Raw genomic sequence first — 57,671 nt, 5'->3', positions numbered from 1 at the left:
TTTATTACCATAATATTTTTCAATTTTTTCTACACTTAATATATTTCGCATTAATACTTCTCCTTTTTCATTATAAAAATTCTTTAACTCCCCTTCATTTTATATAATTTCATTAATAGTATCGGTGGAATTACATTTCATTAACATTACATTTTTGTTATATTGAGTGATACCTCTCTACATGTAAGTTATCAGAAATCGCGATGGTATAAGTAAGAATTATTCGATGCCTTACCAAGGAGGCAGATAAATGTAGGGCTATCGATTCTGGTGCAAAAACGATAAAACTTATGTAATTTGCGGAAATAAACAAAGTGGTTACAGCGTAACAACAGCTCTATTTAAAAGACATGAATTCATAGTCATTTCGGCAGTTTTCTGATTTAGATTGGATACAGTACAATGGTAAACGACACCTAATATATCAAAGACTGTCTTTTTGTATAGCTTCATATAGGGGGAGCACCAAACATCCATCAACTCAAGGTATAATTTTATATAAAATGGCAAACTTGTAATCTTATGGTCGTGGCATCGAGATCTCCAAGATTGGAGAAGTCCAACAGCTAGCAAGATTTCGAGGCATATAACAAAAGGTGTTAAACCTGGAAATATCATTCTACTTCATGATTGGAATGGTAGCGAATTTTCCCAGACATCTCAAACAATTGAAGCATCAGAAAGCATCATGAAGTATTTAAACAACAATGGATATACATGTGTCACAGTATCTGAAATGCTCTATCGTTCTCAAAAAAGAATTCCTCCTTTTTTGATCCTTGTTATCAGTAAATTTGGATTTATTTCCTACGTGTTTAAAACTTTACAGTACTGGGGACAAAATATTAAAGAAATTCAATTTAAAAAATAGTGGTACATTAGATATTAAAGATATCATGATGAAAATAGACTATACTGTAAACGATTTAAAATAAAATAACACTACAGAAGATTATGGTAAACATATTAAAGTACAATTTCTTTTGGATTGGGATTCTGCGAAAAGCCCTGTATACGAGACAAATCTTGCAGAACTAAAATCACAAAGCCCACAGATTGCCTCCAAAAAAGTATTTCATTCTAAGTGGACTGAAACAGGGGGATTAAAACCTGGGAAAATGGATTGGTTTTGGATAAAGTTTGTATTTGAAGACAACGGCACAGATCAGAACGTGTTCCAAGGGGATAGTATTGCGCTAAACATGGAGTTCTAAGCCAATCAAACAGATGGACAAGAAAGATAAATTTAATAGCATATTACTGGTAAAAAGTAAAACTGAGCTTATACCTTTTAAGTATTTAAAATGAAAAACAAAAAGGACTTGTGGGAATCCCTACAAGTTCTTTTTCAGATAATGTATAAAAGATGAGTCAACATAGATTTATCTTAGTATATTTTTTAACATATTGAAGATACAGACTCAATCATATATAGTGATTGAGCCTGCACCTTCAATTTTTTGTTTCTCTTTTTTATGAATATATTTTTGTACATATGCGTTTTATATAGTAATTTCTAATGATAAGGAAGTAAATAAATTGAATACAAAAAAAACTTACTAATACAACAATTGAGCTTTGAATAACGGACATTTCCCTACTTATGGTTTGTCCTAATTGCTGCAAAGTTAGAAATGCAAAACTGCTGTGAATCATAGCTACTACAATGGGTAAGAAAAATAATATCATCATTTGTGTTGTTATAATTTTCTTTAACTCTTTTTGACTTAAACCTAATTTTGAAATCATTTGATACTGCTCTTGATCACGTTTTAAATCAGTAAATAGACGGAAATATAAAAAACTTATTGCAAATGCAAAGAATACAACTCCCACCAATATACTTGTAATAGAAAGTAATCCATTTTGTTGTTTTAGTTCAAGCCATTTCAAACTCAAAGATGAAAAAGTATAAGAATCGCCTAATTTCGTACCAACTGATTTCATAAGATTTTTTGAGACTGCAGTTGTTTCAGGCCAATTTTTTATAATAAAACCGTATATAGTGTAATTTTGCAAGATACCAACATCTACAGTTTTAATATTTAGGACTTCATTGTAAACAGCATCAGAGATAATAACAGTTTTAGCAAGCATCTCTTTTAACTCTGGGACAGTTAATGTTTTTTGAACAGTAACTGGTACTTCTAGTTCACCATGTCTTAACACAAAAGGTTTTAGGTCCTCTACACTTTTGTGTTTTTTCATTGGTAGTATAACGATACTTTCATTTTCATTTGTTAATTTTTCTATTTCATATCCTAGTGTTTTAGCATATTCATTATACGTAGAAAGATTAATTAATCTAATGTCATTCTGTGTTATTTTAAATTTTGCTGTTGCAAGTTTATAAGAAAATCCAGATTCTTTTAATTGTTTTTTTATCTCTTCAATATGAGATTTTTCTAGTGGATTTCCCCAATCTGATCTATAGGTAAATGCAAATGGGGTCTCATTTTTTGCTAATTCAGGATTTCCGATAGCTGTACAAGCTCCAATTGCTGTAAAAGATACCGCAGATATAATTGTAACCATAAAGAACGTTCTCGCATTATCTTTCATTCGGAATGCTAATTCTGAAATAACAAGGAGGTTGGTTCTTTTAAAGAATGTAGTTTCTCTATTTTTTAAATTGCATATCACATATATACAAAATTGATGAAAGAAAATATAAGTTCCAAATATAATAAGCGTGACCCCTAATCCAACGATCAGTAATACTTCATTCCCACTCATATAATTAATTGCGATTGCATCGATACTGTGGTGGACAGAAGTGTAGCCTGCTCCAATTAAGATTATAGCCAACAAAGATAGCCAAGCAGACGCTTCAGGTTCAGGTTTTGGCTTTTCTTCTGATTTTATGAGTTCTACAAGCTCATTCATTTTCAGCATTTTTGATGTAAATAAAGAAATAAGTAGAAATAAGATAAAAAAGGACAGAGCTGTTACTCCAATAGCCTTTAATGGAAAATAAAATGGTAACCTATGCTCTACTGCCAATAAAGACCCACTAACTAGTAAAAATAATTTAGAAAAAATCATTCCAAGTCCAATACCCACTAGTATAGAAGGGATTCCAATCAACATGTTTTCGAAAAAAATTAATCGATGAAACTGTTTATGAGACATTCCATGTAACATTAATAATCCAAACTCTTTTGTTCTATTTTTTAAAAATGCGCTAGCAGAATAGAAAATAAATAAGAAAGAGAAAACAAAAATTAAGGAATACGATAGTTGAAATCCTATTTTCCCAAATGTGCTCATTATAGTACTTACATGAGTCAGTTCACCTTTTAGATTTGGATGAAAGAAAAGTAGACCATAAGTAAAGAAAATCATTACCGCAAATATGCTACTAAAAAAATACCCAAGATATATTCGTTTATTCCGTATAACATTATTCAATGCTAGCTGTCGAAAAGTCATTTTTATTCCCTCCTAACATAGAAAGACTGTCCATAATATTTTTATAAAGTAATGGACAATTTTCATTGTGGTAAATTTCATTATATAACTGTCCATCATTGTTTCCTTTTTTTCTATATTTAATTGTGTTCATATCTCCATTACATCTTGAGAGAGTTTAGTATCCAAATTCCCTGTTAGCTCATCGGTAAGAATTAATTTAGGAGAATGAATGGGTGCACAGACAATCGCTGTTCGCTGTGCTTGTCCTCCTGATATTTCATATCCTCGTTTATTTATTCTTTTCACATTCAGGTCATCTAATACGAGCGGAAGAACCATCTTCCCTTTTACTGTTAATGTATGCATGAGATTGGCTTATAAATGCAGTTTCGTCTATTATGGGTACACCCTAATCATCCATCTATTAGCTACTGAAAACACTTTGTTCCAACTGTATGATAATCAGTTGAAAAGTGGTAAAGAAATCCGTAATCACAAGTACGTTTAGAAAAGAATGAATGAATTATATTCAAAATTACATATATCTCGGCCGTACCCGTGTCTGCGAAATAATGCTAAATTATTGGTAGAAAGTTAATACGGATTTTTACTATTAATATACTCCCTGATGTTGGCAAATCAATAGTAGAAATCATATTCAATAACGTTGTTCTTCCACTACAAGAAAGGTCCATAATCCCAACAAATTCTCTTCTATGATTGTTAAATTTACATTTAAAAGTGCTATATGCGAAGCTTTACCTGTATATTCTTTACTAAGATCTTTTACTTTTACTATATTTATAGGATAAATCCCCCCAAATTTACAAACTAAAAATGAGAGTTGATAGATGATGTCCCCTTCTCTTTAAATCGTTTCCGTACCCTTGCATGCACTATACAAACAAAGGCGAAGTCTTCCAAAACAGACTCCGCCTTTCCCATGTATCATGGGTTACAACCAGTACTAGTAGCTTCATAATATTTCCTCAACCTATTTCCTTGCGGAAATAGGTTGAGACCAAATATCTTCTTCATTATCATTTACATGTACCTCAAAGACATATATAGGTTGAGAGAAACCTTTTGTATCAGTGTAGTAATCTATATTATATTTTGTAATTAATAATGTATCACCTGCATTGAAAGATCCTATAGGTTCAAATTCTCCTTGTTTCAGTTTTTGAAATGCTTCCTTTGGAGAAAGAATTTCAACATCTCGAACAGGTGATTTTTTAGTAACGGAATCTTTGTAAACAGGTTTTTTTTCCCCTTCTTCTTTTAACTCTATTGATGTTTTTATCGTAACGTGAGACATATCTATTTTTGTATTGGGATCAATAGGCATATTTCCAAATTCCTTCATATGGTACGAAATAATTATTCCAAATGCAATGAGAATTACTGTAATGGGAAGGAATAGATATTTCATCATCTGTGCATGCGTTTCTTTTTTCTTCAATAATATAAGAACTATGTTTAACACAGAATACCCTAGCATCATTCCTAAAATATTATGAAGTAAATCAACAAGTTCCATACTTCCACGTTGCATTGTAAATTCAAGTATTTCAATTAATAAACTTGCTATAATTGAGATCATTAACATCCATTTTGTTTTTTGAAAAACCTTACTAAATAAAGGGAATAAAATTCCTAAAGGAAAAAGCATACCTATATTCACAATGATATGGAAAAAGGAAGTAAATGAAAATGTATTCCATGCTTTTTTATAAACACTAAGTACATCAAAATCAATGGTTCTTGCATAAGCTATATCATCTGAACGACCAAATGAAGTAGCTGATAATGCAAGAGAATAATATCCTATTATTAATATCAATAATATAATTTGTTGTACGGTAAACTTTTTTTCACCTTTACATACCTTTTTGTATACTACAAAATAGCTAAAAATAAGTATGAGAAGGAATAAAAATGTGAGTTGTATCGTAGGAATTGCAAAACTAACGAATAGTTCGGAAATAATGTTCATTTTACACCTCTGTGTTTTTTATTTTTTTCCGACCGAAGACTCTTTCCCCAAAAATGTGAGGGTGTGCAACACTAATTTTAGGTTGAAGATGAATGTCGGTTGGCCTAAGTCAATCTGTTCGCCACTATATACTGGTACAAATCATTCTTCAACGTTCTATGGCTCCACGCTTGTCAAAGTTGTGACAAGCAAGCTAAAGTAGAAATTGGGGTAAATCAACGTACAAAATACTTATGTTCTCACCGCAGGGACTATAGATAGAGCCTGCTAAGATAACTGGTGGATACATCAGTGTTCTCAGGAATCGCCTATTTCCAACAGTCCATTAGGTTCCGTGTTGGGTAGTTTAAATAATATTCTAGATAAAAATAACGAAGTATCGTTACCTCTAGTAATTATTAATCCAGAATTATACCGTATCCATGTGGTTCTCTCTAATTGATGTATACTTAACGGAATCATCTTTTCTAAAGGTGATAACTTCATCAAATTTTTCAATTGAATTTTAATGCAGTACTGCTCCTGCGACAAAACCTTAATGGAAAGACATAAAAATCAACTAGATTCGCAACACATTTTTTCATGAGTGTTTCTGTTATTCATTATAGTAGTAAGATTTTTTTCTCATATTGAATTTCCTTTCATTTTACTTACACGCTTGTAATGTTTCTGAAAATATAGTCTATAAGATTATAGCAGTGGTTCTTTTTTGGGGAGATAGCAAAGAGGGAATTTTCATTTGCACTTTACTATACCGAACTAGATTTCGTTATAGTTTTTATTAGTAATTCATTGTATCTTCATTACCAGACACGTATAAAAATCAATATTATGAAAGTAAACTACTGGATAAAAGTTTCCTTTCATTTTTGGAAACACTTAAAACTAAATTAGCAATAAATTTCTCAATATAGATATAGATGTTATATATGGTTTTTATATCGAAAATTAACAAAAAATATAATACTATAAAAAATAAGCTGGTTTCTGTCACTTGTTTTTCCCTTACGCTAAAGATAAGATCCTATTGCCGGATCTTATCTTTTTAATTTTTAATTTTTAATTTTTGATACAAAATAGAATCCTTATTATAAGGGGCAGCACCACATCGCTATCAAGCTAAAATTATATAAATTTAATTTTAGGCGAGATTGTTTCATTAAAAAAACATTTACAACTAAATTTTTAATAAATTTCTCAATATAGATATGAATATTACACATGATTTTTCTGTTAAAAATTAACAAGAGGTATTGTAATAAAAATATGATGTTTATCCTTTAGTTTACTCCTTGGCCAAAGATAAGTGTATGCTCGCCGATCCTATCTTTTTGTATTTTTTATGTAAAAAAAGAATCCTTATCATAAGGAAATCCGTCAACAAAACGCGATTTTCGTATATTATTAAGACCTAAATTAATAGATGCTTAAAATTAAAAGGCCTACACATATTATATAATACTAATATGTGTAGGCCAGCATTGTTTTGTTTATGTTATCTTTATAGTAACTTGTCCCTCTTGATTTTTTTCTTGATCCCATTCCCTTTATTTTTTCTTCCTTCTTTAAAGAACAAAGGGAATATTCTACGAATGGATTTCTGCATAGAAAGATTATAAACTTCATTGATATTCAACCAAACAGCTTTTCCTTCTGGCGAATTTTTTAGTAAATCCCCCTTAAAGTCTTTTGTAAAATAGTTAAATATCATATCTTGGTCTTTGACGATTGAATTAACATATTCATAAAGTCCTTTATAAACAGGATTGCTAACTTCAAGACCAGTTTCTTCTTTAACTTCTCTAATGGCACTATCAACAATACTTTCCGGAAATTCTAAAACTCATTACTAAAAACAAAGTATCGTACGGAACATTAAACACCGTTTATGGGTTATAGTACTACTCCATTTATTATTTCCAAATCCATTTAGAATGTTTAATAAATGGGGCAGATTATGGTGATATTCCGTATAAATAATACCATTACATTAATGTTCTCTCGGAAGTACAATTCCTTTATACAATTGAACTGTAATCAAGTAATAAATCGAGTAAATTACTACAAAAATAACAAGTGGTAACCAAATACGAAAGTACGGATCAGCCAAAAGAACGCTGAACATGTTCATACCAACTAATATGTGAGTAATCCCCACAATTGCTGGGAATAAGAATATGAAGAATAACTCTTTATAGATTGATTTTGTTAATAATTCTCGGCGAACACCAATTTTACGAAGCATTTGATAACGTGCTACATCTTTTGATGCTCCCGACAGAACTTTAAACATTAAGCAACTTGCCATCATTGCTAAAAATGCAACTCCAACGAAAAAGCCCATAAACATTAGTCCGCTGGAAAAATCATGACTCATAATATATTTTTGATACTTACTATCCAATTCTTCCACTTTCACATTTTTATATTTTGCTATCTGTAATTCATCAAGTTTTTTCCATTCTTTTATGTATGATCCAAAATCATCTGTTTTCCCTATAAACACAGTACTTTCTTTACCCTTCAACCCATCGTATATGTTTTGTTCTACAATTTTGATTTCATAATGAGGATACATATAATTTGGCTGGATCGTTCTGAAAGCCTGAATCCATTGTTTTGTGTCGATTTCTCCTTTAACCCATTTTATTGAAAATGCACCAATTGGTATTTCCTCTGAAACTTTCTCTATTTTCATACCTTGCAAGAAAGGGCGATTTTTTTCTACATCTTCTTTAAGATAATAAACATACCTATCATCAACTTTGTAATGGTATTCAAATTTTTCTTGAAATAAGATACCACCCAAAATTGTCTTTTCTTCCACAGTTGGATTATGAATGACTGAATCGTAAATTCGCATTTGATCTGTCATGTTTATAATGTTGTTTTTAAATGCCATACCACAAGCAATTCCACCAGCACCAAGAGCCACTAAAATTGCTACTGTTGCAAGCACATTTGTTAGACTATTAATGCGGAAATTTAATTGTGCAAAAGTAAAAGCATTGAGGCCTTTTTCACTACGTTTTTTATTACTCTTTAGCTTGTTAATCATAACTGGGAGAAGGGATCCAAATATAAGGTAAGTACCAGCGGTTGCTGAGATTAATCCAACGGCCATTAATCCCAAAGCAATTAGCGAATTTGCATATGACATATAGATCAGTGATGCATAACCAATACCTAATAAAAGAATACCAAGGAATGCAATTACAACTGTCATTTTTCCTTTTATGGCAACACGTTCTGTTTGTGCATCTGCATGTACAAGTTGCAGTACAGAAATACGCGATAATTTAATACTATTCATAATTGCAGATAATACAAATAGTGCAAAGAAGAAGACGCAAGTAATAGCTATTGATGGCAGATAAAATGCTTTATAACCTTCACCAGCAAACTCGAGTTGTTTCATTAATAACTGACCGATCCCTTCTGCAAGTCCTACACCAACTGTAATACCAATCGCAAGAGACGCAGCGCCTAATACGATTGTTTCGATAAACATAAGTAATGTAACTTTATGCTTTTTTGCTCCTAACATCATATACATACCAAATTCTTTTTGACGAAGAGCTGATAAGAAAGAGTTTGCATATAAAATAAAAAAAAATGTGATAACCGCTAACAAAAAGGAACCAATTTTAAAGACAGCCACAATATCCCTAATAGAAGAGTTAGATTCAAGGAACGTTTTATTGGATGCTAGCGTTTGAAACATATAAAAAGTTGAAATAGAGACAATAAGACCAACAAGTAAAACAATGTAATCTTGCAACTTACTTTTTAGGCCTGACATAGAAAGCTTAAATAACATGATTGAACTTCCTTCCTTACGCTTTTTGTGTGCCTAAGTTTGCAAGCACGTCTAAAATTTCTTTATAGAATTCTTCACGGGTACCACCGCGATGAATTTCTTTATATAACTCACCATCTTGAATGAATAAAATACGCTGACAGTAACTTGCGCTATAAGGATCATGCGTAACCATCATAATGGATACACCTTGCTCTTTATTTAAGCTTGTCATGGCATTAAGTAAACTCGTTGCATTTTTAGAATCTAGAGCTCCAGTCGGCTCGTCTCCCAAAATAATTGCTGGTTCATGAACTAACGCACGTGCTGCTGCGGAACGTTGCTTTTGTCCACCAGATACTTCAGATGGATATTTTTGAAGTATAGCTGTAATACCTAACATATCAGCTACTTTTTCTACTTTCTTTCTAATATTACGAGATGAAACACCTTGAAGTGAAAGTGGGAGTGCGATATTTTCATAGATAGATAAATTTTCTAATAAGTTAAAGTCTTGGAAAATGAACCCTAACTTTTGTGAACGAAAATCAGAAAGTTCACCTTGCTTCATTTTCGTAATATCTGTTCCTGCAATTTCAACAACGCCGCCTGTCGCTTTATCTAACGTTGAAATTACATTTAATAATGTTGTTTTACCAGAACCAGAAGGTCCCATAATACCAACAAATTCCCCCTCTTGAATTGAGAATGATACACCTTTTAATGCATGTGATTGATTCTCACCTTTTTTACCGTACAATTTTTGAATGTTTTTTACATCTACAACTGGTTTTATCATTTATATCCTCCTACTTTTTTATTTCATTACAATAAGCTACTATGTTTGTTTACTACTAACAAAATAGACACGTTGCATTCACCCTAAAGCTACAATGAAATCTTTCCTTTTATCTTCTTTGCTCACCCCATCACTTTGAATACATCCATGATAAACTATGAAAATTAGGAAACACCCCTTAAAATCCTTAAGAATTCTTAAGTTTTAAAAAAAAGCTTATGGAACCTGTAATTCCATAAGCCAATCTATTTGATTGGATGTTCAACAATAAAGGATATCCAACCTTCTTTATATTCTGCATGTATATTACCATGATGAAGTTCAACAATTCTTTTTGAGATAGCAAGTCCCAGCCCATTTCCTTGATCATTTTTTCTTGCCTTATCACCCCTGAAAAATCTTTCAAATAATTTATTAGGGTCGCTAACAGGCGGCTTCTCGACTTTATTTGATACTTTCAAAATTGCTTTGTTACCTATTAATTCAAGACATACGGATAATTCGGAAGGTTTCATGCTGAACTTTATCGCATTCATAAACAGATTTTCATATACACGTACCATTTTTTCTACATCCATGAAAATAGGTATTGTTTCTTCCGTTATTGATTTTTGAACAATTAAACTTTCCTTTTCAAATATAGGAATGTATTCTCCAACTATTTGCTCCAACAAACCTGATAAATCAACTTCATTAAAGTTTAACTTAGCATCGATGCCTGATAAACGAGTATATTCAAACAGTTCATCAATTAAATATTTCAATCTCTTTGATTTTAAGTACGTGGTTTCAAGGTATTCCTGTAATTGTGTTTCACTGTTGTATTGCCCTCTTTTTAATAAATCTATATAGCCAATAATAGATGTCAACGGTGTGCGTAAGTCATGAGATACGTTCGTTATGAGTTCATTTTTTGTACGTTCTAATCGTCTTTCCTGTTCAAATGTATGCTCCAATTCCTTGGACATATAGTTGATATTTTGGGCAAGTTGGGTCAATTCGTCATTCCCCTTGATCCCTATTGTCAGACCTAGTTTTCCATTGGCAATATCATTTACATTATCTGAAATGAACTTCAAATATACTATTTTCTTTCGAACCAATATCAAAAAAAGTATGATAAAGGTAAAGATTGCGAACGCGAATAAAAACAACAGTGCCAATTTGAATTCAAACATACTAAACTCTTCGTATTTTACAAATAACGGATCTATAACGTATGCCAAAATGAGAATTGTTAAACCAATTGAAATAAAAAAACTAACTGCAACAGCACCAAGAAGTTTTATAATGATCTTATTTCTAAAACTAACATTCTTCATATTTTATATCCAATTCCCCACACAGTTTTAATATAAATGGGATGTTTAGAATCCTCTTCTATTTTGTCTCTTATTTTTGTAATATGCACCATGACAGTATTGTCTGATTTATAAAAAACCTCTTCCCAAACTGCTTCATATATTTTTGCTACACTCATGACAATCCCTTTGTTGCGGGCAAGTAGTTCTAAAATAGCAAACTCTTTTGGAGTTAATCTTGTTTCTTTTCCTCTTACCCATACTTGACGTGTATCTGTATTCACGGTTAAGTCACCAATTTCTAGAATGCTTTTATTATGTCCTATTGATGAATTGTATTTTTTAAACCTTCTTAATTGGGATTTTACCCTAGCGATTAATTCCAATGGGTTAAACGGTTTTGATAAATAATCGTCTGCACCAGAGGCTAGCCCCTGAATTTTGTCTATATCCTCAGATTTTGCAGATAGCATGATGATAGGTATATTGCGGTCTTCCCTAATCTTCATACACGCTTCAATACCATCCATATTAGGCATCATAATATCTAAAATAATCAAATCAAACTCCTTTTCTTCTAACAGTTGTAAAGCTTCCATAGCATCTTCTGCCTTTTGAGTTTTCAGGCCTTCATTTTCCAAATAAGCAGAGATAAGATTTCTAATTTCTTTATCATCATCGACAATAAGAATTTTTGATTCCATATGATTCCTCCATATTTTTTCTCGTATAAAACAGCTAAAGACATAAGCAGGTGAGACATTTGTATCTTCTTTTTTTCTTAAGCTTGCAAATGAAAGACAAGAAATAACATACTGTATATACGTAATATCGTTCTCCCTAATATATTGTTCAATATTTGCTACTGATCCATATACAATTAATAAGTTCCCTTTTTCTTTTAATTTTGCTTTTAGTAAAATTAAAAATTTCTTATTATTTTCTACTAATAAAATAATTGTCTTGAGATTTCTTCTTTTAATTAATTTTTCTGTGAATACACCTGTACTCAGTCCATATTTGACAATATAATTTACTTTCTTCAAATCAATTCCTTCAATTTTTTTGTCTCCATGAAACCTTGAACTTGGAATATCTGCATCAACTGATTTTTAGTACATTATATACAGAAATAAGAAAGCGAATTGTTTTCATACCTAGTCATCCTGCAGGTTTGAACTCATTATCATACTCTAGAGTCCAAAACTTAAGAAAAAGGGGTAAAAGTTCTTAAGAATTCTTAAGCTTTCTACAACATTTTATCATAAGAATATATGACAACTCTTAAAATGTTAGCGGTATCTCCCATAACACTTACTATTCGTCAATCCGAAGAACAAAAAGAACTTGTAGGAATTCCTACAAGTTCTTTTTTAGATAATGTAAAAAAGTTAAAATAAACTATCTCATAATTTGAATCGGAGCAAACACTATAACTACGGGTTGATTATATTATATACAAAATCTTAACGTATGCACTTTTAACATTTGAAAATTTTGCTAATTTAAAATAGGAGAATAAATAACGGTCTTAACCCCTGAAAATCCTAATTTATCATTTTGAACAAAACGTTTTAAATCTATATTTATATCGTAATAATTTATAAAAATATAAGTATAGTTAAATAGAGAAGAATGGTGTATTCTTACTGTAAAACTTATATATATATTGTTTTTTTATTCATCTACTTTTCAATCCCTCTATTTACAATGATTTGAATGTATATATAGTAAATTCAATGTTTAAGGGGAAATGAAAGTAAACTAATGAATAATAATTTACATTAGATATCTTTAAAAAGTGTTAAAAAAACGACCTTTAATCAATCCTTTTTTCTAAAACCACAGAAAAGATAAGTACTATAGTTAACACGATTATAACCCTTATTTCACTTCCATCACTTACAAAAAATGAATACAAAGTATAAATTAAAATTAATATTCCATACATAATTTTGTACAATGAACTTCCACCTTTTCCTATATATATTTTAGTATAAAAGTTTAATTCAAGTCCTAGATTAAAATAAAAATAAACAGCACCTGTGATATACACAAAGTGCTTTTCTCTTGTCAATTTATCTATTTTCACTATACTTATCTATTTTCTTCTTATAACTCAAACTTCTTAAAACCGTACTTTTAGCTTGTTGCAATTCATTTTATTTATATGAAATATGTTTTATCTGTCTGTACATCTTCAACATTTTCTCCATCTACTAATAATCTCCTGTACTTAAAAGATTGCCCTGTTAATACTGTTGTAACCCCCTCCTTTTGTTTAATTACTTGTATCATAAAACAAGTATCTGAAGTTTATATGTAGTCTATCTAGAGTCTATGTAGATTTAAAAAATCTCTAACAAAATGTTTGTATTGTAACGTTACTACCAAAACTATTGCTCTAAACACCATAATTTGAAGAAACAGTACCCTATGTTCTAATCCTCAATTCCTCCTACAGCTCTATGTTGAGTAAAACTAGTTAATCCCTATAATATAAAAAGAGCACCCCTTTTTGGATGCTCTTCGTTATAACTATATATTATTTAAATTTCTTCATTTGTTGGTACCATTTTTCCTTCTTGAGAATCCGTACCTGTACCTTCTGATTTTTCAACAGTTTTTGCATGTTTTCCAGGTTGTGATTCTGTACCTCCATTTGTTTCTACCATTTTTCCTTCTTGAGAATCTGTACCTGTACCTTCTGTTCTTTCAACAGTTTTTGCATGTTTTCCAGGTTGTGATTCTGTACCTTCTTTTGTTTCTACCATTTTTCCTTCTTGAGAATCTGTACCTGTACCTTCCGATTTTTCAACAGTTTTTACATCTCCTTTAGATGCTGGCACTGCATCTTTAGGTAAATGAAAGTTTTGTGAGGAAGACGTTGTTCCATCTACACTCTGTGTAATTACTTGATTTGAATTTTCATTTGACTTTAAATTGTCCGTTTTCGCATCTTCTGCACCAATTGCACCACTTGCTAATAATCCTGTACTTAAAAATGCTCCTGCTAATAATGTTTTAATCATTCTTCATTACCTCCTGTATATTTGTAATATTCATCAAAAAAGTATCTAGAGTTAATGTTTTAGTCATTATCTTTATCTACTTGCTTTTTGATTACATTTAGCATAAGGCAAGAATCTATAGTTGATATGGACTGTATCTGGAGATTATGTAAAGAAAAATAGATGATTAATTGTATATCCTAATGAATGCTTAGACAAGATTAAGATTTTATATGAGTTTGATAGTTGAATTACCCTTTGGTTTTGATCGGAAGGTTTATGGCTGGGGTAAAGCCAATTAAGGACCTAATCTTTTCTAATTTGGAAGTAAACTTTTGGCTAAAAGTTTACTTTAGAGATTTGAATCATTTATAACTAATTTTGTAATAAATTTCTCAATATAGATATACTTGTTAAGAATGGTTATAATATTCAAAATTAACAAAAAATAAATTATAATAAAAATATGATGGTTATCCTTTTGTTTACTCCTTGTGCTAAAGATAAGATCGTGTTCGCCGATTTTATCTTTTTTTATTTGTGATTTTTGATATAAAAAAAGAATCCTTATCATAAGGATTCTGCAACAGGAAATAACAAAATACATACAATTATAGATTTGAATTAAAGTTTAATAAAAAAGTGTGCCTCCAGCATTTTAGAAAAACCCCACGCTAAGCAAAAAATACAATAAGCTGCCCATATGGACAGCTTATTTACATAATTTTCGTTATTGGAAGTTAATATAATACCTTTGTTCAAGTATTGCATTTTTTCGTTCAAGATAATTTTTCAATTTAGACTTCTGTATAAAGAGCATAGTCTAATATAGATTGATATACGCTATGCCATTCATGATGATGAACTGTGATTTCATTTGGATTAATTAATTTCCTATGGGCTGATTCATGCTTACCTTCAAAAGCACGGAATTCTTTAATATCCATTCGGTAGAACACTTGATAACCAATTTTAGGATATTTACTTTTTTCATCCCATTTTGGATTTTCGTTGTGATCAACTATTATGTATCCAAGAAGATTACATTTACCTTCAACATAACCCTCTTCCATTGCTTCACGTTTAAAGCACTCCTCAGGAGTTTCATTTAATTCAATGTGACCACCAGGAAAATCCCATCCTCTATGATTTAAATCGACTAATAATATTTTGTTATTATAAAAGCAAAGTCCATGAACACTTGTTATTAGGTCTTGTGGCGGTAGTTGATTATCCTGTTTCCAGGTTAATTTTACTTTTTCTTCTCCCCAATTCACATAAACTGTTGTCATATAATAGCCCCCTTTTTCTAACTAGTTCATACGGAAATAAATCCAAATCACCTTATATAGCATTATTCCTTTTTTAATTCATAAAGTCCTTTTCTTATTGAACTATCTTATTTTCGGATGAATATCGTATACATATGTAGTTAACATAACGTCCTATTATCGGTAGCAAAGAAAAGAGAGGTAACCCTACTCTCACAAGAGAACATTCTTTTTTTGTTTTATGGATCTATGCATTTTTTTATACATTCCTATCCTATCGCGGTTTTAGGGTTCTTGTTTGTTACTGGATTATCCGAAAAGTTGTATAAAATCTTGCATGTTCTTAGCATGCGGGGGCCGAAATGCTGGCGATACTCCATTACCAGCAACCTAAGCTTTTGAGATACCCCCCATAACGAAATTTTCACCTTTTTACAGTTATTTATGAGAATTCAGCTCATTTTTTCGTTTTGGGAAAAAATCAATTTCTTAAGTTGATGGGTATGTGATAATGCTTCCATTTGAACAAATTTTCCTTTTCCATACCGATCACACACCTTTTGTAGAGTAATAGTATCAGCATATCCCAGTTTAAGAGGTTAATTACAGAACATTTAGAATTTTTTTGCGATAATCCTCCGAAATGTAATACGGACTTTAAATATTTTCATTTATAATTCTCTATTTGTCTATACTTTTCATACCGCTGTTGTATAAGCTCTTTCGAGGATAATAGTATCAATTTTTTTAGAGATGATTCGATTACAGATTCAATCACTTTTGCCTGTAATTTTATATCATTTTGTGCTCCACCTTTAATTTCAGGAATGATTTCATCAATAATTCCTAAATGTTTTAAATCTTTTGCTGAAATTTTCATATGTTCAGCAGCTTCTGGAGCATACTTAGCGTCCTTCCATAGGATAGATGCTGCTCCTTCTGGCGAAATTACCGAGTACCATGAATACTCTAACATATGGATATGGTTACCGACACTAATGCCAAGAGCTCCACCACTTGATGCCTCTCCAATTACAATACAAACAATTGGCACTTTAAGTGTAGCCATTTCAAATAGATTTCGAGCTATCGCTTCAGAAATTCCACGTTCTTCAGACCCTATCCCTGGATAGGCGCCTATTGTATCAATAAATGTAATAATAGGGCGATTAAATTTATCAGCTTGTTTCATAAGTCTTAGCGCTTTTCTATAACCTTCTGGATGTGCCATTCCAAAATTTCTTTCTATACTTTCCTTTGTATTTCTACCTCTTTGATGACCAATAACCGTAACGGGCATTCCTTTAAATTTTGCAATACCACCTATCATTGCTTTATCATCACCATATAATCGATCACCATGAAGTTCGAGAAAGTTTGTAAACAATAAAGGTATATAGTCCAATGTCGTGGGTCGGTTACGTAGCCTTGCAATTTGAACTCGTTGAAAAGGTGTAATATTAGAATAAATTTTATCTTGCATTTTATTTAAACGTTTTTCTAATTCATGAATTTCTGACGATAAATCTACATTATTTTCTTTCATAATTTTCTTTAATTCATCAAATTTCTCTTTTAATTCAATAATAGGACGTTCAAAATGCAAACTCATTTTATCCTCCAAATGTTATGACTTACCTCACTCTAATCAAAAGGCTTAGAAATAGAATCAATAAATAATTCAAAACCATCCACAACTATTTTTTGTTCTGATTCTGATAAATTATTGAGAATACTTTGATAAAATGTAATGGATTGCTCTCTTAAGCAATTAACAGTTATTTGACCTTTTTCTGTGAGGTGCAGAAAAAGTTCTCTTCTATTTTTTTCATTTACTTCACGATAAATAAGCCCCTTTTTTACTAACTTATCTACCAATCTACTTACAGTTGAAGTCTCTAATCTAAGTTTATTGGATAGTTGCCAAACAGTTAATTTTTCCACCTCTAGTTCCTCTAACGCCATCATTTGAGAAGTTGGTAAAGGTTTTTCAAATGGTCCTTTGGGCAAATTTTGAGATTCAAAAACCCCAGTTATTATAATCATTTTCTTAATATCTGTTCTTAGTTTTAAGGCATCTTCTCTTTTCAAAAAGGTCACCCTCCTACAACTCATGTATCATACATTAATTGTATTATACATGAATATGATTTTTTCACAAGCTTAACGTAAGCCAATACTACAACATGGACGAGATATTTCTTCTTGTTAAAATGGTATAAGTGGATTGTTTTCTACAAATGGCAGAACATCAATTATGTATCAGGGAACTTTATGGGGTACCGCTCATCGCAATCAAGCTAAGAAAATAAAATACCTCCTAAAACGAAAAAGAGATGAAGAAAATAATAAAAAGCTTATCATTATGTACTGAAGTGAACCTAAATAGTGGTACATGAAAAAAACACCTCCTGAATTCGCATACTAAGTATGCAAATTCAATGGAGGCGTTTTTCGTTTGAAGACAAGAGTTCATTACCCAGAAGAAACAAAGTGGAAAGTTATTGAAATGAAGAAAGACGGCTATTCAAATCGTACAATTATGGAGAAACTCGGAATTAAAAATGTTTCCCAAATTAAGACATGGATGAAATGGTATCGTACAGATCAAACGTATCGTTTTCAACAACCTGTAGGAAAACAATATTCTTATGGAAAAGGACCAAAAGAGCTCAGTGGATAGAACAGCTACGTTTAGAAAATAAACATCTAAAAACAAAATTACTTGTATGGGGAAAGTATCTGGAAATCGAAAGGGGCTGAAACCAGAAACTGTAGTTACTTTATGGGAAAATGTAAAAACAAAAATAACGGTAAAAGAATTGTGTAACGTATTAGAATTACCCCGTTCCACATTTTATCGTTGGTTACAACGGACGGAAGATTTGAAAGATGGTATAGAAGAGAAAGTAACGGACGTTTGTCTTAGGCATAAATTCCGGTATGGATATCGAAGAGTAACCGCTACTCTTCGAAAAATGGGACTGTGTGTTAATCATAAAAAAGTATTACGAATCATGAGACAAAATCACATTCTTTCAAAAGTACATCGAAAGAAAAAGAAATATATCAATGGTGCGGAACTAATGGTAGCCCCTCATCGATTGGAGCGCCAAATCGATGCATCCAGACTAAATGAAAAGTGGTTTACGGATGTGACGTATCTTTTATTTGGAGAGCGTACCTTGTATTTATCAACGATTATGGATGCCTTTAATCGTGAAATTATTAGTTGTGTCATCAGCGAATCACAAACATTGACATTAGCGATGAAGACATTAAAACAAGCAATGAGAGGGCGAAAAGTAAAAGATGTCCTTCTTCACTCGGAGCAAGGAAGTATTTATACAGCAAAAGAATTTCAAGCGTATGCCAAAGAAAACGGCATTATCACCAGCATGTCCCGGAGAGGAAATTGCCATGATAATGCCGTCATGGAAAGCTTCTTTGGTCATTTAAAAAGTAAAGCTTTCTATTCACAAAAGATAACAAAAGTATCCAACACAACTGTGCGAAAGATTGTGCTAGAATACATTCATTACTACAATTGTGTGCGAATTCAAGAAAAATTAAACCACTTGTTCCCTAAAGAATTTAGGGAACAAGTGGTTTAGGTGTTTTGATTGGTGTCGCGTTTTCGGGGTTCACTTCAGTGTTTTGTAACGCTTTAATTATTCTATTCTTACTGGGTATTAAGATATCTAAATGGATCAATTATTACAGTTGAAAAATCGTTCAAAAGCTTACTCTCCTTGAACTCCACCCACTTTCACTTCATTTAGAAATGAGAGATTCCTAAGTAAAGATTCTTTCAAACTCTAATTGACTAGGCTATCCCCGCATCCCTTGCGGTTTGAAGCCTTATCGCTTCATTCTTAAAAATAAAAAAATGTGAAATTTTATATCATTATGTAAGACATTTAATATCAAATATATTACATTCACTATGAAATTAGTTTATTTATAGGATTTCTATAGATAAACAAGGTACTAAATTGACTCTTAAGAAGTCATAACATTATATTTGTCTAAAAATTGAAAAAATATGTGTAGATATATATCATCTTAAGTACATATATAATTAATTTTAATGCTCTGACATAATTCCACATCATTCTTAAACTAGTTTTTTGTTCATTATGAAATAAAATATTACACAATGTCAGTCTTTAAAAGATTATATATCAAAACTTTTAGAGAGGAAGAAAAACTATGAAGATGAAAAGGAAAATCATGATGACAACAGCACTTGCAGCAACATTAGCTACAGGTGCACTACCTACCACATCAGTGTTTGCTGCAAAAAAAGAGGCTCCTATCCAACAAAACAAGGCACAAATGAGTATTCAACCATTAGCACAAAATAATTTAGAAACAGCTGTTAATGCTGCCTTAAATGGTCCAGAAGTCAAAAAAATAAAAGTATTTGAACATGAATTTAACGTAAAGGAAATAGAAGTAGTAAATCTAGGTGCAGGAAAAAAATATGTTAAGGGACAAATTTCTCATCATTTAAGTTTCCGTCCAGATGATCAATTTTATTATGAGTTTACTGTGCAAGATGGAAAAGTAGTAGATAAGCCTGTATTTAGTATTGATAGAGGTGGTTGGACACCATTTGCTGCTCCACTTTTATCAATTCTTGCTGCTTATAATGGAATTCCAGTTAATCCAAATGATTTAAATACACTTGGTCAGCAGATTGGTAAAGTTATAGATGGAAGCTGGGAACATGCAGCCCAATCAATCGCAACTGTAGTTAGTCTAAGTTTTAATGAGTAGAATTTTTCAATTTTTATTAGCATTGTAGGGATTCACTTTTTGTAATCAGCCTTGTTATAAGAGATTCTAAAACAGCTATTAATAAACTTTTACTACTCATTCACATTATCTTGATTTGTTTACCACCTTATCATTCATTATATGTCACAAAATAGAAGTCTTTTTTAAGGCTTCTGTTTTGTTTGTATACAATACGAGCAACGGTTGGTTTTTGGAGGCTATATTTCGATTTTTCAAGAATACGTTTGGCTATTAGGTACAATTCATAAAAACAAATTATTAAAGTCTCAAATAACTTACTCCCCCTGTTTTTAATTATTTTCAAATCCAAAAATTTATTACCTCAAGAATGAAAAACAATAAATATAGTAAAAACATCATCTAGTAATTGTTTAAAGATCAGGAGAGATAAAATGAAGAAAATAAAAATGAGAAATTTCATTAAAATTAGCATCCTCACTTGTATTACACTAGCAAGTTTAAGTACACCATCTACTCTTTTAGCTGATAGTCATCCAGGTTACTCCTATGAATCCAATATAGGATATCAAAATCCATCGTGGATGTCCAAAATAGAAGATTCAACAAAATTAAGTGAAATATCTATTCCAGGGACTCACGGTACAATGGCTTTACATGGAGCAAGCTTTCTTGATGAAAATTTGACAAGAAATCAAACTATGAGTCTATCCCAACAATTAAATTCTGGAATCCGATATGTAGATATGCGTGTTAAACGTGTAAAAGATTCTTTTGCAATGTATCATGGCATTGTAAATCAAAAAGCTGTGTTTGAAGATGTATTAAAAGAGACAATTCAATTTTTAAAAGAGCATCCAACAGAAACAATATTAATGCGCCTAAAAGAAGAAACTACTCCTGAAAGCGGCTCTCTCTCATTTGAGGAGATATTTTTAAAATATAAAAACGTTAATGCTTCATATTTTTGGAATCCTAATTCCGTACCAACCTCAGATAGAAATAACCCTACTTTAGGAGATACCCGCGGGAAAATTGTAATCTTACAAAACTTTACATCTACTCAATTGTACGGTATTGATTACGAAGGTTTGAATATACAAGATAAATTTGAAATTGGAAGCGGACCAGACGAAATATATGCAAAATGGATTGCGATAAAAACCCATCTACAAAATGCAAATACTAATTTTAATAATGGAAAAATTCATCTCAACCATTTTAGTGGTACGGGGGGCGTAGCGGCATTTTTAAATAATGTATATCCTTGGTTTATTGCAAGCGGAAAAGAGAGCAGAAATACTGATAGTAGTCCTAAATTGCTTCAAACGAATTCCACAAATGCATGGAGTGATTTCCCTCGCGATAGAAACGGACAAGTATACTATGGGGGAATGAATACACTTGGGACCAAACTCTTACAACAAGGCATAATTAAACATTCTGGTATCATCGCAGCTGATTTTCCTGGTCCAGGTTTAATTGATAGTATCATTAAATTAAATGGTATACATTCTAATGAAAAAGAAATATTAATTTCGCAAATTTCATCTGAATCTAGTCCTTTATCCGGGCAACAAAATCGATCCAGTCAAAACTTTAAAATTGATATTTTACCTGTAGGTACCAAAGAATTAAAATGGGTTATTGAGCCTTCAGATAAAGATTATTCTTCTACTATCTCTTTCAATGTAATGATTGATGTTTCCCTAGGAATAGATTCTACTCGTTGGAAAAACATTTCACATGGATCTAGGACTGAAGCTTACACAAATACTAAATATTATATTGCAAGTCCAATGGGTGCCACTAACAAATTCACAGTGAAAATATACGCTATTACAAATTAGAAAATAAAGAATCCCAATGAAATTCCATTGGGATTCTTTTTTAATTTCATTTCGTAAACATTAGGATGGGGTTTAAATCTTATTGATTTATCGTTTTCCGACAGAAGACTCCTTCCTCAAAAATGTGTAGGTGTGAAACACCAATTTTAGGTGAGAGATGAATGTCGGTTGGCATAAGCCAACATATTCGCTATCATTTACTTGTACAGATTGCTCTTCGAAAACTGAAGATATGAGGTTGGTTGCAGAAAAACGTTGCAACCGTAAAATCTTCAACGTTCTATCGCCCCACGCTTCTCAAAATCTCGAAAACCAAGCTAAAGTAGGGAGTGTGGTGAGTCAGCGTACAAGATACTTATGTTCTCACCGTAGGGACTACGGGTAGAGCCTGCTAAGATAACTGATGGATACATCGGTGTTCGCAGGAATCTCCCACTTCAAACAGTCCGTTAGGACGTTAAGTGGTGAGTAGTTCAACATTTAAATCATAAGATAATTCATATTTGGAACAGCCCTTAATTTTTAAAAGAAAACCCAAAAATGTTAACTACCTTTTCCCACCTGTCACTTATTCAAAACTGGCTTCCAAAGCGATAAGGCAAAAATCCAATTTGAGTCGCCATTTCCTTGATGATCTTGAACTGCTTCATACACTTTTCCCTCATGTACTACTCTATCGCCTTTAGTATATGCTTTTCTTGCATCCCATTTTTCATATGTGGAATCCTCTGACTTTGTTGTTACAGTCAAAACATCACTTCTACTAGATTCATTTCCAGCTAAATCAACCGCCGTCACTACATATTTATACGATGTATTAGCCTTCAAATCTTTATCCATAAAGGATGTATTAGCCGCTGTCCCAATTTTATTCATAACCCCAGCGCTTTCTCTATATACAATATAATGGTCAACACCTACATTATCTTCAGACGGACTCCACATCAAATCAACAGTTGTCGCTGTTGTACCCATACTATGTAATCCTTTTGGTTGAGTTGGAGCCTCTATATCTGGGATTGCATGTGTTGTCTTAACCTTTAGTTTTTCACTTTCTTTTGATATGTTTCCAGCAGAGTCTAATGCCTTTATTGTATAGGTATATTCCGTATCTGCTTTTAGTTTTTTATCAATAAAAGTTGTACCTGGTACCGTATCAATTACTTCGCCATTACGTAACACTTGATATTCTTTTACACCTATATTATCAGTAGAGGCCTTCCATGTTATTTCAACACTATTGGCAGAAACTTTAGAGGCATTTAATTCAGTTGGTTGACTTGGAGCTACTGTATCGGGAGTTTCATTATTTACTAGATTTACATCAATTACATTATAAAACGCATTTGACGTATCTGCTACATCCCATACAGCTAAAATAACATGATAACCATTGCGATCAGTTGGTACATTAATTGTATGTGTTAAATTATTTGATGCGGCAGAACCATCATGTTTCACAGTTCCAATTGGTTCTAATTCAGCACGTGTTAATGGTTTATTAGGATCCCATCCCTTTTTTGTAATGTAATAATGCCATTTACTTGTAGGATGTGCAGCTGTATATTTCCATGTAAAGGTATTTGCTCCACCCTTAATCGTGTTTTTGAACCAGCGATTTGATGTTTGTTGGTCAAGAATTCCTCCAAACAGTCCTCCTGCCGAAGCGATTTTTCCATCAATCGGTCCCCCATCTGGGAATCCTTTAGGTGCTTCTAGGCTTTGAGGTTCGTACATTATATTTCCACAATTTAAATTCAATGCTCCATAATTCTGACTACATAAAGCAGCACGGCTACTTGGCTTTTCAACAAATCCATGTGCATAAGCACTTTGAGGAATCATAGTAATAGCTGTTACCCCTGCAGCTAAAACACAAGCACCAATTCCTTTTTTACTTTTTCTTAATCTTTCCAATTTAGATGTAAATTTCAAATTCATTCTTGTCCCCCCAATATATTATTGTTATCGCTAATATAATAGCAATATAGAGATAAACGAACAAATTACTAATAAATATACTAATACCTCTCATACATTGGTACGTTTATTATTATTTTTAATCTCATATAAAAATAAAATAAATACAATAAGTCTATTTTGTAACGTTATGTTTTTAAAAAAGAATAAAAACTTCGTTTAATTTCACAAAAAATTCAAATATTAAAACAGATAATTAAATCATGTAGGAAAAATAATTTTTTTATATTACAAAAAAGCAAAAAAAGTCTGGAAGAAACCGATTATATCCGTTTCTTCCAGACTTTCACTTCTTTTATAACACTCACAAATCCCTTAACCTTAAACATATACACTTGAGGTTAAAACCCACATAATCAATATAACCTATATGTTGACTAGCTTCTAAATGTTAAAATTCATAAATTAATAGTAACAGAACAATTAAAACAAGCCATTTAGCAATCACATATAATATTCTTACTAATTCAATCTAACGCTTAATTACTTATAAAATGACTTAAGGTATCTAGCTTAACTGTATTTTCTTTATTAATAACCATTGTCTATCCTGCATTTTCTTACTTTAAGTAGATTATCAAGAGATTGTTAATATTTAAGGAGAAAAAGATTTGAAAACCCATTTTTCATTATCATATTCTAAAAATTTATTATATTATTTTTATCTAATAAGGCACAGAAACAACGGGTAAACTTCAGTGTGCTTGAGAAACGTTCTTAGGGTGAAACGTTTAAAGGGTACTTTAGTACTGAGTTTTTATTAAATGTTCCTGTACCTAATATTTAAATTAACGTATGTCAAAATATTTTACAATACGAGTGTTAAACGTTACATATTTCTATATAAAATGATACATTTCATCAGCACGCCTCCCTAATATTTATGCTAAATATAGAAAATTCAGCTCGTTAGGATTTAATTTTAAAATTCTCATAAAAGCATATGATAGATTAGGCACGTAATTGTCACAAATTAATAGTCTATCTACTTTTTAATTACCTATGAAAACTCTATTACCGCTTTATTATTTACTCCTAAACCAAAGCACATCTATACCTACAATTTCTTAAAACTCTTTTAGATAATATTTCAAAAGAGTCGATAGTTTTATTTTTTTTATTTTTTTATTGTACATTTGTGCATTTGATGTTAGGATTATGCCTATTAAAATTGAATCCTAACGATTCTTCTTTATAATTTCCATATTTTAATTGTTAAATAAAAATATAGATTCTGATATATATTCAAAATCAGACCGAAAATATCTTTATTTTACAATGATGTCGTAGCATACCTTTAGAATGGAAAGATATATGCAACAACGTGTTAAGGGGTTACAGGAGGAACAAAAATGAGAGACTTTTTTGATGATAAGTACAAAAATATTGAATTAAAAAGGAGGTTAATCAATTTAATAAGTGAAATTAGCGAATTCAAAGGAAAATTAGCTGCTTATCAGGAACAAAACCCTGACATATTTAATAGTTTAGAAAAAACTATACCACTACATTACATAAAAAATTTCACAACTATTTATGAGGATATAAAGGTTCCTAATAAAAGATTAAAAGAACTTATTTTAGATGATATAGTACCTCAAAATATTTCTGAAGATGCTATTTTTTGTTATTATCAAACACTTTCTTTTGTACATAAAAACTCCTGTACTTTATCAATTAATCCAGCAACTATACAGGAATTACATTTTCAACTAATACATTACCTTACCTCTGACAGTGCCAAATGGCGTGAAAAACCTTTTATTATTCCAGGTATTCCTGAGCATGGAATGCACTTGAATAGTTACCGCATTCTTCCGCATGAACTCATTCCACAGTTTATGGAGCAATTATGTGATCAATACAACTCATTAAATACTAGTAAGGGGCTACATTCACTTTTATTAATAGCTCGTTTTATATTAAATTTTTATTGCATAGTCCCTTTCAATCAAGGTAATAACAGGCTGGCATTTATGTTAATGCAATTGCTGTTAATTAAGAGTGGACATACATTTGTAAAATATGTATGTTTGGATAAATATATTAAGAAAAATGAATCTGATTATTACGATTCGATTTATAAATCTTCGGTCAATTGGTACTGCGAGGAACATAATAATAGCTTTTGGTTAAAAACGTTTTTAACAATTATATTAGAGGCTTACAAAGATCTTCATAACACAGTTCTAGATTCTATATGTAAACATACTAAAGTTGAGAGAATTCAAGATTTTATACTTAAACAAAAACAACCTTTTACTAAGGAGAGTATTCGTAACACTTATCCAGACATTGCAGAAAGTACAATCAGTAAGGCTTTAAATTCCTTGCAAGTGTTTGGCCATATTAAGCTAGTTACAAAGGGAAGAAACGCAAAGTGGATTAAAATTTGACCATACTTTCAATACACCTGAGGTTTAAAAATTCAATTATAATCTTATCATTGAATTTCATTTTAATTTTAAACTAATATTACTTTTTTAGTTATTTCTAATTCCAACAAAACATTTTATAGGAAAAGGTCCGCTTCCCCCGCCTTTTCCTATAATAAAATGAAATATAAACATAAAATAATTGTCGAAAAAAGTCTTATTTTAATATTTTTTCTTTATTTTCTGGTTGTAAACGCTTCTATTTCGTGTTACCATCTTAATCAAACAATAGATGGTCATAAAAATGAAAGTATTTCTTTCCCTTAGAAACATATAAGCGTACGGTAATATCATGAAAATAAGGCCAAAGGAATATTTGATACCTACCAAAATAATTAATAAGAATTTTGCCGTGTTATTTTTCTGATTATTAAGAAAATACATTTTGTCCCTAAACAAAATTTGTTAGTGCGCAAGATTCAAATACACTAGAACACCCAAATAAATGAAATATCCTTTTTCATTGAGCATTAAGGTATGGAAAAAGAATTCTTCCTACAAAATTCAGATGATTAACTTAAAGGCATCTAAATTACTACCTTAATCGCCATCTATTGTTGATAACATATTTACTAACTATGAAAAAGAGCCTATCAATGGTTCTTTTTTGTTATAATCATTGAAATTTTAATTCTATCTTGAAACTTAGATTTTCACACAAATTACCTCTACTTTTTTCCTCTCAATTATTGAATTAATAATATAGCACATCAAATTTATCAATTCTTACATCCAATTCGATTAAATTAATGAATAAAATTCAATTATATAAAAATAATAACTACAACTAATCGGTATATATTAAAGAGGTGTCAATTTTGTCCTTAAATGAAGAGACCTTAGAAACTAAGACATATAAAACCATTGAAAAGATCGAAACAAATAACCTAAAACAACTTAAAAATACACTAGATAATATCTTTGATATTAGTGCAGATTTGATTGAACATCCTTTGCAATTAAAAACAAACACGAATATTTTACTTTATTATTTTGAAGGCCTTACAGATGGTGTTGCATTAAAAGCCAATGTTGTTACACCATTATTACAAGAAGTAAATGAAGACAGTCAAATTTTTAATTCTAATATTATTGCTACTCATACAAAAATCGTATATACATGGAATGAAATTAAAGAAGGATTACTTGAGGGTCAATGTGTACTGTTTATGGAAGGAGAAAATCGGTCACTTCTAATAAATACAAAAGGCTGGGCAGAGAGAGCCATTCAAGAACCAATTTCAGAAGTTACTATTAAAGGCTCACATGATGGTTTTATTGAGAATGTCACAAAAAATATAGGCCTAATTCGTCGATATATTCCTTCTACAGAGTTAAAAATCAAAAAGCTGACGATTGGAGAACGAGCCACTTCTTTAGTCTATTTAATTTACTTAGGTGATGTAGCAAACGCAGATGTAGTCCAAGAAATAGAAACTAGAATCTGCAAAATCAAAACAGATGCGGTATTAAGTATTGGAGAGCTATCTAATTATACAAAAGATCAAAATTGGACTCCTTTTCCACAGGCTTATTTAAGCGAACGTCCAGACGCCATTTCAAACCATATACTTGATGGGAAAGTAGCAGTGTTAATGGATAGATCCCCTGGTGCTATGGTTGTTCCTATGAATTTGATTGGATTTTTTCAAACCCCAGATGACTATAATATTCATTGGCTCATTGCATCTTTTTTTCGCTTATTACGATTTGCAGGATTTATTATAGCTATTTTTTTACCCGCATTTTATATTGCTATAGTATCCTTTCACTTTGAGATCATTCCTATAGATTTATACACTTCTATTGCAACGTCAAGAGTTAAGGTCCCCTTCTCTCCCTTATTGGAAGCTTTTATAATGGAAATTACACTGGAAATGCTACGTGAAGCTGGTATTCGCTTACCACAACCTATTGGACAAACTATTGGTATTGTTGGAGGGATTGTAATTGGACAGGCGGCTGTTCAAGCTGGACTTGTGAGTAACGTTATGGTTATTATCGTATCTATTACAGCCATTGCATCATTTATTGTTTCTAATTATGATTTATCAAGTTCTATACGCCTTATTCGTTTTCCAATGATGTTATTGGCATACTTTTATGGAATTGTAGGTATTGTTAGTGGATTAATGCTCTTATTTGCTCATTTTGTTTCACTGACTTCCTATGGTTCACCATACGGATTGCCAATCGCGCCATTTCGGCTTCAAGAGTTAAAAGATTCTTTTGTAAGGTTTCCTATTTCGATGATTACCACCCGCTCGAGTACTGGACAGCCGAAACAAGAAAAGAAAAAAGAAGGTGGTCCGCATGGGGAATCTTAAATTCAAAAATATAACTTTATTCGAATTTATTATTTTCATCCATTCGCTGCAACTTGCATCTGGTATGTTAATTATGCCAAGCCCACTTGCTACTACTGCTGGTACAGATGGCTGGATTTCGATCATTCTCGGATGGATAGTTACTTCTATAATCGGTGTAATTATTATATTAATGTTACAAAAAAATCCCAACAAAAATTTCTCACAAATCTTAAAAACATACTTTGGTAAATGGATAGGAACAATTCTTTTTCTTGCATATGCCTCTTATCTATTTTTTGCTGGATTTAATACTTTATTAAAGGCAACTGATATTGTAAAAGTGTGGATATTTCCTTCCACTCCTGCTTATCAAATCACCATATTATTACTATTACCTTTTATTATTTTAGTCCTGAGTGGGTTAAGGGCTCTTACTAGTTATTCTATGCTTGTTTTCTTCTTCACTACTTGGATGCCACTATTTCTTCTTTTTTCACTAAAGACTAACTACAACCCTTTACACCTACTACCTATTTTTAAAGATGGATTATACCCTATTATAAAGGCAACAAAAGAAACCATTACACCTTATGCTGGCTTAGAAATTACATATTATATATACCCGTTCTTACAAAAAAAACAAAAAGCCATAAAAGGGCTACTAATAGCGAATACTGGAACTATGCTTTTCTATCTATATGTGACTATTCTTTCTTATATATACTTTAGTCCAGAGGGGATAAAAGACGTAATCTGGCCAGTATTTCATCTGTTAAAAGGGGTTCGTTTTTCTTTCATGGAAAGATTAGAAATTATATATATCGCTTACTACTTGATTGTATTTTCCACTACAATATATCCGTATTTATTTTTCAGTTTTGAATCTGTGACCATTTCACTTCAAAAAAACGTCCGTAATTGGGCGCTACTTGCTTTTATGTTATTTATAGTTGGTCTATTTATTTTCCTAAATCCCGATGTGGATCAATATTTGTTTATATATTCTCTTATGGATATCTTAAATGTCATTTTCTTTATTCTATTACCAATTATTTTTTTCGTTTACAGTATTCTTTTTACTTGGGTTACTAGGAGGAAACAACTTTGATTCGAAAATGGATATGGGTTTTAATTTGTTGTGTATATATAATTGGTTGTAGTCAAAGAATTCCTCTTGAGAAGGTTTCATTAATCCTGTTAATTGGCTTGGATAGAACCGCTAATGGAGACATAAAAGTTGGAACAAGTATACCACTCTTTCATCATAAGCAGCAAAAAAGTACTATAGAACATTGGACAAAAGCATCAACTGTATATACTGGATTCAGTAAGATAGATACGAAGTTAACGGGCTTTATGACCGCTTCCAAAGCTGAAATCATTTTAATTGGGAAAAAATTAGCGCAAGAAGCAAATTGGTTACAGGAGCTTGATTCTTCTTACCGTGATCCTTACGCTACCATTAATGCTAAAGTAGTACTTGTAGATGGGCCTGCAGAAGAAATTTTTAAAATTTATAAGCCTAGTAAACCATCACTATCATCTTATATAAATGGTGTAATCGAATCCTCAATTCAAAATAACCAATCCGTCTCTTCTACAATTCAGCAATTAATGAGAGAACAAAATGAAGATGGAATGACGCAAACTGTTCCAATTATCAAAAAAACAAAGAATGAAATCGACACAGTAGGAATTGCATTTTTAAATCGAAAAGGGAAATATTTAACTTATATCCCTAAAAAAGATGTTAAATTTTTCAATCTTTTAAATAAGTCAAAAAGTAACGGGCGAATGATACTACACCTTGCACTGCCTCCTAAAAATTCCAACAAAAAAACAAATACTTCTATCTTCGTACAGAACGCGACAAGGAAGGTAGATGTTACTTTTCAAAACGGAAAGTTTGTATTTAATCTCGATATATATGCTAATGTAGCTTTAATAGAAAAAACCAACCCGAATTTAATTAAGGGGTACTATGATAATAAAAAAAATATATATCATTTAAAAAGTGCTATTCAAAAAGAAATTAATAATAATTTACAAAATATATTAAATGAAATACAGCAGAATAAAATTGATCCAATCGGATTATCCCTATATGCTAGAGCTTTTCAATATAAAGAATGGAAAAAAGTAAAAGGAGATTGGTTGCAAGCGTTAGCAGAGGCTAAAATAAATGTAAAGACGCACGTCAAAATAAAAGATACTGGGACCATTAGAAATTAAAAAAGACTAGTCTATTTTTCTGCTTAAAAGTCTTTCTAAGTGGGTTTTCCCTCTTCAATATTTATCGTGTAAAAGGTGCTAACTCGAAAAAACTCTTTCCGTTCTTTTAAAAGGCAATAATTTAACTACGCAAATCAAGTACCAGTTTCTAATTTAAAGAGCTGAAGAAATTATAACTCTGGTGCAGTAGCTATGCCAGGTGCCATTCCAATTGCAATTCCATGATATAACGTCAAAGCCAAAATTCCTAAGTTAAGGAATTTTGGCTTTTTGAGTTCACAAGAATATCTTATTTTTAGCTCTATGTACCTAGCTACAATAAATACATATCAACATTGGAAAAATAAAAAGCAAAGCCTTTTGGCTCCACCAAACCAAAATTCATCTCTCACCTATCGTCGTGCTATGTTCTTCACACGCTTGAGGAAGGAGAATTCTTTCGGGAAATACGTTAAATTATAAGTACATTCGACAACAATCAATTATTTTCTAAAAAACAATTCCACATCTTTATCAACTCATTTTAGAATATTTAAACAATAATTATATATACATTCCCTGCATAAATTATTCATTTTCTTTTATATAACACCTATTTTTTAACTTCTGATAAATTATTAAACATTGGATTATTATACACAACCCCTAAAACATGGGGTATTTTGTAGAATTTTGTCTATCAATATGTATGTACACCCTTTTGTAGTGGATATAGACTGTGTGGTGTAAGGAGATACCTTACAAAATAATAAAAAGGAGATTATAGAATGAGTAGATTAACAAAATTCTCAAAGTTAGCATTTGCAACTTTAATCGCGGGAAGTAGTTTAAGTACCTTTGTTTCGTCGCACAGTGTACAAGCTGACACCTTAGATCCTAATTACCAAGACAATGTAAAATTCATACCACCTTCTAGTGCTAGGCCAGCATTAGAACAAAAAAACACTATTGTTCCCGAATCAAAAGTTATTAAAAATCATTATGTAAAGTACTCTAAAGCACATTTCCAAACTAAAGAAAGTATACCAAAAGAGATTTATTATTCTTCAGAAGGCTTTAAGGGCTATATACAGGCAAGTACCGTTTGGGATATGGGAGATCATTTCACAACACTATATTCCGGAACTGTTATTCGATGTTAGACTTTTAATCCCTTCTCTCTTAATGCTTATAATGATCAATAGCTCACTGCCAATACTGTAATATCTATTGTTCATAAAATAAACCACAAAATCTTTCGATTTCATGGTTTATCAAATATAAAGATAATGCTAAACGAATACTCTAACATTACCTTCCCCAAAGTTAATTATAGAGTATTTTCAAAAAAAAGACACTCTTGTAGTGTCTTTTTTATAGTATTTTAAAAAGAATTCCACCTACTAACACCTTTTTGTTGCGCCTATTCGTTTATTTCAATATGATACTTTTCCATCTCGTATATGCAATAGACAATGATAGCTAAACTCCAACTGACACTATAATAATTATGTGTGTAGAAGTCATATCCCGCCTTAATACCTTTCTCTATTACAACAAATGTAAATCCTAAAGCCACCCATTTGTTAATTTTCATCTTAATAAACGTTAAAGAGATAATTATTAAAAATAAAATATTTGTAAGATGATTTATCATTAGCTCATATTTTTGAATGTATACTGCCATCATACAAGCAACGATATTAGTCGCAATGCCAAAGGCAATCATCGCTCCCCAAACCCTGTCCGAAAGTCCCACTCCTGAGTCAGTCCCTTCCTAAACAAAATTCCTTTTCCTTAATTAGTTCCTACACCCTATTCAAGATATGCTAAATTATCCTTGTCTGATGAATATCTATTTATCTTTTCATATAGAGCAAACAAAATCTCGACTCATAATTTTTTCTTTATTAGGCAAACTATGTCTAAGCCGTTTGAACTAGCGGCTTCACTCTTCTGGTAATGGGATAGCACAATTTATTGAATTGACTAACTCATTCAACCCACTAGCACCGGCAGGCAACAAAATAGTTGTCTGCCATTTTTATCATTTCTAAGCGCCGTTTAACATCATATAAATAGTGTTAACCATGTTAATTGAATATTAGTAATAGTAAGTATAAATATTATCAATTTACTATATATTACATATATGTAAAAATGGATGTATGTTAAGCTTTTTCAAAATCTTTCCCCTAATAAAGATTTGAAGTAGCATTTCATGATTCTCCTTACTGTTAATATGCCTTGAAAAAGAACCCTATAGGGTTCTTTTTCTTCTCATTATAACCTTAGTAAGTCCATACAAAAAGGACTGCTAATTACCTGCAGCCCTTTACACATTAATATACACTTGTATTAAATACTTAACACTTTATTGTATTAGGCATTCATACATACTAAACATGCCATTATCATTTAGACATATAACACTTTAAAGTTTAGAAGTATACAATAACAAATCGTTCCCAGCTTCCAGCTACATAACTAGTAGCTGTTAATTCTCTACCACCATTTGCTGATATATACCTGCCATTACTGAGTGCTTGTAATACATATATCCTATTGTCTCCACCATTATATAAGATAAACTTTTCCCATGCCCCAATTGATGTACGATCTGCTACTACTCTACCATTTGGCTCAAACGAAACATATTTCCCATTACTTTTGGCTTTTAAAGCGTACGTATATAATTCTCCAGTCGGAATTAATTCGAATTTCTCCCATTCATTAACAGCATTACGATTTGCTATTACATTTCCCAAAGGCTCAGCAGAAACATATTGTAAATTTGCTGCCTGTATAGCAACTGTCCAACTTCCATTAAATAAATTCACGCCTTTTAGTGAACCTGCTTTTGATAGATTTGCTGCCGATACATCATTCGATGGTGTAATCATCAATATCATTAAAACCATCGGCAACATCATTAAAACCATCGGCAACATCATTAAAACTAACTTTTTTGAGATTGTATTACCACTTGCACGTGTTATGAACCTCTTCATTTCCATTCCTCCCTTAATATACATAGAACTCATATACATCATACCAAATATGTAAAATATTGTAACAAAAGAGAGGTTTTATCAATAAATACCTTACTATTCTGTTTCTTTTTTCTCAAATCTATATCACTTAAACATGCATCAATTCTCAAGCATATTTTTAAAATCCCTCCCTGATAAACAAATATAGCAGTTGATAGCAAGGAGAGTGTATACAAAAGAGAGAGTATTTTCATTTCACTTTTCTTTAAATAAAAGCCAAATAGCCGTTCATAATGAACGACTATTTGCATCTAACTAATAATTAGAATGTTCTTCATATTAATCTATTTTGTTTAATCCCGTTGAAGTAACTTGATAGATTCTTTTTTTGCCTATATATTCTTGTTTATTATTCTCAAAGTTAATAAGTGTAGCGCGTGTCTTTTCCTTTACTGCTTCCCCTTCTATATGGGTCAACTCAATGTAATCTCCCACTTTTACCGGCACGGTTTGACTTTCAGCAGTTTGTTGACTATTTCCCACTATATCCTTATTGTATACAACACTACCGGTTGAATTCTTTACTGTAATACTTGCATACGTATTATTAAAGTAAGAATGTGGTACGCCTGCTTCTAAATTCACCTGCATTTTCTCTGTTGTCCTATTATAATCAACTTTTGCGATTTCTCTATCACTATATCCTTTTAAAGACCACCCAAAATGATTTCCATCTAAAACTGTTGTTTCTGGCATTTTTTCTACTTTCTTCAAGCCTTCTTTTGTAACTTCGTATATGACTTTTTTTCCAAAGCTCTCTTGTTTACTATTATCTACATTTGTGAGAGTAGCTCTATGCACACCTTCTAGATGTGTTAACTCAATATAATCTCCTAATTTGACTGAAACTTTTTGCGATTCAGCATTTTGTTGTTTATTTCCATAAATGTCTTTATTGTATACTACTTTTCCTGATGCATTTTGGACTTTAATACTCGCATATGTTTCATTAAAATAATGATGCGGTACGCCTGCTTTTAAGTCCACTTGCATTTCTTCTGTCGATTTATTGAAATTAATTTTAGCAAACTCAAAATCACTAATTCCTTTTAGGGACCATGCAAACTGCTTTCCTTCTAAAATACTAGAAGAGTTCGGTATATCTGAATTAAAACCTAAGTTATCTAATATAGTTTTTAAATCAGGTAAAACACCTATTCTATCATTCCACGGATCTTGAGATTTTGTTCCTGTATTCGGATTACTTAAGATATTTCTTAATTCTACTGGTGTATAAGGAGAGCCTCGATGTTCTTTAGCAATACCTTGTATCGAAGTTGCTGCTCCAGCAATAATTGGTGAAGCACTTGATGTTCCACTAAATGTTGATGTATATAAATTTGTAGTATTTTGACTTGGATTTGCTGATGTTGTATCAACATTTTCTCCCCATCCATATACATCTAATCGACTTCCATAATTTGAAAACCATAAACGTTTATGTGGAACAGTTGATGATCCCGCCCCAACCATAATAGCACCTGAATCCTTGAAGTCTGGACTATTTCGATTTAAGATCTTTTTTCCATTACGATCTTTAAAATTATCTAAGTCGTTTGAACCATTTGCGCCAGCTTCTATAATAATAATCCCTTTATCTACACCAACACGAATTGCATCAAAAATATCTGGATGTACTTCTACAGGTAAATATTTATCCCCATACCCATCATACGAAGCTTGTGCCTCTAATAAAAGAATATCTCCCGCTTGTAAATTATGCACAGCACTTAAAATAGCATCCGCCGTATTATAAATTCCATTATCCCTGATCTGGGATATTACTTTTACATTTGCTTTTGGTGCAATTCCAATATTTCCAATTTGATTATCTTCAGATGAAACAATTCCTAATACAGAAGTACCATGAGCTCTATGCTGGCTTATATTTTGTCCCGACATAAGCTTAATATTTTTATTGACTAAATCCTCATGGTTCAATAACCATCCATATTCCATATCCACAAAAGTTGTACCCTTCCCATCACCACCTTTAATGCTCCAAGCATGCGAGGCATTAATTCCCTTTGGTGCCGCTTCAAGATATCCTTGATTTTTAAATCTAGGATCATCGTACGGATTAACAGATAAATTTGGAAACTGTATTTCAGGGGGTGTCAAAATTTGTTTTTCTTGTATATAAGCCTCCTCTACGAGAGAAGATGTTTCAAATTTTTTCAGTAATAATTCTATTTCTATGTTATTAGGAGCTTGTACAATATAATAATTTAATAAATTATTAGCTGATTCATTAGCAACTGATTTAGATTGTACTGATAACTTTTCAATCTCTATCGGATTTACAGATGAGAACAGACGATTCAAAGTAAGTTCTGTATTTTCGGAAAATAACTGTTTTAAATTGTTATCATAATCCCCATTTTTTATTCGTTTCTCAATACCATCTTCATAAGGTAAGTCAATTTGATTTTTAAACTTTACAATTAATCTTTCTTCCTGTGAATCTCTTTCTTTGTATGTGACATTATTAGATTCAGCGTAAACTTTATTATGAATACTATCATTTTGTAGGATTAGATCTGTTCCTACAAATGTGGTCATTGCAATTGATGAAATTAAAAACCCTTTAAATATGTTCATACTATACCCGCCAATCTATATTCTCTTAAGCATTTTTTAATGCGTATAATGGTTAAGATTTTTATATAATATATAAATCTATAATTTAACTTTTGTATTGAAATCTATGGCTTTATTAATAATCCCATAGAGGTAACCTGATATATTCTTTTCTTTCCCATATACTCCTGTTTACTATTCTCAAGATTAGTAAGTGTGGCGCGTGTCTTTTCCTTTTGTGCTTCTCCCTCTATATGAGTAAACTCAATACAATCTCCTACTTTGACTGAAACAGTTTGGCTCTCAGCAGATTGTTGTCTACTTCCTATAATTTCTTTATTGTACAAAATATTACCGGATGAATTCTGGACTTTAATGCTTGCATACGTATTAGTAAAATAAGAATGGGGGATACCCGCTTCTAATTTAATCTGCATTTTTTCTGTTGCTTTGTTATATTCTATTTTCGCGATTTCTCGATCATTATATCCCTTTAATGACCAAGCGAATTGATTTCCATCTAAAACCGTTGTTTCTGGCATTTTCTCTACTTTCTTCAAGCCTTCTTTTGTCGCTTGATACCTCGCTGTCTTTCCAATGGTTTCATTTTTGTTATTTTCAAGGTTAGTTAAAGTTGCTCGCGTTTTTTCCTTTGTTGCTTCTCCTTCTATATGGGTAAATTCAATGTAATCCCCTACCTTGACGGGCACAGTTTGGCTTTCAGCATTTTGTTGTTTATTTCCCACGATTTCCTTATTGTACAGAACGTTGCCAGAAGAATTTTGAACCTTAATACTCGCATATGTACTAGCAAAATAGGAATGTGGTACACCTAATTCTAGTTTTACCTTCATCTCTTCTACTGTTTTATCATAATCTACTTTTGCAATTTCTCTATCACTATATCCTTTTAATGACCACGCAAACTTGTTTCCTTCTAAAATTGTTGCTTCTGGCATTTTTTCTACTTTCTTCAGGCCTTCCTTTGTAACTTCGTATATAGCTTTTTTTCCAAAGCTCTCTTGCTTACTATTATCTACATTTGTAAGAGTAGCTCTATGTACACCTTCTAGATGTCTTAACTCTATATAATCGCCTACTTTGACTGGAACTTTTTGCGATTCAGCATTTTGCTGTTTGTTTCCATAAATCTCTTTGTTATAGACCACTTTACCTGATGTGTTTTGCACTTTAATACTTGCATATGTACTATCAAAGTAGTTATGTGGTACACCTGCTTTTAGATCTATTTGCATTTCTTCTGTTGATTTATTTAAATTTACTTTCGCAAATTCAAAATCTCCAATCCCTTTCAACGACCATGCAAATTCATTACCTTCAAAAATGTTTGGAGATTCATTTTTGATTTGTACCTTTTTCTCAACAGTTTGATCAAATATATCCGTTAATACAATTTTTGCATAAGCACTTGTTGGTAATGATATAGATTGACTGATTCCATTTTGATAAGATTTAATATCATCAATTACGCTAATAGGTTGGCCCGTCATATTTTCATTGTTATAAATTTCAATTTTCCCCTTAAATTGCGGTGTACTATTTTCTTTTAGTTTCCAAGATACATTTAATTTTTCATTTTCATAATATATAAATTGGATATCATAATCTAGTTTTCCTATTTCAGGTTGAGTAGGTTGATTTAGCGTGAATATTTTTCCTGCCCCAATAGTAGACTGCGTATTACCTCCTGCTTTGACCCATACATATTCTGAAGTAGCTCCTCCATCATATTGATAAGTATTATCATGCGTTCCAGAAATACTTTGATTATTCCAAGAACTCCATTGTTTATCAACTAATTTTCGGCTATAACCATTTTTCAGGCGCGCTTCTCGAACATTCTGTCCACTATCAGCCCAGTCTTCTTGAAACATTCCTAACCCATGATTAAATGCAACATTAGCAACCGGAAAGTCCATAATTGCAATTTGATGCCATTTATTCTTTGTTACATCTTTCATCCATTGTCCAAATTTAGTATGACCATTTTCTTGCCATGAACGCATTGTCATTGTGTACCAATTGTAGTCTTTCCAACCATAAGTTGTTTGAACCTTCATTCCTGTTCCTTCTCCTCCAAAGGGTCCAGCTTGCGAATTCGGAGATAAGTATTCGGCCTTTATTGCTTCTTTAGAGGAAATTGGATCCCATAAGGCAAAATGTAAAGTACGTTTTCCATTTTCATCGAACCCACTTTGTTGTTGAAAACCAGCATATCCTCCAGCTTCACCACCTGCATTCCAGTTGTGTACAGCCCAGTACGTATAAGGTGGTGTCTGAACTGGTGACCAGTCTATACTAATAATATCTGAGGCAGGTATATTTTTGGGACTCACATAAACTGCTGGAGCAGCTGAATGTGTTACAGCTTTAGTGTGCAAAATAGACGTTCCAAACATAGAAAACATGCTACATGCTGCGGTCATTATAATAACTTTATTAAATCTTTTCTTCGTTTTCTGACTAATCACTAATCTACATCCTTTTCTAATTTTTATTGTTTCCCGACAGAAGACTCCTTCTTCAAAAATGTGAAGGTGTAAAACACCAATTTTAGGTGGGAGATGAATGTCGGTTGGCATAAGCCAACATGTTTGTTATCATTTACTTATACAGATTGCTCTTTGAAAACTGAAGATATGGGGTTGGTTGCAGAAAAACGTTGCAACCGTAAAATCTTCAACGTTCTATCGCCCCATGCTTACCGAAGTTGCGAAAACCAAGCTAAAGTAGGGAGTGTGGTGCGTTAACGTACAAGATACTTATGTTCTCACCGTAGGGACTACGGGTAGAGCCTGCTAAGATAACCGGTGGATACACCGGTTTTCGCAGGAATCTCCCACTTCAAAAAGTCCGTAAGGGCGTTAAGTGGTGAGTAGTTCAATATTGAATAATAACTTAGTAGAGAAATCTATCAAAATTCAAGCAACATCCAGTAAATCTTTAAAATACTGCCCCAATTTTATGTTGTTCTATCTTTACATCTGATTCTTTCTGATTGTAATTGGTTTCCATAAAGATAACGCAAATATCCAATTCGGGTCCCCATTTCCTTGATGACTTTGAACCGCTTCATACACTGTCCCTTGATGTTCAACTTTATCGCCCTTTGTATATGCCTTCTTTGGATCCCATTTCTCATAAGATACATTTTGATCTTTTGTTTTTACCAGAAGAATTTCACTTTGAATTGATGTATTTCCAGCTGCATCTACAGCCTTCACTGCATATTTGTATTCCTTATTAACTGTTAAGTTTTGATCAGTAAACGTCGTTCCTTGTACCGTTTGAATCAATTGTCCATCGCGTAATACCTGATATTCTTTTACACCTACATTATCTGTAGAAGGATTCCATTTTAGCTCTACACTGTTAGAAGTAAGGTTGCTTGCATATAATCCTTGTGGCTGTGTTGGAGATTCTGTGTCCGGTTTCGGATTAACAATTTGATTTACTTTCTTCAGACCTTCCTTTGTAACTTCGTACATGGCTTTTTTTCCAAAGCTCTCTTGTTTACTATTATCTACATTTGTGAGAGTAGCTCTATGCACACCTTCTAAATGTGTCAGCTCAATATAATCTCCTACTTTGACTGAAACTTTTTGTGATTCAGCATTTTGTTGTTTGTTCCCATAAATGTCTTTATTGTACATTACTTTACCTGATGCATTTTGTACTTTAATACTCGCATATGTTTCATTAAAATAATGATGTGGTACGCCTGCTTTTAAATCAATTTGCATTTCTTCTGTTGATTTATTGAAATTGATTTTTGCAAACTCGAAATCACTAATTCCTTTTAGTGACCATGCAAACTGGTTTCCTTCTAAAATATTATTTACATTAGGCATATCTGGTTTAATTGGATTAGAATCCGTACCCTTCCAAATCTCTGCTGTTAAAATCGGATATCCTAATGCAGCTACTTTTTGAATTGTATCGTTATTTGGACGTAATCCCCAATTCTCAAAGAAAGGAATTAAATTTTGTTTGGCTACTTTTGATGCTGAAATCATAAATAGTTGTTTTTTATTTTCATCAGTTTGTGGAAGTTCACTTGAAGGCATGTCTCTATACAATTGATGTAATTTAGGATAGAAATCCTCTCCATACGCTAACTGTAGTTGCCAAAGCATAACAAGCTTTACAAAAACATCGCTAATTTCATCATAATTTTTATTCACTTGTTCTAGATATTGAAATGCTTTTGGATAAATTCCACTTTTCTCTAAGTTGGATGGTTGATTAAATGCTTTTTCTACAGAAAGGCTGTATATATTATTTTGTACTTCTGTCATATTATAAAACTTCCAGGGCGATTGTTGTCTCAAATGTCCTGCCTCATGCCAAGGGCCCCAGCCATCTGTTATAAATTTATTAATATCTAACACGTATTGGATTGCATCTCCTACATATGCTGTTCGATAAGAAGTTGCATACATATAATAATCAGGAGAATGATTTTCTTCTACGTAATGAACATAATGTTTATCTACTTGTTCTTCAGATAATCCAGCTACTTTGTCTTGAATTCGAGTAGCTTCATCCATCTTTTTTAAGAGTTGTACAGGATCTGTATTAGAACCCAACAAATATTTCTTAACACGTGCAGGGCTAGCCGTAATTAATACACGTTCTCCTTTTAACTCTACTGCATGTGCATTAGGATACTGGTCCAGCATGTTTATTAAATCTTGTTTCGTATGCTTTCCTAGTTCAAAGAAAGGCGTAGTCGTTCCACCTGTTGTAATTGTTGTTCGAATGCTACCACCTTGTTGTTTATTATAAAAATAAATCATCCCCCCATTTGGAGATTGGATTGTGTTTATACCAGGTTTTAATGTAAATGATTTTATCTTAGAATCTTCTCTCCAAGAAGCATCATACGAATACGTTCCAATATACACCTGAATATCTTGATTACCTTCTACATTAATCGTTATTTGTTCATTTGGCTTTGCATATAAACCAGTTGGTTCATATGGACTAAATGCCATACTTTTTCTTTCCTGTTGTTTCAGTACCTCAACATCCCCTTTTCCTGGGACTGTAAATGTTCTATTTTCTGATTTAACTGATTTTTCACTTTGCAGTGATGTCGATAAATTTTTTTGCTGCTGCGTTTCCTCTGCAAAGACATCTGATGAAGAAATCATTCCAGTCGCAAGCATAGTTACTGTAGCAGTAGCTGCAAGTATTTTTCTAGTTTTATGTTTTGAATTATTCCCCATATTATCTCCCTCATTTTTCCTTAGTACTCTTAAGGATTTTTTGTTTTCTTCTTCATGTTTTTACAATCTAAACTATTCATACTATTTAAGTTGTGTCTATTACTCTATATTTTTATATATATATCTCCTTTTCTTTATGTATTATTGTATATAAATGTTATTTGATGACACATTAAATAACAACTTTACGATAAACTCATCGATAACAGCCTATTATGTTTTGATTCTGTATTCTAAACTTCCCTCCAATTGGAGAAATATATCCAAATGGAGAAATAAGTAAATAAATTTCAACATTTAAGGGTTGGGATCTCACAAAAAATTCATAAAACTTTTTTCACTTTAAAGGTTTAAACAATTACGACCACATTTTTTTGAAATAAAAAGCATCTAATTCTATTTGAATTAGATGCTTACATTTAGTCCTTAAACCTAACAATCTAAACTATTTATGCGTTTGTAGATCTTTTTTTATTACATCCCAGAGTGAATTATCTTGACGCATCGGTTTACCCTCTTCATCCCATTTTAATTTTCCTGTTCCCAATTCATAATTCATCCCTGTCCATGTGTCTTCACGGAATGCATAGAATGATTTATGCCATCCTTTTTGGTTAAAGATAGAAATAAGATCTTGTATGTATTGGGTAGCACCTGGAACAGTACGGTTAATTCCAAACTCCTCTGCGATAATTCGATTAGATGGTACATGATTTATCTTAGACCTAGGAAACTTTTACGTATAATTTACCTATAGTCCTAAAATTTCTACAATCTGACGAGCTTTAGTATTATCAATATAATAATGCATCTCTAGTCCTTTTCTTTCTGCACGGAGTACGATTCCTCTTAACTTTGCTAAGTGTTGTGAAACAGTGGATTGTGGAAGTTTTAATATTTCTGTTAACTGTGTAACATTGCACATTTTATGATGTATTAATTCACTTATGATTTTTAATCGAACCGGATGCGCCATTACCTTCAATACATCTACATCTTCTTCACGGATTTTAGCTAGATCATTATTAGATATTACTGTTAACATTTCGCATTCTCCTTTATTATTAATTTCTACTTTCCTATTATCCTTATAAGTAATACTTATAGATAATTACAATTTTTCCTGTTGAGAAAATACATTCTACTCAATACAAAAAGACACCTATTCCGAAAACAGTTTTTTACCGTTCCAATGAATTGGTGTCTTATAATTTTTTACCAGACTCTTTTTATTCATATCATAATCTCTACATAACTTTGAATAATGTTTTCTAAGCAAAAACAATACTTCCACTCCTCGTTTCAAGAAAAATTTAATTGAAATATTTACTTTCTCATATTGCTAAACCTATAAGAACCCTCTACTCATCTCACCTTTTACATCATATATTATTTATTTCTCAACATAAAAACATGGAATTAAAATTCCAATAATGGTAATATAATGGTACCTTCAGTTGTTAACTGTCATCCCTTTTTTTAATCCCTGTCTTTAAAGACAGGGATTTTAAATTTCCTTAACTAAAACTGTCTATTAATTATTAGCCTAAAACTTCAATAAGCTGCCACTATAGTAGAGAGAGGCTTTCATATTTATTCATTCCCCTTTCACGCAAGCGTAATATTTTCCGACTCACTTCAATCACATCAGGTTTGCGTGAATTGTTAATGAGAGAACTATGAATCAAATATAATTGGACTATCACAATTAACTTATCTTTCTGAATTTTATTGAAAAATAAGTATAATACAATTAAAAAAACTGGATACTTTGCTATAATGGTAATATATAACATTAGTAGACTTTTATGGGATGGGGGAATATATAATGATGGTTTCAGCTAAGGGGAATAATGAAATTACAAAGCTATTAAACGATTGGTATCTTGAAATCCGCTCAAGGCGTATAGGTAATGCACATCAATTAAAAGAAATAATTGATTCTAAGATTCATAGTATTGAAGAAGATCAAGATTTATTACTCTACTACTCACTACTAGATTTTAGATATCAATTTGTAATTGATAATTTAAGTGTTTCCAAAAGCAGCTTTGATAAAGTTGAGGCTTTTGATATGCCTACAGATAATTTCTTAGCTTATTATTATCACTTTTTCAAAGGGATTCATGCCTCTACTATTGGCGAATATCAAATTGCAAAAGAGAGTTATGAAAACGCAGAAACACTTTTAGACTGCATTCCTGATGAATTGGAAAAAGCAGAATTTTATTATAAAGTTGGAGCTTTCCATTATGACATATATCAAGGACTCTTATCTTATAAAAAAGTATCAGAGGCAAGAGAAATCTTTGCTCAACATGCTGGGTATGAGATCAATGTAGCATTCTGTGATAATCTTATAGGCTTAGCTTGTACTCATTTGAGAGAATGGGAGCTCGCTGAAGAATATTTTACAAAAGCAATGGATATGTTTCAAAAAATAGACGAAGAGCAATTTATTTTAATGGTGCGTCAAAATTTAGGATTAATGTATGCAACTCAAAACCTTTCGCCATTAGCTATTAGATATCTTTCAGAAGTAAATCAAAAAATGCCTAACAATTATAAGGCACTTTTTATTGAGGCAAGGGAACACATGAAGGAAGGAAATCACTCCGTTGCTAAAGATCTCATAGCAAAAGGATATTCCGTTTGTCAAGAGATTGAAAATATAGAGTATCTTCACCATTTTAAAATATTAGATGCAATGAATGGAGGTTTTCCTGCCGAAGCACTTGAAAGGACAGTGTTAAAAGGCGTATCATATTTTAAAGAGCAAGAACTTTTTGAATTCATTAAGGAATACGAAGAATATCTTGCTACTGCATTTTATAAAGAGAATAACCATATTAAAGCAAGTCATTATTTCTATTCATGTTCTCAAGCAGGAAAAAAAGTTATTGAGAAGGAGGCATTAAAATGAAAAAGACAATTCTCGGTTTAGTTGGTGTAATTACTATTTTTACTTTAATGTTTGGTGCCCAATCCCCTACAGAAACACATAAAGCTATTGATGTTATTCAATATGCTCACGGAAATCATGGTGGTTAAGATCTTAATTTAGCGAGGATAAAATCGCACAATACACTCATAGCCATACTGACGGATATTAAATGAATAAAGGTCTTCACTTCATTGTGAGGGCTTTTTTTTATAAGAACCCCACTTATAACATCTTTAAAATCTACTATATTTAAAAACATTATAATTACACCAAACCTTTTACATCTATAAGAGAAACTTAAAAAGATTAAAATGTTTAAAAAGATTGACACTCCCACGGCTAAAGCCGCAAGTCCTACACCTTACGGTGTAACGGATGGGATTCTTGAATGACTAAGCATTCGCAGTCCACTTCTGTTTTGAACAGCCTTCAAGATGAGGGTGTGCCATCACCCCTCCTAAGACAGACCATATAGGTTCTTAGGCTGATTGACTATTACCGCCAATCACAGTTGCGTAGCGGATATTCATCGCCCCAACGATATCACGATGTTTCTCAAACCCACATTGACACTTGTATTTTCTGTCTTGCGCCTTGTTCTTTTCAGAACATTTCGGACATGTTTGACTTGTATAGGAAGGATTCACATATTCGACCTTTATGCCAACTAATGTCGCTTTGTACTCGATGAATTGTGCTAAACGATGGAATGACCAAGTGTGTAGATTCTTTTCGTTTTTACGGCTTGTTCGTGCCGTCTGTCTAATGTTCGTTAGTTGCTCTAATCGAATGACAGAAATATTATTATCCGTTGCAAAATCAACGATTCCACGACTTACTTTGTGGTCTTGGTCTTGCATCCATCTTTGTTCTTTATCATCAAGTTGACGAAGGGCATTCAGTTTCTTAGCTTCTCCTAATTTCTTGCGAACACTACGAAACTTACGTTTCATAAATTTGTTTTGCCTACCGTTCCCGAAGAAACAAACTTTATCATCATCTGTGATGGCTACCGCAGGAACTTTGAGACCTAAGTCTACTCCTAAAATCTTTGTTCCCGTTTTTTCGTTTGTAGGAATCGTGACAGATATTTGAGCAATCCATTTAGCAGATTTCTTCGTGATACGAAGTGTACCTAACTTGTGCTTCAACAATTCGAAATTGCGATTATATTTGTCAATTAATAAAGCGCGAACCTTTAAACGAGTTGACTTTCCGTTTACCATAAACGAAATTGAAATGTGTGTGAAGTCAAATGAATAGTTTTGGTTATTCCATACACAAACAGGTCTTTTTAGAATCGGAACGATTTTGTATTTACTCTTTTTCACCTTTGTAGAAAACACACTTTTTGCATCTTTAATTGCTTGATTTTTCACCGCACTTGGGATATTGGCCTCAATATCCTTTGTACTTTTCTTCGTGCTTTTCTTTGCTTCAACCATTTCAGATACAAGAGCATTAATGACTTTTATATACTCGTGGCTACTTTGTTCCAATAGCATGATTTGTTCTTTTGTTGGAAGCAATTTAACTTTAACCGTGATGGTTTGTGGCACAAGTTTCACCCCCTCGTTTTTTGATTTTCAACATAATGTTTTATTGTCTCACTTGATACACTTCCAGCAGTAGAAACAAAATAAGAACGCGTCCATAGGCTCGGCAAGTGTTGAAGATGTGAAAATTCTTCTCTCAAACGTTTTGATGTCACTCCTTTAATTTTTGCCATTGTATCAGCAGGACTAAGTGTTGGTGGTGTATTTAAGAACAAGTGAACGTGGTCTTTGTCGCATTCCATTGCAACAATAGAAATATCCAATTCTCCGCATATTTCTTGAACCAACTCCTTGAAACGTTCTTCTACTTTTGTGTTAAGAAAAATCTTTCTTCTGTATCGCGGGCAAAACACAAAATGATAGTTAATTAATGACACGGTTGTTTTGGTTCTTCTATAATCATTCATCATGTTTGCATCGTATCAGTTAGATTACAAAACTGCAACACGAAAGATAAAAAAATAAAAGATACCAACATTTTGGATACTTAGAGTGCCACAAGCCTTGCGGTTTTTAGTGCACTCCTTATCCAACCTCACTTTCATCCCATGCCTAAAGGCGAGGGGCTTTCTCGTTCGGGAAGGGCTGTAATAACAAATTTTCTAATCAACGAAGTTAGAATACCTGTAATCATTATTACTGTAGATAAATTTTCAGGGCTGATCCCCAGCAATAGAAATCAACAATTCCCCTATAATCAAGCAATTTCAATAGTTGTTGTATAAACTATCTTAAACTCTAGTGGCTCATTATTAATATATGAGCCACTAAAAAAGGAATCCTTATTAAAAGGATTCACCACAGAAAGATATACATCAATAAAAAGGATTAATTATAATATAAAAATAAAAGAAATATATTGAGAAATATATAATAAAATTGAATATTCTTTCTTTTTATCGTAAAATCAATATGAGTCAAGTGACAACATCTCTCTAACTCTCCTAAAAGAATCCTTTATGACATGGGGATTCTTTTGCTTTGGACAAAGTATCCTTATTTTAGCATTTGCAAAAAAACCTCTTCTTAACCAACTACTCAACAAATATAAGTAAGGATTTAGTTTTAAGAATATTTTTTTGATCTAAGCAACAGGTAATAGCCTTCAATATTTGTTAGATTTAAAAATATCCTAAAAAATAAAAAGATGCTCTATCAATACTGTAAGAAGATTTGCTGCTAAACATGCATTTTTTCATTGTACCTTTTATAATCTGAGCTTTTTAACACTAAAGAATTAAGTATAGATTTATAGCCATGAATCCTTCTATTTGTACATATAATATTCTTTATATCTCTCAAAATTTGTTTTTTTTGTTCGTGTTGATGTTATAGGTGATTTTAATGATTTAGATACTGCTACCTGCTTTGGTGTTTGTAATGTGCCCCGTTTCTTAAGTTCTCTATACAAACTACTCACATTGCACCTCAGATTTTTTGCAATAGTTGGATATTCCTCTCCTTGATTAAATAATTGTACTGCTTTTTTACATTTTATGTCCCATTTTTCTTCTGACGTTTGAAATTTTTGAGTTCGTTTTTTAACTCTATTTTTTTCTAAATTAATACCCTCTCTTTCTATTTTACATCGCTTGGAAGAATACTGTTTTGCGTCTGCCTTAAGCCCGGAATGCTCCTCCTGTAAACGTATCATTTTTACTTTTTTTGCAATTTCTCTCAAGTTAAAGTCACCTCATTTTGTTTGATAAATTCTACCAGTACTTGATCACCCTATTGTCTGTATCCCCAATCATCGTTTATAAACAGCTATAAATACTCACATTCCCCTTATAATAGTTTTCAATCTAATATTTACGGAAAATTATAATCAATTCTATTTTTACATAATTGGAAACTATAGTAAATTGATAATATTGACACAGAATATTCTAAACCTTAATTCATACTATACACATCAATAAACTAATTATTCCCTTTGCTTAAAAAGTCGAAAATATCGTTTTCGCATAGCAAAACACTGTATCCCCTATTCAGAGTCATACAAAACAAAATACTTTATCTATTATAGCTATGGCACAAAGAAAAAGAATGCAGACATGTACTGCACTCTTTTTTAGTAACCTCTATATCAATTTTTCACCACAGTCAGCTCCTCCATTATTAGAAGGACTAAACTTTAAGCTTGTGAATTTATCATTCTGCAGTACATCATCTTTTGCAGCTATATTTAACAACACTCTTTCTATCATCCTATTTCGATTTAGAATTAAATACCTAATACTCCGACAATCTGACATGCCTTGGAATTCACAATATGATAATACATCTCTAATCCTCTTCTTTCTGAGCGAAGAATTTTTCCACGCATTTTAGATAAATGCTGAGATACGGTAGATTGAGGCACATCTAATAGCTCTGTTAACTGTGTTACATTACAAATTTTGTGGTGTTCTAGCTCCTTCACAATTTGTAATCTAACTGGATGGGCCATGATTTTTAATAGTTCTATATCCGCCTCTGGAATTTTGTACATTTCATTACTTACTTGCATTGTTGTCATTTTTTATTTCTCCTTTTTTAATTTCTTTATATTTTTTATCTATTTATAGGTATTTTTTGTTTATTCGAGCATATTGTTCATAATCGCTGTATTGTTTATTCTTTTGTCTCTCTCAGATTTAATATATAGAAGTATTATGATAGCTAAAAATCCAACAAAAGATAGCATAGGTATCGAGATGAAACCGAATAAATTTAAGTAATCTTTTGTGCAAGAAACTCCTACTGAACAAATCTGCATCTCACTATTAGGAAACGCTTGAATTGTAATTTGATATACAGATAACATTAAACCGATACACGCAAATGGAAATGCATACGTGCTTACGTGCGAATCTTTTCTATATATCCCTACCCCCAATATTAATACTAATGGATACATGGCCATTCTTTGGTACCAGCACAAATCACATGGCGGCAGCTTCATCCATTCACTAAAAAACAAACTAATTAACATTGCACTAGTAGCTATCGTCCAAGCAATTACAATGTGATACTTTTGAATGATCAACATCTTATTTTCGCCTCACCTATTTTTTAAAATACAAAACATTTGCTAGTATATGACTAGTTTATTTCCGTGTTTCGAGTACCGTGTTTCAATAGAAAGTATCCAATCATTGATATCTTCTCAGTCGTATCCCCTCTCTTTTAATTCTAGAGGGAAAAGATTTTCAAAATCACCACGCATTTCGTACATGGTTTCTAATGCTTTTTCTAGCGAACCAAATCTATATACCATGTGTGTAAGTACTTTTTTGTTTTTCTTTTCTCCTACAACTAAATATACATACCGTCTTTCTTTCGCCAAAACAAACTTTAAAAATCCAGGTACTTGACTCACCTTTCACACTCCTTTTCGGCTTTCCTTACCAAACTTAAAAGGATATGAGTAAGGAAAACTATTTAGCTTTAATTACCAATTTAATAAATGTCCCGTTTTTTTGCTTTGAAAATACAAGAAAACGCTCATCATCACAATATTTATTACACCTGCTGCAGCACCAATTTTGGAGATAACATACACATATTCATTATTACTAAATGGCAATAGACTCGCGAAAATAAATAAAATTGAAATAATAAAGGATAAGAGCATATTTCTTTTGTTTTCATTCATTCAAAAAACCTCCATTTTGCACAAATATTTGTATTGCAATGGGTTAGGGTGTTAAGCTGCATCTTTACGGTTATAATGCTGGTTCTTTTCATCTACAAAGCCTTTAATGCTCCATACGCCAACCTTTGATTCTTTTGCTTCATTTTCTGCTTCTTTCATTTCAGATAGAATTGTAGTATTAGGTCTAGAAATATAGGCTATAATCCCATAACCCGACTTGACCATTAATTCGTTGATGTGTATTCCATCGCAAAATACATAAGCCAATTTTCTACCGTATTTGTCTTCTTTTGGTCCCCGATCATAAACAAATGTTACACTTTTCCCTTCTAGCTGTTTCTTTAAAAAGGAAGATGGTTCTTTTCCCATCTTTTGTGGTGGAATTTTTTGAGATACAGACTCAGGGGTATCTAATAACAGTAACCTTACCATCTGTTTCTGCCCCTTTACGTTTACGTCTATTGTATCTCCGTCTTTTATATGTAATACCTTCCCTTTAACGGTCTCTAAGTCTTTTAATTTCCCCTTATAATTCCCTGGAATATCAACAATACCTTTCCCTTTTACGTGCTGTTGTATTCCGTTTTGTACTGCTTGGGCAGGTCTCGAATCATTTTTTGTTTGCGTCGAATTGCTACATGCTGACATTTAAATTACGAATGATGTTATACAAATAGCTTTAATCCATATTTTCATATCAAAATTTCTTCCTCCTACTTAAAATACGTAAATAGCTACGTCTAATAAACAAACGGACTATTCATAGTATTTACTTCTCAATAATTACAACATAGGCAAAACTGTATCCATTTTGGATGATCCTTATAAAGTGCTCTAAATGAGCGTTTCTTACAATTCGGACATATTGACACTATGTTTTTTTTCATTCTCTTCCTGACTTTTCAATTTTTCAAAAGAAACATTAGTAGATGCTATATTACTGGTACACAATATACATCCCCCTTTTCAGTCTTGAAATCTTAAAAACAAATAAAAAAGGACACACCTATCGCATATGTATGCGTAGGTGTGTCCTTTTGCAAGATAGTTTTAGAAGTATTTTGTTACTTTCATCATATCATACTTCTTATTAATTTTATATACGAAATTAAAGATTTTACGATATTATTTCTTTTTCTCATGTATAAACATAATGCGTTGTTTTTGTATAACATAGCTTAATTTTGCATCAAGTTTTTCTCCATTATTCCTATTTTCAAAACTTGAAATTGTATTGGTCATATTCTTTCTAATAACTTTTTTTATTTCGTGCTAGTTATTTTCTTTTTCAACATGATGTTATTTTTCTTTTATTCTGGGTAAACAAATATTACGGGTAGAAAAACGAAAAATTTCTCTTATTCTAAAATAATTCCCTCGACACAAAGATACTATCTCGTTCAAGCATTCAACTTAATAAATATGTTTTAGGAAGGTTAGAAAAAATGGATATTTTATTAGCGATTTTACCAGCATTATTTTGGGGAAGTATTGTACTCTTCAACGTTAAACTAGGAGGCGGTCCTTACAGTCAAATACTTGGAACTACCCTTGGCGCTCTAGTTTTTTCTATCGGTGTTTATATTTTTATAAAACCTGTTTTGACGCCCGTGATGATAATTGTCGGGATTATATCTGGCCTATTTTGGGCATTAGGACAAGCCAATCAATTGAAAAGTATTGATTTAATTGGGGTTTCTAAAACAATGCCTATTTCAACAGGGATGCAATTAGTTTCGACTACTTTATTTGGGGTCATTGTATTTCATGAATGGTCAACAACAACATCTGTTGTATTAGGTGTTCTGGCACTTCTTTGTATCATAATCGGAATCGTTCTCACATCTCTCCAAAGCAAAGAGGAGAAAAACGATGAACAAAAAGGAAATTTCAAAAAAGGGATTGTGATGTTATTAATTTCAACTCTTGGTTACTTAGTATATGTGGTAATTATCCGCCTATTCGGTATAGACGGATGGTCAGCGTTATTACCACAAGCCATTGGTATGGTGTTAGGTGGAATTCTACTAACCTTTAAGCATCAACCATTTAATAAATATGCGATTCGCAATATTATTCCTGGTTTAATTTGGGCAGCAGGAAATATGTTTTTATTTATTTCCCAGCCGCGTGTAGGGGTGGCAACAAGCTTTTCCCTTTCCCAAATGGGGATCGTGATCTCAACTTTAGGTGGAATTTTTATATTAGGTGAAAAGAAAACAAAACGACAATTTATTGCGATTGTCATTGGAATTATCTTCATTATTGCAGCTGGCATTATGTTAGGAATTGCTAAAGGATAAAAAGGAGGAAAAAATTATGTATACAGATTTAAAAGGGAAAGTTGTTGTTATTACGGGTGCATCCACAGGATTAGGAAGAGCGATGGCAATTCGTTTTGGAGAAGAACAAGCCAAAGTTGTAATTAATTATTATTCAAACGAATCAGAAGCAAATGAGGTAGTACAAGTAGTTAAACAAGCAGGTGGAGAAGCGATTGCGGTAAAAGGAGATGTAACAGTTGAATCAGATGTTATCAATCTCGTTAAATCTGCTGTGAAAGAATTTGGTACACTGGATGTCATGATTAATAATGCGGGTATTGAAAATTCAGTACCTTCATATGAAATGCCATTAAGTGATTGGAATAAGGTAATTGCTACGAATTTAACAGGGGCTTTCTTAGGGAGCCGGGAAGCAATTAAATATTTTGTTGAGCATGATATTAAAGGTAGTGTTATTAATATGTCAAGCGTTCACGAGCAAATTCCATGGCCATTATTTGTACACTATGCAGCAAGTAAAGGTGGCGTTAAGCTAATGACAGAAACATTAGCACTAGAATATGCACCAAAAGGAATCCGTGTAAATAATATTGGGCCTGGTGCTATGAATACGCCGATTAATGCTGAAAAATTTGCGGATCCAGAAAAACGTGCCGATGTTGAAAGTATGGTTCCTATGGGATATATCGGAGAACCGAAAGAAATTGCAGCGGTAGCAGCATGGCTTGCTTCTTCACAAGCGAGCTATGTAACAGGTATTACACTGTTTGCTGATGGTGGTATGTCGCTATATCCATCTTTCCAAGCTGGACGTGGTTGATTGATATATAACTAAATTAGTTACTTTCAATATGTTTAAATGCGGCAGTTAGCTTTTTTATTGAATAACTTTTTAATTATTCGTGACATTACATACATTTTGTAAAAAATACACTTTTCTTTCTGTAGAATTATAGGAAAGGATTAAGTTATTTTATTTTAGGTTTACAATTTCGCTTTAGTTAAATGCCGATGGGTAAAGAAGCCCTATAATAAATTTAATATTATAATCAAAAAAAGGAATACCTTATAATAAAGGATTCCTTTTTTTTGATTATATAGCTGCTATTTAAAAACAAATAATGTTATACAAGCGATCTTAATCCAAGACTTCATCGTGTTAACTATTAAAAAATTTAGATGTTAGCTATATTTCTGAAGTATACAATGTGACCATTCCATGTGTTCTATTTTCACTTGATATAATTAATTTGGTAATATTCTTAGGCGTAAATCGATATATAGAAATAGTTGGACCAGGATTATTAGATTTAAAGTGAATAACTTCTTCATTATCAATAAAACCTTGAATATAGCTTTCACTTCCTTCAAAAAATTGAAAATGAGCTGACACTGATATAATCTCGCCAGTGTTCTCAAATAAAATTATTGAATTTCTATATGTATCAAAATTAATAAGTTTCATTTTTGACATAATTAGGATGCTCCCTTCTATGAAAGCATGATGATTAAAGCATACTACCATTTAAAGCAATTCTTTTATTACCATGTGTAAGTTCTAATGTTTTATTGAGAAAATACAAGCCATCTTGCTGATGTGAAATCATAATTAATATATTACAAAGATTGTAATTTTGAAGTATCTCATACATAAGATTTCTTGTATCAATATGTAAATTAGATGCTGCTTCATCTAATATTATTATATCCCTTTTTGTGAGGATAGCCCTTAAAAAGGCTATGAATTGTGCTTGACCTCCTGAAACACTGGAACCATCTTGTACAATTATAGTATCTAATCCATTCTCAAATCTGTTGAGATGTGATGTTAAATGATACCTTTTCATTAACTTAACTACATCTTCTTTCGTTTTATTTGTTTGTCCATATAATATATTATCTAATATAGTTCCTTTAAACAAAAATATATTTTGTGAAACTATACCTATTCTATCTCTAACACTTTCTTTATGTATTAAGTTATAGTCAATATTATTTATCAATATCTTTCCACTTTCAGGTTGATATAAACCTGTTAATAATTTTATAAAAGTAGATTTTCCTGATCCATTTATACCATCAATTAATAACTTGTCACCCTTTTCAATTTGCACGTTTAAATGATCAAATATCAAATCACTATTTCCATTATATTTAAAACAAACATCTTTAAATTCTATTGAATTAATTGGTTCTTTCATTATATTTGTACCTAGTGTATTTTCAACATCTAAATTGAAGAACTCCTTAATTCTCTTAATACTAATACACACGGGTTTTAGAGTTATATCTAAACTGCCTAAAGCTTGGGTAGTCGCAAGGAGTTTAGCCATATAAATTGAAAATGAAGTATACACCCCTATAGTAAGCTGGTTTTGTAAAATTAAAATACCTGATACCAGTAATACTATTACTGTAACAAAGTTATTTGTTACTATTAAATTTTGCATAAAGAAAATAAAATGTAAACTTTGTTTTAGCGCACTTTTAATTACATTATTTAATTTACTCTTAATCTTATTGGTTTGTATATTTTTACCGTTTAATAATTTTATATCCTCTATTCCATTTAAGGTTTCATACATTTCTGCGTTTAATACTGCCGATGACTCGTATACGTTTGTGGTACTTTTTGATATCATTTTAGAAGAATGTTTGGATATTATAAAATATATTGGGATAATAATTACTATGATACCTGTAAGTTTAACACTTAAATTAAACATTATAAATAAAGCAAAGAAAAAATCGAATATACCTGAAAAAACCCTTAATAAATTTGGAGAAAATAATGCACTTACATTACCAGATTCAGCAATTCTGCTAAGAATGTAACCTTTCTCCTTCTGATTAATATAAGAAAGAGGCGCATCTATAATATTACTTATCATAGATAATCGAATTTCATTAACTACATTTTGTTGTACACGAGTAAATAAATACTCATAACCTATCGATATTAAATAGTTAATACAATAAATTAATAAGAGTATAAGAGTTGTTTTTAATAATTGATCGTAGCTTTTGTTTAATAGTATAACTTTATCAATAATGTAGCCAATAATATATGGTATCGGTGCGATAATCAAAGAAGCTATAACCATCCCAATTAAACCAAAAGCTAACAAAGTTTTTGTATTTTTCAAATACGGATATAAAAATAATAACTCTTTATAAGAAATTTGAATTTCATCTTGTTTATTTATCTTCTTATTCACCCTCTTTCTCCTCCTTTGTCTATTTATTATATTAATTTACGAATCAATATAATGAGGTTTATATAATTCCATAGATATCTTGAGACCTTATCCCGACGCATTATCTATGGAATTATATTGGTTTATCCTCAGAAACTTAACAATATTCATCTCATCCAATCATACTAATTTTGCCCTACCATTAATGGCTCCTTAATTATTTCAGGGACATGATTTTTAAACCATTTACATTTATCGCCAATTTCTTGTGCTTTTATAAAGCTTCTTAAGAAGCATGTACTACAAAAACGTTTATTTTCACACTCTTTACATTCCTCAGAGTCCATTTGAGGTGCTTGTAAGTTAAAAAATGCATTAATGTATTTGAATTTTTCATCATAAATATCTTTAATATTCTGTTCAAAAACATTACCTATACTGTTTTTCAAATCATCTAAACTATGCATAGTACACATTTTAATTTCACCATCAGGCGCAATCACAATATGTGATGTTATTGCACCACAATTCCTAATCTCAGCGCGCGCACCTTCATATAATGAAACAAATTTAGGATATTTTTTATTTATTTTCAACAATGCTTCACCATATGTTTTAACATCCTCTTCATTTAAATAAAGATCACTACATCCTAAGGCTCTTCCCATGGGTATTACTGGAGATACCCCAATACTATCAATCCCTAAATTATGTACCCATTCAGCTATATCTTCTACCTCGTGCACATTCAAATGTGTAACTATTGTGGCGATCCGCAAACGAACATCATTTTCGGCTAATTTCATTATGTTATTTTTAATTTTATGAAGTGTATTAGGAACTTTAAAGAACCAAGTCAAATAATTATCATCTAAGCTATGCATATCAATTTGCACAAATGTTTTCGACTTATTTTTTATTATTATGTCCATAACTTTATCAGAAAGAGCTATACCATTGGTCAACAGTGTTATTTGAGAAAAATCCAAGTTAAGTGCATATAACAATATCTCTTTTAGATTTGGATGTACTGTTATATCACCGCCCGTAAGTTCAATTAATTTCACTCCTATATTATTTAAGTCATCTAATAAGGATTTTATTTGATCTAAGCTCATTACTTTTGGCTTTACTGCTCCAAAATCTCCATAGCAATGACGACATCTTACATTACATCTGTTTGTGATTTCAATTGAAGCCACTTTTGGATATATAGTCTGTTCTTCAATTAAATTAACTGGTACATTTATAGGTTCTTCTTGCGTACCAATGTTCATATTGTAAACTTTGGATACATTATTTAAAAATGCATTTAATTTCTTTTCAATACTTATTGGATCTTCACTGTATTTTAAAGACAAGAAAGATACAACTTGTCCATATGTTTTAGTACCATCAATTAACTCAATAATTTCAGTGGCGGTTTTATTTATCGTAAATGTATTTTCGTTTTTGAGTGTGGGAGCGCTTTCGTTTGGGTTTTTATGAACTACCAACATAGATTCATAATTTGATGTGAATTTTCTTATTTCTAGCTTTTCTTTCCAAAATAAATAGCCATTCACTTTAATCATCTCCTATAAAATTTAAATTTGTTTTTAGTTTATGTATTACAAAAATCCCATACTCGTTTTCGATAAATTTATAGGACTTATTCTTAACATAACTGTTTGTCATTAGAATAAGTCCTAATTTAATTTCACCATAAACACTCTCACATTTTTAAATTTTAACTTGCAGTACTAGCTCCGGTTGCCGCAGTAACTAGATTTAATAACTCTACAGAACATGCTGCACATACTAAGCAACTCCAACAAGTCCAATCCCTTGGTTGTACTACTGGTGTTTCCATTTAGAACATCTCCTTTTTGGTTATTTATTTTTCTTCTAGAAAATTCATTTGACCAAAAGTGCTCATTCTCTTAGTGCCTTTAACCAAAAAACTTCTAAAAGGATATTAGCTTGCAGTACTAGCCCCTGTTGCCGCAGTAACTAAATTTAATAATTCCACAGAACATGCTGCACAT

General features: G+C 31.7%; 41 protein-coding genes and 9 pseudogenes (1 of these 50 running past the window's edge). 14 read left to right on the top strand and 36 right to left on the bottom strand.

All coding sequences use genetic code 11. The features are described 5' to 3' along the window. On the bottom strand, nt 1-51 hold the start of the coding sequence (locus AB6801_RS19680) for an ABC transporter ATP-binding protein (RefSeq protein ID WP_001244403.1). 717 nt of this gene lie to the left of the window's left edge; 51 of the gene's 768 nt are visible here — the first part of the coding sequence; it begins with the start codon at nt 49-51; the stop codon falls past the left edge of the window. Between the two features lie 451 nt (nt 52-502). Between AB6801_RS19680 and AB6801_RS19675 the strand changes: the two are divergent. Both AB6801_RS19675 and AB6801_RS19670 read left to right on the top strand, forming a co-directional pair. Next, a pseudogene (locus AB6801_RS19675) lies at nt 503-792 on the top strand (polysaccharide deacetylase family protein); the annotation flags it as partial. Nucleotides 793-830: 38 nt separating this feature from the next. Then, nucleotides 831-1,214: pseudogene (locus AB6801_RS19670) on the top strand (TasA family protein); the annotation flags it as partial. A gap of 259 nt (nt 1,215-1,473) precedes the next feature. Here AB6801_RS19670 and AB6801_RS19665 read toward each other — a convergent pair. The 14 genes and pseudogenes from AB6801_RS19665 to AB6801_RS19600 all read right to left on the bottom strand — a co-directional run bounded on the left by AB6801_RS19665 (nt 1,474) and on the right by AB6801_RS19600 (nt 17,682). Continuing rightward, nucleotides 1,474-3,432, bottom strand: coding sequence for an FtsX-like permease family protein (locus tag AB6801_RS19665; protein ID WP_370941133.1), 1,959 nt, complete (start codon nt 3,430-3,432; stop codon nt 1,474-1,476). Then, a pseudogene (locus AB6801_RS19660) lies at nt 3,404-3,786 on the bottom strand (ATP-binding cassette domain-containing protein); the annotation flags it as partial. The pseudogene AB6801_RS19660 and the gene AB6801_RS19665, both read right to left, overlap by 29 nt. Nucleotides 3,787-3,930: 144 nt before the next feature. After that, a pseudogene (locus tag AB6801_RS19655) lies at nt 3,931-4,219 on the bottom strand (P-loop NTPase family protein); the annotation flags it as partial. 189 nt (nt 4,220-4,408) lie between these two features. Further along, nucleotides 4,409-5,410 (bottom strand): VanZ family protein, encoded by a 1,002-nt coding sequence (locus tag AB6801_RS19650; RefSeq protein WP_130068119.1) that lies wholly within the window; start codon nt 5,408-5,410, stop codon nt 4,409-4,411. A 1,501-nt stretch (nt 5,411-6,911) separates the two neighbouring features. Further along, nucleotides 6,912-7,217, bottom strand: coding sequence for an NUDIX domain-containing protein (locus tag AB6801_RS19645; protein WP_233276722.1), 306 nt, complete (start codon nt 7,215-7,217; stop codon nt 6,912-6,914). 183 nt (nt 7,218-7,400) lie between these two features. Further along, nucleotides 7,401-9,230, bottom strand: coding sequence for an FtsX-like permease family protein (locus AB6801_RS19640; RefSeq protein ID WP_370941132.1), 1,830 nt, complete (start codon nt 9,228-9,230; stop codon nt 7,401-7,403). Between the two features lie 16 nt (nt 9,231-9,246). Further along, nucleotides 9,247-10,008: an ABC transporter ATP-binding protein gene (locus tag AB6801_RS19635; protein ID WP_370941131.1), complete on the bottom strand. Its 762-nt coding sequence runs from the start codon at nt 10,006-10,008 to the stop codon at nt 9,247-9,249. Between the two features lie 245 nt (nt 10,009-10,253). After that, nucleotides 10,254-11,330, bottom strand: a complete 1,077-nt coding sequence (locus tag AB6801_RS19630) for a sensor histidine kinase (RefSeq protein ID WP_000800292.1) — start codon at nt 11,328-11,330, stop codon at nt 10,254-10,256. Beyond that, entirely contained in the window at nt 11,327-12,013 is a 687-nt protein-coding gene (locus tag AB6801_RS19625) for a response regulator transcription factor (protein ID WP_033667543.1), read from the bottom strand. The genes AB6801_RS19630 and AB6801_RS19625 overlap by 4 nt, the downstream gene beginning before the upstream one ends. A 1,461-nt stretch (nt 12,014-13,474) precedes the next feature. Beyond that, a pseudogene (locus AB6801_RS19620) lies at nt 13,475-13,607 on the bottom strand (histidine kinase); the annotation flags it as partial. Nucleotides 13,608-13,858: 251 nt separating this feature from the next. Next, nucleotides 13,859-14,341, bottom strand: a complete 483-nt coding sequence (locus AB6801_RS19615; RefSeq protein ID WP_370941130.1) for a hypothetical protein — start codon at nt 14,339-14,341, stop codon at nt 13,859-13,861. A 776-nt stretch (nt 14,342-15,117) separates the two neighbouring features. Beyond that, on the bottom strand, nt 15,118-15,612 hold the full coding sequence (locus AB6801_RS19610; protein ID WP_370941129.1) for an NUDIX hydrolase: 495 nt from the start codon (nt 15,610-15,612) through the stop codon (nt 15,118-15,120). Nucleotides 15,613-16,258: 646 nt separating this feature from the next. After that, nucleotides 16,259-17,203 carry an acetyl-CoA carboxylase carboxyltransferase subunit alpha gene (locus AB6801_RS19605; protein ID WP_000052082.1) on the bottom strand — a complete coding sequence of 315 codons (945 nt, stop codon included), beginning with the start codon at nt 17,201-17,203 and terminating at the stop codon, nt 16,259-16,261. Between the two features lie 32 nt (nt 17,204-17,235). Beyond that, nucleotides 17,236-17,682, bottom strand: coding sequence for a MarR family winged helix-turn-helix transcriptional regulator (locus AB6801_RS19600; RefSeq protein ID WP_370941128.1), 447 nt, complete (start codon nt 17,680-17,682; stop codon nt 17,236-17,238). 367 nt (nt 17,683-18,049) lie between these two features. On the opposite strand from AB6801_RS19600, the pseudogene AB6801_RS19595 reads away from it, so the two are divergent. From AB6801_RS19595 to AB6801_RS19585, 3 genes and pseudogenes are all read left to right on the top strand, one after another. Continuing rightward, nucleotides 18,050-19,205, top strand: a pseudogene (locus AB6801_RS19595) (IS3 family transposase). Nucleotides 19,206-19,803: 598 nt separating this feature from the next. Beyond that, nucleotides 19,804-20,373 carry a hypothetical protein gene (locus AB6801_RS19590; protein ID WP_000782804.1) on the top strand — a complete coding sequence of 190 codons (570 nt, stop codon included), beginning with the start codon at nt 19,804-19,806 and terminating at the stop codon, nt 20,371-20,373. A 413-nt stretch (nt 20,374-20,786) separates the two neighbouring features. Continuing rightward, nucleotides 20,787-22,202, top strand: a complete 1,416-nt coding sequence (locus AB6801_RS19585) for a phosphatidylinositol-specific phospholipase C (RefSeq protein ID WP_370941127.1) — start codon at nt 20,787-20,789, stop codon at nt 22,200-22,202. 564 nt (nt 22,203-22,766) lie between these two features. On the opposite strand, the gene AB6801_RS19580 is transcribed toward AB6801_RS19585, so the two are convergent. After that, complete coding sequence (locus tag AB6801_RS19580; protein WP_001049447.1) at nt 22,767-24,143, bottom strand: lytic polysaccharide monooxygenase; 1,377 nt, start codon at nt 24,141-24,143, stop codon at nt 22,767-22,769. Nucleotides 24,144-25,534: 1,391 nt separating this feature from the next. On the opposite strand from AB6801_RS19580, the gene AB6801_RS19575 reads away from it, so the two are divergent. The 5 genes from AB6801_RS19575 to AB6801_RS19555 all read left to right on the top strand — a co-directional run bounded on the left by AB6801_RS19575 (nt 25,535) and on the right by AB6801_RS19555 (nt 32,300). Beyond that, nucleotides 25,535-26,578: a Fic family protein gene (locus AB6801_RS19575; RefSeq protein ID WP_001204218.1), complete on the top strand. Its 1,044-nt coding sequence runs from the start codon at nt 25,535-25,537 to the stop codon at nt 26,576-26,578. Between the two features lie 857 nt (nt 26,579-27,435). Continuing rightward, entirely contained in the window at nt 27,436-28,944 is a 1,509-nt protein-coding gene (locus AB6801_RS19570) for a spore germination protein (protein WP_000055712.1), read from the top strand. After that, nucleotides 28,931-30,034 (top strand): GerAB/ArcD/ProY family transporter, encoded by a 1,104-nt coding sequence (locus AB6801_RS19565; RefSeq protein ID WP_000527359.1) that lies wholly within the window; start codon nt 28,931-28,933, stop codon nt 30,032-30,034. Before AB6801_RS19570 ends, AB6801_RS19565 begins: the two co-directional genes overlap by 14 nt. Then, nucleotides 30,031-31,158: a Ger(x)C family spore germination protein gene (locus AB6801_RS19560; protein WP_000619992.1), complete on the top strand. Its 1,128-nt coding sequence runs from the start codon at nt 30,031-30,033 to the stop codon at nt 31,156-31,158. Before AB6801_RS19565 ends, AB6801_RS19560 begins: the two co-directional genes overlap by 4 nt. Before the next feature lie 767 nt (nt 31,159-31,925). Further along, nucleotides 31,926-32,300: a hypothetical protein gene (locus tag AB6801_RS19555; protein WP_000088951.1), complete on the top strand. Its 375-nt coding sequence runs from the start codon at nt 31,926-31,928 to the stop codon at nt 32,298-32,300. Nucleotides 32,301-32,560: 260 nt separating this feature from the next. On the opposite strand, the gene AB6801_RS19550 is transcribed toward AB6801_RS19555, so the two are convergent. The 7 genes and pseudogenes from AB6801_RS19550 to AB6801_RS19520 form a co-directional block, all read right to left on the bottom strand. Then, nucleotides 32,561-32,896 (bottom strand): hypothetical protein, encoded by a 336-nt coding sequence (locus tag AB6801_RS19550; protein ID WP_000524429.1) that lies wholly within the window; start codon nt 32,894-32,896, stop codon nt 32,561-32,563. Nucleotides 32,897-33,578: 682 nt separating this feature from the next. After that, nucleotides 33,579-34,148, bottom strand: coding sequence for a fascin domain-containing protein (locus tag AB6801_RS19545; protein ID WP_370941126.1), 570 nt, complete (start codon nt 34,146-34,148; stop codon nt 33,579-33,581). Nucleotides 34,149-34,469: 321 nt separating this feature from the next. Further along, nucleotides 34,470-36,791: a putative mucin/carbohydrate-binding domain-containing protein gene (locus AB6801_RS19540; RefSeq protein ID WP_098781837.1), complete on the bottom strand. Its 2,322-nt coding sequence runs from the start codon at nt 36,789-36,791 to the stop codon at nt 34,470-34,472. Between the two features lie 104 nt (nt 36,792-36,895). Beyond that, nucleotides 36,896-39,262, bottom strand: a complete 2,367-nt coding sequence (locus AB6801_RS19535) for a putative mucin/carbohydrate-binding domain-containing protein (RefSeq protein WP_370941125.1) — start codon at nt 39,260-39,262, stop codon at nt 36,896-36,898. A 507-nt stretch (nt 39,263-39,769) separates the two neighbouring features. After that, nucleotides 39,770-42,022, bottom strand: coding sequence for a M60 family metallopeptidase (locus AB6801_RS19530; RefSeq protein ID WP_370941124.1), 2,253 nt, complete (start codon nt 42,020-42,022; stop codon nt 39,770-39,772). 445 nt (nt 42,023-42,467) lie between these two features. Further along, nucleotides 42,468-42,746 (bottom strand): annotated as a pseudogene (locus tag AB6801_RS19525) (glycoside hydrolase family 5 protein); the annotation flags it as partial. A gap of 27 nt (nt 42,747-42,773) precedes the next feature. Continuing rightward, a complete protein-coding gene (locus tag AB6801_RS19520) occupies nt 42,774-43,067 on the bottom strand; it encodes an ArsR/SmtB family transcription factor (protein ID WP_000958631.1) in 294 nt (97 codons plus the stop codon). Nucleotides 43,068-43,850: 783 nt separating this feature from the next. Between AB6801_RS19520 and AB6801_RS19515 the strand changes: the two genes are divergently transcribed. Beyond that, the gene (locus AB6801_RS19515; protein ID WP_000989767.1) at nt 43,851-44,945 is read left to right on the top strand and encodes a response regulator aspartate phosphatase; all 1,095 of its coding nucleotides are present in this window, start codon (nt 43,851-43,853) and stop codon (nt 44,943-44,945) included. Continuing rightward, nucleotides 44,942-45,073: a hypothetical protein gene (locus AB6801_RS19510; RefSeq protein ID WP_000751016.1), complete on the top strand. Its 132-nt coding sequence runs from the start codon at nt 44,942-44,944 to the stop codon at nt 45,071-45,073. The genes AB6801_RS19515 and AB6801_RS19510 overlap by 4 nt, the downstream gene beginning before the upstream one ends. 372 nt (nt 45,074-45,445) lie before the next feature. Here the strand turns inward: AB6801_RS19510 and AB6801_RS19505 are convergent, their stop codons facing one another. The 8 genes and pseudogenes from AB6801_RS19505 to AB6801_RS19470 all read right to left on the bottom strand — a co-directional run bounded on the left by AB6801_RS19505 (nt 45,446) and on the right by AB6801_RS19470 (nt 50,810). Beyond that, nucleotides 45,446-46,525, bottom strand: a complete 1,080-nt coding sequence (locus AB6801_RS19505) for an RNA-guided endonuclease InsQ/TnpB family protein (RefSeq protein ID WP_098434413.1) — start codon at nt 46,523-46,525, stop codon at nt 45,446-45,448. 5 nt (nt 46,526-46,530) lie between these two features. After that, complete coding sequence (gene tnpA, locus AB6801_RS19500; protein WP_043316400.1) at nt 46,531-46,932, bottom strand: IS200/IS605 family transposase; 402 nt, start codon at nt 46,930-46,932, stop codon at nt 46,531-46,533. Nucleotides 46,933-47,789: 857 nt separating this feature from the next. Beyond that, on the bottom strand, nt 47,790-48,203 hold the full coding sequence (locus AB6801_RS19495; RefSeq protein ID WP_087948215.1) for a hypothetical protein: 414 nt from the start codon (nt 48,201-48,203) through the stop codon (nt 47,790-47,792). Nucleotides 48,204-48,749: 546 nt separating this feature from the next. After that, complete coding sequence (locus AB6801_RS19490; RefSeq protein WP_000210390.1) at nt 48,750-49,043, bottom strand: ArsR/SmtB family transcription factor; 294 nt, start codon at nt 49,041-49,043, stop codon at nt 48,750-48,752. A gap of 60 nt (nt 49,044-49,103) precedes the next feature. Beyond that, entirely contained in the window at nt 49,104-49,556 is a 453-nt protein-coding gene (locus tag AB6801_RS19485) for a disulfide oxidoreductase (RefSeq protein WP_000905546.1), read from the bottom strand. A 42-nt stretch (nt 49,557-49,598) separates the two neighbouring features. Next, nucleotides 49,599-49,886: pseudogene (locus AB6801_RS19480) on the bottom strand (hypothetical protein). Nucleotides 49,887-49,958: 72 nt separating this feature from the next. Then, a complete protein-coding gene (locus AB6801_RS19475; protein WP_001004894.1) occupies nt 49,959-50,162 on the bottom strand; it encodes a hypothetical protein in 204 nt (67 codons plus the stop codon). Nucleotides 50,163-50,213: 51 nt separating this feature from the next. Next, nucleotides 50,214-50,810, bottom strand: a complete 597-nt coding sequence (locus AB6801_RS19470) for a thermonuclease family protein (RefSeq protein WP_087948214.1) — start codon at nt 50,808-50,810, stop codon at nt 50,214-50,216. Between the two features lie 797 nt (nt 50,811-51,607). Between AB6801_RS19470 and AB6801_RS19465 the strand changes: the two genes are divergently transcribed. Together AB6801_RS19465 and gdh are read left to right on the top strand one after the other, a co-directional pair. Next, nucleotides 51,608-52,465: a RhaT/GlcU family sugar-proton symporter gene (locus AB6801_RS19465; protein WP_000353532.1), complete on the top strand. Its 858-nt coding sequence runs from the start codon at nt 51,608-51,610 to the stop codon at nt 52,463-52,465. 16 nt (nt 52,466-52,481) lie between these two features. Next, entirely contained in the window at nt 52,482-53,267 is a 786-nt protein-coding gene (gdh, locus tag AB6801_RS19460; protein WP_000287799.1) for a glucose 1-dehydrogenase, read from the top strand. Between the two features lie 366 nt (nt 53,268-53,633). On the opposite strand, the gene AB6801_RS19455 is transcribed toward gdh, so the two are convergent. The 5 genes and pseudogenes from AB6801_RS19455 to tucA (AB6801_RS19435) form a co-directional block, all read right to left on the bottom strand. Next, entirely contained in the window at nt 53,634-53,921 is a 288-nt protein-coding gene (locus tag AB6801_RS19455; RefSeq protein ID WP_086412017.1) for a hypothetical protein, read from the bottom strand. Between the two features lie 34 nt (nt 53,922-53,955). After that, a complete protein-coding gene (locus AB6801_RS19450; protein ID WP_086412018.1) occupies nt 53,956-55,665 on the bottom strand; it encodes an ABC transporter ATP-binding protein in 1,710 nt (569 codons plus the stop codon). Nucleotides 55,666-55,829: 164 nt separating this feature from the next. Then, a complete protein-coding gene (locus AB6801_RS19445; RefSeq protein WP_002197114.1) occupies nt 55,830-57,218 on the bottom strand; it encodes a radical SAM/SPASM domain-containing protein in 1,389 nt (462 codons plus the stop codon). Nucleotides 57,219-57,373: 155 nt separating this feature from the next. Then, on the bottom strand, nt 57,374-57,496 hold the full coding sequence (tucA, locus tag AB6801_RS19440; RefSeq protein WP_000449799.1) for a subclass IId bacteriocin thuricin17: 123 nt from the start codon (nt 57,494-57,496) through the stop codon (nt 57,374-57,376). 105 nt (nt 57,497-57,601) lie between these two features. Beyond that, nucleotides 57,602-57,671, bottom strand: a pseudogene (gene tucA / locus AB6801_RS19435) (subclass IId bacteriocin thuricin17); the annotation flags it as partial.

It is taken from the genome of Bacillus sp. RCC_6_1, from assembly GCF_041360755.1.
GTDB classification, from domain to species: Bacteria; Bacillota; Bacilli; order Bacillales; family Bacillaceae_G; genus Bacillus_A; species Bacillus_A cereus.
This window is presented reverse-complemented; position numbering and strand designations above follow the sequence as displayed.

What these genes read in the sequence shown, in the direction of transcription:
- AB6801_RS19630 (WP_000800292.1), bottom strand. Translation starts at nt 11,330, where the DNA reads ATGAAGAATGTTAGTTTTAGAAATAAGATCATTATAAAACTTCTTGGT.
- AB6801_RS19490 (WP_000210390.1), bottom strand. Translation starts at nt 49,043, where the DNA reads ATGACAACAATGCAAGTAAGTAATGAAATGTACAAAATTCCAGAGGCG.
- AB6801_RS19580 (WP_001049447.1), bottom strand. Translation starts at nt 24,143, where the DNA reads ATGAATTTGAAATTTACATCTAAATTGGAAAGATTAAGAAAAAGTAAA.
- AB6801_RS19585 (WP_370941127.1), top strand. Translation starts at nt 20,787, where the DNA reads ATGAAGAAAATAAAAATGAGAAATTTCATTAAAATTAGCATCCTCACT.
- AB6801_RS19565 (WP_000527359.1), top strand. Translation starts at nt 28,931, where the DNA reads ATGGGGAATCTTAAATTCAAAAATATAACTTTATTCGAATTTATTATT.
- tucA (WP_000449799.1), bottom strand. Translation starts at nt 57,496, where the DNA reads ATGGAAACACCAGTAGTACAACCAAGGGATTGGACTTGTTGGAGTTGC.
- AB6801_RS19665 (WP_370941133.1), bottom strand. Translation starts at nt 3,432, where the DNA reads ATGACTTTTCGACAGCTAGCATTGAATAATGTTATACGGAATAAACGA.
- AB6801_RS19470 (WP_087948214.1), bottom strand. Translation starts at nt 50,810, where the DNA reads ATGTCAGCATGTAGCAATTCGACGCAAACAAAAAATGATTCGAGACCT.
- AB6801_RS19635 (WP_370941131.1), bottom strand. Translation starts at nt 10,008, where the DNA reads ATGATAAAACCAGTTGTAGATGTAAAAAACATTCAAAAATTGTACGGT.
- tnpA (WP_043316400.1), bottom strand. Translation starts at nt 46,932, where the DNA reads ATGATGAATGATTATAGAAGAACCAAAACAACCGTGTCATTAATTAAC.
- AB6801_RS19475 (WP_001004894.1), bottom strand. Translation starts at nt 50,162, where the DNA reads ATGAATGAAAACAAAAGAAATATGCTCTTATCCTTTATTATTTCAATT.
- AB6801_RS19615 (WP_370941130.1), bottom strand. Translation starts at nt 14,341, where the DNA reads ATGATTAAAACATTATTAGCAGGAGCATTTTTAAGTACAGGATTATTA.
- AB6801_RS19590 (WP_000782804.1), top strand. Translation starts at nt 19,804, where the DNA reads ATGAAGATGAAAAGGAAAATCATGATGACAACAGCACTTGCAGCAACA.
- AB6801_RS19510 (WP_000751016.1), top strand. Translation starts at nt 44,942, where the DNA reads ATGAAAAAGACAATTCTCGGTTTAGTTGGTGTAATTACTATTTTTACT.
- AB6801_RS19575 (WP_001204218.1), top strand. Translation starts at nt 25,535, where the DNA reads ATGAGAGACTTTTTTGATGATAAGTACAAAAATATTGAATTAAAAAGG.
- AB6801_RS19520 (WP_000958631.1), bottom strand. Translation starts at nt 43,067, where the DNA reads ATGTTAACAGTAATATCTAATAATGATCTAGCTAAAATCCGTGAAGAA.
- AB6801_RS19605 (WP_000052082.1), bottom strand. Translation starts at nt 17,203, where the DNA reads ATGAGTTTGCATTTTGAACGTCCTATTATTGAATTAAAAGAGAAATTT.
- AB6801_RS19545 (WP_370941126.1), bottom strand. Translation starts at nt 34,148, where the DNA reads ATGAAGAGGTTCATAACACGTGCAAGTGGTAATACAATCTCAAAAAAG.
- AB6801_RS19555 (WP_000088951.1), top strand. Translation starts at nt 31,926, where the DNA reads ATGAGTAGATTAACAAAATTCTCAAAGTTAGCATTTGCAACTTTAATC.
- AB6801_RS19540 (WP_098781837.1), bottom strand. Translation starts at nt 36,791, where the DNA reads ATGAACATATTTAAAGGGTTTTTAATTTCATCAATTGCAATGACCACA.
- AB6801_RS19455 (WP_086412017.1), bottom strand. Translation starts at nt 53,921, where the DNA reads ATGTCAAAAATGAAACTTATTAATTTTGATACATATAGAAATTCAATA.
- AB6801_RS19640 (WP_370941132.1), bottom strand. Translation starts at nt 9,230, where the DNA reads ATGTTATTTAAGCTTTCTATGTCAGGCCTAAAAAGTAAGTTGCAAGAT.
- AB6801_RS19610 (WP_370941129.1), bottom strand. Translation starts at nt 15,612, where the DNA reads ATGACAACAGTTTATGTGAATTGGGGAGAAGAAAAAGTAAAATTAACC.
- AB6801_RS19625 (WP_033667543.1), bottom strand. Translation starts at nt 12,013, where the DNA reads ATGGAATCAAAAATTCTTATTGTCGATGATGATAAAGAAATTAGAAAT.
- AB6801_RS19465 (WP_000353532.1), top strand. Translation starts at nt 51,608, where the DNA reads ATGGATATTTTATTAGCGATTTTACCAGCATTATTTTGGGGAAGTATT.
- AB6801_RS19485 (WP_000905546.1), bottom strand. Translation starts at nt 49,556, where the DNA reads ATGTTGATCATTCAAAAGTATCACATTGTAATTGCTTGGACGATAGCT.
- AB6801_RS19650 (WP_130068119.1), bottom strand. Translation starts at nt 5,410, where the DNA reads ATGAACATTATTTCCGAACTATTCGTTAGTTTTGCAATTCCTACGATA.
- AB6801_RS19515 (WP_000989767.1), top strand. Translation starts at nt 43,851, where the DNA reads ATGATGGTTTCAGCTAAGGGGAATAATGAAATTACAAAGCTATTAAAC.
- gdh (WP_000287799.1), top strand. Translation starts at nt 52,482, where the DNA reads ATGTATACAGATTTAAAAGGGAAAGTTGTTGTTATTACGGGTGCATCC.
- AB6801_RS19530 (WP_370941124.1), bottom strand. Translation starts at nt 42,022, where the DNA reads ATGGGGAATAATTCAAAACATAAAACTAGAAAAATACTTGCAGCTACT.
- AB6801_RS19445 (WP_002197114.1), bottom strand. Translation starts at nt 57,218, where the DNA reads ATGATTAAAGTGAATGGCTATTTATTTTGGAAAGAAAAGCTAGAAATA.